Source organism: Pseudomonas sp. T8 (genome assembly GCF_024610635.1).
GTDB classification, from domain to species: Bacteria; Pseudomonadota; Gammaproteobacteria; order Pseudomonadales; family Pseudomonadaceae; genus Aquipseudomonas; species Aquipseudomonas chlororaphis_I.
Genome location: NZ_CP102374.1, coordinates 5,684,064 through 5,740,790 on the forward strand (window position 1 = coordinate 5,684,064; position 56,727 = coordinate 5,740,790).

Genomic DNA, 56,727 nt, shown 5'->3' on the forward strand with positions numbered 1-56,727 from the left:
AGGAGGAGGGCGAGGCGCTGTTCTCCAAACCCGTGACGCTGCCTAATCCCAATGGCCTGCATGCGCGCCCGGCGGCGGTGTTCGCCCAGACGGCCAAGGGCTTCAAGGCGAGCATCTGCCTGCACAAGCAGCAGGCCAGCGCCAACGCCAAGTCCCTGGTGGCGATCATGGCGTTGCAGACCGCGCAGGGCGATGCCTTGCAAGTCAGCGCGGCGGGCGCGGATGCCGAGGCGGCGATCAAGGCCCTGGCCGAGTTGCTGGCGAGTGGTTGTGGCGAGGCGGTGAGCGCGGTGATCGCCGCCAAACCTGTGGCGCCGGTTGCCGCGCCATCGGGCAAGTTGCTGCGGGGCGTCTGCGCCTCGACGGGGTCGGCCTTCGGGCAGGTGGTGCAGGTGGCCGAGCAGAAGCTCGAGATTATCGAACTCGCCGCCAATCAGGCGGCGCAACGCGAGCTGCTGGAGCGGGCGCTGGCGCAGGCCACCGAGGCCTTGCAAGTCCTGCGGGACAAGGCCGCCAGCACCGCCCAGGGCGAGATCTTCAAGGCTCACCAGGAACTGCTGGAAGACCCGAGCCTGCTGGAGCAGGCCCATGCCCTGATCGCCGATGGCAAAAGCGCGGCATTCGCCTGGAACAGCGCCACCGAGGCCACCGCCGAGCTGTTCAAGGGCCTGGGCAATCCGTTGCTGGCCGAGCGCGCCCTGGACCTGATGGATGTCGGGCAGCGGGTGCTCAAGTTACTGCTGGGCGTGCAGGACAGCGCCTGGGTCCTGCCGGAGCAGGCGATCCTGATTGCCGAGCAGCTCACCCCGTCCCAGACCGCCGGCCTCGATACCCGCAAGGTGCTGGGGTTTGCCACGGTCGGCGGTGGCGCCACCAGCCATGTGGCGATTCTGGCCCGGGCCCTGGGCTTGCCGGCGGTCTGCGGCCTGCCGGTACAGGTACTGGCGTTGGCCAGCGGCACGCCGGTGCTGCTGGATGCCGACCAGGGTGAATTGCACCTGGACCCGCAGCTGGCGGTGATCGAGCAGTTGCAGGCCCGGCGTCAGCAGCAACAGCAGCGCCAGCGCCAGGAGCTGGAACAGGCCGCCGAGGCCGCGGTGACCCGCGACGGCCATCATGTCGAGGTGACGGCCAACGTCGCTTCGCTGGCCGAGGCCGAGCAAGCCATGGACCTGGGCGGGGAGGGCGTCGGCCTGCTGCGCTCGGAGTTTCTTTACCAGGACCGCAGCGTCGCCCCGAGCCATGAAGAACAGGCCGCGACCTACAGCGCCATCGCCCGGGCCCTGGGGCCAGAGCGCAACCTGGTGGTACGGACCCTGGATGTCGGTGGCGACAAACCGCTGGCCTATGTGCCGATGGAGCCTGAAGCCAACCCCTTCCTCGGCATGCGCGGGATCCGCCTGTGCCTGGAGCGCCCGCAGCTGTTGCGCGAACAGTTCCGGGCGATTCTCGCCAGCGCCGGCCTGGCCCGCCTGCACATCATGCTGCCGATGGTCACCCAGCTGGCGGAATTGCGGCAGGCGCGGCAGATGCTGGAGGACGAAGCCCTGGCCCTGGGGCTCAAGGAGTTGCCGAAGCTGGGGATCATGATCGAAGTGCCGTCGGCGGCGCTGCTGGCCGACCTGTTCGCGCCGGAGGTGGATTTCTTCTCCATCGGCACCAACGACCTGACCCAGTACACCCTGGCCATGGACCGCGATCATCCGCGCCTGGCCAGCCAGGCCGACAGTTTCCACCCGGCGGTGCTGCGCCTGATCGCCTCCACGGTCAAGGCCGCCCATGCCCACGGCAAGTGGGTCGGCGTCTGCGGGGCGCTGGCTTCGGAAACCCTGGCGGTGCCGCTGCTGCTGGGGCTGGGCGTGGACGAACTGTCGGTCAGCGTGCCGTTGATTCCGGCGATCAAGGCCCGCGTGCGCGAGGTCGAGCTGAGCCAGTGCCAGGCCCTTGCCGGACGCATTCTCGGCCTGGAAAGCGCCGAACAGGTACGCGACGCCTTGCACCAGCATCAACAGTCGACGCTGGCCCCTTCACTGGTTCTGGAGAACTGAACATGTTCGAGAAATTGCAGCGGGCGTTCTGGAAGGCCCTGACCCCGGACCTGGTGCCTGACCAGCCGAAAACCACAACCCAGGCCAAGGATGACGCCGCCCTGGGCGAGGCCGTTATTGCGGCGCTGGGCGGTGCGAACAACCTCAAGACCCGGCAGCGCGTGGCCCTGACCCGGGTGCGGGTGGAATTGCATGATCCGACCTTGCTCGATGTTGTGGCCTTACGCAGCGCTGGCGTGCTCGGGACGATGGCGCTGGCGGGAGGCGTGGTGCATCTGCTTGTCGGGTTATCTGCGTAGCCGCTGTCGAGCCTGGGTTTATGCGAGTGCTGCGCACTCGATCGCGAGCAAGCTCGCTCCTACAGGACTGCATATTCCCCTGTAGGAGCGAGCTTGCTCGCGATAGCGTCCGAATGATCAGCGCCTTTTTTTCTTCACATGTCATGGCCCCACCCACCTGCGGCCGCTTGCCGCGCCGCCCTTACTGTTTCTCAACTGCGGGTGTATCGTATTCGCCTTTTGCGGGTCCTGGCCCGCCGCGGATACGTGAGGTAGTTGAGTCCATGTCCTTTACCCGTCGACAGATACTCGGTGGTCTGGCCGGTCTTGCAGTGGTTGGCGTGGGCGCCGGTGGCGCGTCGCGTTACTGGCTGGGCAAGATGGCCGACGCCGAGGCAGGCCACGATTATCAACTGATCGCCGCGCCGCTGGACGTCGAGCTGGTGCCGGGCCACAAGACCGAAGCCTGGGCCTTCGGCCCTTCCGCGCCGGGCACCGAGCTGCGGGTGCGCCAGGGCGAGTGGCTGCGGGTGCGCTTCATCAACCACCTGCCGGTGGCCACCACCATCCACTGGCACGGCATCCGCCTGCCGCTGGAAATGGACGGCGTACCTTACGTCTCGCAATTGCCGGTCATGCCGGGCGAGTACTTCGACTACAAGTTCCGCGTGCCGGATGCCGGCAGCTACTGGTACCACCCCCACGTCAACAGCAGCGAAGAACTGGGCCGCGGCCTGGTCGGCCCGCTGATCATCGAAGAGCGCGAGCCCACCGGCTTCAAGTACGAACGCACCCTGAGCCTGAAAAGCTGGCATGTGGATGAAGCCGGCGCCTTCGTGCCGTTCAGCATCCCCCGCGAGGCGGCGCGTGGTGGCACGGCGGGGCGCCTGTCGACCATCAACGGCGTGTCCCAGGGGGTGGTGGAGATCCCGGCCGGGCAGATCACCCGCGTGCGCCTGCTCAACCTCGACAACACCCTGACCTACCGCATCAACATCCCCGGTGTCGAAGCGCAGATCTATGCCCTGGACGGCAACCCCATCGAGCCGAGGCCGCTGGGCAAGGAATACTGGCTGGGGCCGGGCATGCGCATCTGCCTGGCGATCAAGGCGCCGCCGGCCGGCGAAGAGCTGTCGCTGCGCAACGGCCCGGTGCGCCTGGGCACCTTGCGTTCGGTGGCCAACAGCGACGCGCCGACCGAGTGGCCGCCGGCGTTGCCAGCCAACCCGATCGCCGAGCCGGACCTGGATAACGCCGAGAAGCTCAACTTCAACTTCGAGTGGGTTGGCTCGGTCTCGGTGAACGTGGACAATGGCAGGCCACCGAGCCTCTGGCAGATCAACGGCAAGGCCTGGGACATCACCGACAAGACCTGCGCCGACCGCCCGATCGCCACGCTCAAGAAGGGCCAGAGCTACATTTTCGAATTGAAGAACATGACTCAGTACCAGCACCCGATCCACTTGCACGGCATGAGCTTCAAGGTCATCGCCTCGAACCGCAAGAAGATCACCCCGTACTTCACCGACACCTACCTGCTGGGTAAGAACGAGCGTGCCCGGGTGGCGCTGGTGGCGGATAACCCGGGGGTGTGGATGTTCCATTGCCATGTGATCGACCACATGGAAACCGGCCTGATGGCCGCCATCGAGGTGGCCTGATGCGGCAGATTCGCCCCGCCCGGATCATCGATCGCAGCCGCGACCAGGAGTTCATGCGTGAAGCCCTGGCCCTGGCCGCCCAGGGCGCGGCCCTGGGCGAGGTGCCGGTGGGCGCGGTGCTGGTGCAGGACGGGGAAATCATCGGTCGCGGCTACAACTGCCCGATCAGCGGCAGCGACCCCAGCGCCCACGCGGAAATGGTCGCGATCCGCGCCGCGGCCCAGGCGGTCGACAACTATCGCCTGCCCGGCAGCACCCTCTACGTGACCCTGGAACCGTGCAGCATGTGCGCCGGGCTGATCGTGCATTCGCGTATCGCCCGGGTGGTGTACGGCGCGCTGGAGCCCAAGGCGGGCATCGTGCAGAGCCAGGGGCAGTTCTTCAGCCAGGGGTTTCTCAACCATCGGGTGCTGGTCGAGGGCGGGGTGCTGGCCGAAGAGTGCGGCGCGGTGTTGAGCGAGTTCTTCAAGGCACGCCGCGCCAGCCGCAACTGAGCACCTTCCTCTTCTGTAGGAGCGAAGCTTGCTCGCGATGACGCCAGCCCGGGCCATGCATACCTCGAACCTGGCGTGACGCTTGAAATCGCTATCGCGGGCAAGCCTCGCTCCTACACGGTGTGGGGCATTTATTTCCTGGCGACGATAACGGCGCGCATCGGCGCCGGCAGGCCTTCGATGGTCTTGCTGTGGTCGTTCGGGTCGAGGAAGTCGCTCAGCGACTGGTACTTCATCCACTCGGTGCCGCGCTGTTCCTCGACACTGGTTACGCTCACATCCACGCAACGCACATCGCTGAAGCCGGCGCGGCGCAGCCACAGTTCCAGGGCCGGCACCGACGGCAGGAACCACACGTTACGCATCTGCGCGTAGCGGTCTTCCGGCACCAGCACCTGATGCTGGTCGCCTTCCACCACCAGGGTTTCCAGCACCAGTTCGCCGCCCTTGACCAGGCAGTCCTTGAGCGCCAGCAAATGCTCGATCGGCGAGCGGCGGTGGTAGAACACGCCCATGGAAAACACCGTGTCGAAGCCTTCCAGGTTGGGCGGTAGGTCCTCGAACGGGAACGGCAGGTGCCACACCGCGGGCTCCGACAGGTAACGCTGCACCGCCTGGAACTGGCAGAAGAACAGCCAGTTCGGGTCGACGCCGATCACGCTGTGGGCGCCGGCGCCGAGCATGCGCCACATGTAGTAGCCGTTGCCGCAGCCGACATCGAGGATGCGTTTGCCTTGCAGGTTCAGGTGCGGAGCGACCCGCGACCACTTCCAGTCCGAGCGCCATTCGGTGTCCACGTGCACGCCGAACAGGTCGAACGGGCCTTTGCGCCAGGGCGACAGGCCCATCAGCGCGCTGCGCATCTGGGCGCGGGTGGCGTCGTCGCAGTCGGTGTCGAGGGTCAGGCCATTGAGCAGGTCGATGGTGCTCGGCTGGATCTTCGGCAGCGCGTCCAGCGCGCTCTGCCAGCGCTCCAGGTCGCCGTGGCCCTTTTCCATCTTGGTGTCGAGTTGCGCTTGCAGGGTGTTGGCCCAGTCGGCCAGCGGCGTACCGGCCAGGCGGCGGGCGAGGGGGGACAGATCGATCATGGCAAGGCAATCAACGAGGCAAAGTTAAGACACTGGAACCACGGCACGACTTTCGAGAACCCGGCGGCCAGCAGGCGTTCGCGGTGTTCTTCGAGGCTGTCGGGCTTCATGACGTTTTCGATGGCGCTGCGTTTCTGGGCGATTTCCAGTTCGCTGTAGCCGTTGGCGCGCTTGAAGGCGATGTGCAGGTCGGTGAGCAGCGCATGCTCCTCGGGGTCATTGAAGCGCAGCTTCTCCGAGAGGATCAGCGCGCCACCGGGCAGCAGCGCCTGGCGAATACGCCCGAGCAGGGCCAGGCGCTGTTCGGGGGCGATGAACTGCAGGGTGAAGTTCAGCGCCACCACCGAGGCCGGCTGGAACTCCAGGGCGAGGATGTCGCCTTCGATCACTTCGACCGGCAGCAGCTCCTGGAACATCGAGTCCTGGCCGTTGAGGTACTCGCGGCAGCGCTCGACCATGGCCGCCGAGTTATCCACCGCGATCACCCGGCAGCCGTCGGTGCGCACATGGCGGCGCAGGGCCTGGGTCACGGCGCCGAGGGACGAGCCCAGGTCGTAGAGCACGCTGTTGGGTTGGGCGAACTGGGCGGCGAGCACGCCGAGGTTCTCGACAATGGTCGGGTAACCCGGCACCGAGCGCTTGATCATGTCCGGGAACACCCGCACCACGTCTTCGTTGAAGGCGAAGTCGGGCACCTGGGCCAGGGGCTGGGCGAAAAGGCGGTCGGGTTCTTTGCTCACGGCGGTTCCAGCGGTGGAGATAGAAAGAGGGCCGGCATTGTAGCCGCTGCCGCAGGCTGCGATAAGGCCCGAAGGGCCTTTGGGGCCGTAAGGGCGACACAAGGTGGATGCCCCACCTGTGACCCTGTAGCCGCTGCCGAGCCCGCGAGGCTGCGCATGAGGACGCAGTCCTCGCAAGGCCTGCGCATGGAGTTTATCTGAAGGACCGCGGCGGCCGGTTTTACGGCCGCTTCGTCGGAATGCCGCCCAGACCGATCGCAGCCTCGCAAGCTCGGCAGCGGCTACAGGGCTACAGGGCTATAGGCTCAGCGGGGCTTCTGGCTGAAGGCCGAGGCCGCGATCCCCCATTGCCCCAGCCAGTAACTGAGGATGATCAGGTAGGGCGCGGCATCGAAGGCCACCACAAAACGGCTGATGCCGATCACGCTGTCGGAGAACACGAAGGCCACGGCGCCGGCGGCGGCCAGTTGCGCCGAGCGCTTGGGCACGTCGCTGCCCAGGCGGGCCAGGGCGCGCCAGAGCATGGCACTGATGACCAGGCCGTAGACGATCACCGGCACCAGCAACGGGCCCAGGCCATGGCTGATCAGAAGGCCCAGCAACGCCGCGCCGGCGACCAGGGCCAGCAGCAGGGGGACGGGCGCCAGGCGCCGGCAATCGCTGGTATAGGCCTTGAGATAGGCCAGGTGCGCGACCAGGAAGGCGCCGAGGCCGAACACGAACAGGTCGGCGGGCCAGGCCAGCAGCACGTCGCCGAGCAGGGAGAACAACAGGCCGAGGCTGATCCAGCGGCGATAGTCGCCGGGAGGTGCATCGTGCAGCCAGCCGAGCAGGGCCAGCACCGGCAGCGGCTTGACCAGCAGGCACAGCAGGGTGGCGTGGATGCTCAGGCCGTAGAGGAAGGTCGCCGCGCCCATCAGCGCCAGGATCAGCCAGCCCATGTCACTTGACCGAAATGGCGCAGTCGAAGGCTTTCACCGGTGCGACTTCCGGGGCCCAGGGTTGCTGATAGGTCAGCAACAGGCGCCCGGTGCCGGCGGCGAAGGCCTGGAAGCGCCAGGTGGACTGGCCGGCGCTGCCCACCAGGCCGCTGTCTTCGGGATTGCTGTAGACCTCGGGGCTGACTTTGCGCAGCACGCCGCCGGCCGAGTCCTGGATCGCCCAGCGATAACCCGTGGTCGGGTTGCTCGGCAGGGTCAGGATCAGGTTTTGCCCGTTGCTCAGTTGCACTGGGCATTCGCTCTGGTTCTCGACCGTGACGTTTTGCTTGGGTTGGCTGGCGCAGGCGGCGAGCAGGGCAAGGCTGAGGGGTAGCAACAGACGAATCGGTGACATGGGTCAGAAAGCTCCGGTCATGACAAAGGGCGAGCATAACCGAAGATGGGGGAATCTGTGGTGGGGTAGCGATTCTGTAGGAGCGAGGCTTGCCCGCGATAAACGATGACGCGGTGCATCAGGCACAACGCGTTGTCCTCATCGCGGGCAAGCCTCGCTCCTACAGAACAGCGTTTAGAACAGCACTTTCGCCACATCGGCGAAACGCTTGGCGAAGTGCACGGTGATGCCTTCCTTGAGGTAGTCCGGCAGCTCTTCGAAGTGGCCGCGGTTGGCTTCCGGCAGGATCAGCTCGTAGAGCTTCTGCCGGCGCGCCGCGATGACTTTCTCGCGCACCCCGCCGATGGGCAGGACATGCCCGGTCAGGGTCAGCTCGCCGGTCATGGCCACGCCCTTTTTCGGCGGCTGGTTACGCGCCAGGGACAGCAGGGCGCTGGCCATGGTCACCCCGGCGCTCGGGCCATCCTTCGGCGTGGCGCCTTCCGGCACGTGCAGGTGGACGAACGCCTCGTCGAAGAACTTCGCATCGCCACCGAACTGCTTGAGGTGCGAGGTGACGTAGCTGTAGGCGATTTCCGCCGACTCCTTCATCACATCCCCCAGTTGCCCGGTGAGCTTGAAACCACGGTTGAGGGTATGAATCCGCGTGGCTTCGATCGGCAGCGTGGCGCCGCCCAGGCTGGTCCAGGCCAGGCCGGTGATCACCCCGGTGCCGCTGAGCACCTGCTCGTTGCGGAACACCGGCATGCCCAGGGAGGCTTCCAGGTCCTTGGTGCCGAGCTTGATCACCGCATCCGGATCTTCCAGCAGCCGCACCACGGCCTTGCGCACCAGTTTGCCCAGCTGTTTTTCCAGCTGGCGCACCCCGGCCTCGCGGGCGTAACCATCGATCACCGCGCGCAGGGCGGCGTCGCTGATACTCAGGTGGGCCTTGGACACACCGGCCTTTTCCAGCTGCTTGGGCCACAGGTGGCGCTTGGCGATGGCCAGTTTTTCCTCGGTGATGTAGCCCGACAGGCGAATCACTTCCATCCGGTCCAGCAACGGGCCGGGAATCGAATCCAGGGTGTTGGCGGTGCACACGAACAGCACTTTCGACAGGTCCAGGCGCAGGTCCAGGTAGTGGTCGAGAAATTCCACGTTCTGTTCCGGGTCGAGGGTTTCCAGCAGCGCCGAGGCCGGGTCGCCCTGGTAGCTCTGGCCCATCTTGTCGATCTCGTCGAGCATGATCACCGGGTTCATCACTTCGACGTCTTTCAACGCCTGCACCAGCTTGCCCGGCAGGGCGCCGATGTAGGTGCGACGGTGGCCCTTGATCTCGGCCTCGTCACGCATGCCGCCGACGCTGAAGCGGTAGAACGGCCGGCCCAGGGACTCGGCGATGGACTTGCCGACGCTGGTCTTGCCCACGCCGGGCGGGCCCACCAGCAGTACGATGGAACCGCTGATCTCGCCCTTGTAGGCGCCGACCGCGAGGAATTCGAGGATCCGGCTCTTGATGTCGTCGAGCCCGGCGTGATGCTGGTCCAGCACCTTGCGCGCATGCTTGAGGTCGAGCTTGTCCTCGCCGTACACGCCCCAGGGCACCGCGGTGGCCCATTCCAGGTAGTTGCGGGTGACCGCGTACTCCGGCGAGCCGGTCTCGAGGATCGACAGTTTGTTCATCTCTTCCACGATGCGCTTCTGGGCCTGGGGCGGCAGGACCTTGCCTGCCAGGCGCTGCTCGAACTGCTCGATGTCGGCGCTGCGATCGTCCTTGGTCAGACCCAGCTCCTGCTGGATGACCTTGAGCTGTTCCTTGAGGAAGAACTCGCGCTGATGCTCGCCGATCTTGCGATTGACCTCGGCGGAAATCTCTTTCTGCAGGCGCGCGACCTCGACTTCCTTGCGCAGCATCGGCAGGACTTTTTCCATGCGCTTGAGCATCGGTACGCAGTCCAGCACTTCCTGCAGTTCGTTGCCGGTGGCCGAGGTCAGCGCGGCGGCGAAGTCGGTCAGCGGCGACGGGTCGTTGGGGCTGAAGCGGTTGAGGTAGTTCTTCAGCTCTTCGCTGTACAGCGGGTTGAGCGGCAGCAGTTCCTTGATCGCATTGATCAGCGCCATGCCGTAGGCCTTGACCTCGTCGGTCGGCTCGCTCGGCTGATGCGGGTACTCGACCTCCACCAGGTACGGCGGGCGATGGTGCTTGAGCCAGGTGCGGATGCGCACGCGGGTCAGGCCCTGGGCCACGAACTGCAACTTGCCGTTTTCGCGGCTGGCGTGGTGCACCTTGACCAGGGTGCCGTACAGCGGCAGGGCCGAGGTGTCGAAATGCCGTGGGTCTTCCGGTGGGGTGTCCATGAAGAACAGCGCCAGCGAATGGTGTTCGGACTTGCTCACCAATTCCAGGGTTTCGGCCCAGGGTTCTTCGTTGACGATCACCGGCAAGACTTGCGCGGGGAAGAACGGCCGATTGTGGATCGGGATGATGTAGACCTTGTCCGGCAGATTCTGCCCGGGCAGGGCCAGACCCTTGCCGGAGGATGTATGGAGTTCGGCGTTTTCCGGGTCGGCGTATTCACTCATGGTTTCAGGAAGTTCTTGCTGGTCGCTCATGGGGCACCTGCGCAATGGGGTATGCCAGGTTAGATGGGGCAGGTGACGAGCGGTTTCAATGGCGGGCGGGCCGGATCAATTATTTCAGTCCTTGTCGCCGCGACGCGGTGCATCCTCCAAAACGGCGAGGGCGAGGCTGTCATTTCTGCGCAGGAACGCTGGTAAATTGGCGGCGACAGAAAAATGACATTGTAAACCCCCTGATTTTATTGCGTGATCTTCTTGTCTTGGCGGTCTAATCTGGACCGATTAAATGCTGTCAGGGAAATGGCATTTATTTGACGCATCTTTAGCTGCCCAGAGGGACGCGTAATGATCAAGGGACTTTTCAGCGGGGAGCGGCGGGTGTCGCCGTGGGTGTGCAGAGTCGACAACAGTGAGGTCGCGGCGACGAGAGCCGGCTCATGAAGTGGCGCCATACGTTCCAGGTAAGGATCACTGGGGTATTGGCGTTGTTGCTGTTGATCGTGATCGGGGTGGTGTACTTCGCCGTCAAGGCCGCGACCAACCATGCAGTGGAAAACCAGGCGCAAGTGCAGCTGCAAACCGGCACCCGGGTCTTCGAACGCCTGCTCGAACTGCGCGGCCGGCGCTTGCGTTATGGCGTGGACTGGCTGGTGGTGGATGCGCAGTTTCGCCAGGCGGTGATCAGCGGCGACTCGCAGCAGATTCTCGAGGCGCTGCGCCAGCATGGCACTGGCACCCGTGGCAGCGAGCTGTTCGTGCTCGGCGCCGAAGGCACGGTGATCGCCAGCACCCTGGGGGCGATCGCCGAGCACGAGCATTTCCCTTACGACCGCGCGCTGCGCATGGCCCTGCGGCAGAACAAAAGCATGTTGATCGTCGCGCTCAAGGGCCAGCCTTATCTGCTGGTCCAGGGGCAGGTGCTGACGCCGATGCACATGAACCGGGTGGTCATGGCGTTTCGCATGGACGACCTGTTCGCCAGCGAGCTGCGCTCCATGAGCAACCTGGAAGTGTCTTTCCTCACCCTGCAGGACGGACGCGCCGGGGAGCTGTTCAGCACTCAGCCGGATATTTTCTGGGCCACCATCATCACCACCCTGCGCAACTTGTCCTGGCGCGCGCTACCGCAGTTGAGCGATGCCCACGGCAAGCGCTTCCTCAATCAGGCCTTGCAACTGGCCAACACCGACGATCCCGACGACCCCCAGGTTCTGGCGTTGCTGCAAAGCCCGCTGGATCACGCCTTGCAGGCTTTCGCGCCGCTGGACCGGGAATTCCTGGCGATCGCCCTGGCAGCACTGGTGGTGTCGCTGGCCGGCGCCCTGTTCATGGCGCGGCGGGTGTCGCGGCCGCTGAATGTGCTGGCCGAGGCTGCCCAACGCATCGGCACCGGCAACTACCAGGTGCCGGTGGTGCTCAAGCGCACCGACGAGTTCGGTTTGCTGGCCGAGGCGATCAACGCCATGCAGAGCGGGATTGCCAGCCGCGAGCTGCAACTGGCCCACAACGCCCTGCACGATCCCTTGACCGGCCTGCCCAACCGGGCGCTGGCCATGGAGCGCCTGAGCAATGCCATCAGCGCCGGGCGCAAGGTGGTGCTGCTGTACCTGGGTATCGAGGACTATCGGGCGATCAACGAAGGCCTGGGCCCGGAAGGGGTGGAGCAGATGATGCGCGAAGTCAGCCGGCGGCTGTCGGAGACGGTGTCCACCGGGGACACCGCGGCACGGATCACCGCCAATGAGTTCCTGTTGCTGCTGGAAAACACCGAGATCGATGGCGCGGTGGCCATGGCCGATCGGCTCCACGCGCTATTGAGCCGGCCGCAGACCATCCATGGCGATGAAGTGCAGCGCCAGGTGTGCATCGGCGTGGCGGTCTATCCCACCGACGGGCAGTCGGCGGAAGAACTGATCAGCCGCGCCGCCATCGCCCGCCACGACGCGGCCGCCCAGCCCGGTTACCTGCAGATCTACCAGCAGGATCGCGACCTGGCCCATCAGCGCCAGATCGGGCTGATCCGCGACCTGCGCCGGGCCGCGGCGGAAGGCGAGCTGTTCTTGCTGTACCAGCCCAAGCTCGACCTGCGCCATGGCCATGTGCACCAGGCCGAAGCCTTGCTGCGCTGGCAGCACCCGGAGTTCGGCATGGTCTCGCCGGCGGAGTTCATCCCCCTGGCCGAGCGCACCGGCAGCATGAACAGCCTGACCCTGTGGGTGATCGAGGAAGGCATGCGGCAACTGGCCGAATGGAACATGCGTGGGCTGCATTTGCAGTTGTCGCTGAACATCTCGGCGGACGATCTGCATGGCCACGACCTGGCGGCGCGGGTGAGCGTGTTGCTGCAACGTTATCGACTGTCCGCCGAGCAGCTGATTTTCGAGATCACCGAGAGCGCCATCATGCGCCACCCGGAGCAGGCGCTGGAGGTGTTGCAGAGCCTGCGCGACTGCGGCATCAGCCTGTCGGTGGACGACTTCGGCACCGGCTATTCGTCGCTGGCGCAATTGCAGCGGCTGCCGGTGCAGGAGCTGAAGATCGACCAGTCGTTTATCCGCAACCTCGACGAAACCAGCGGCGACGCGGTGATCGTGCGCTCCACCATCGAGATGAGCCACAACCTGGGGCTCAAGGTGGTGGCCGAAGGGGTGGAGCAGGAACGCAGCCTGCGCCTGCTGGAGCGCTGGCACTGCGACACGGCCCAGGGCTACCTGATCAGCCGGCCGCTCAGCGCCGCAGCCTTCGAGGCCTGGCTGTTGAAGTCGCGGATTTCCAGCTGAGCAGCGCCGCGTGGCCGCTCCGGGTGCTGTGGCCGGACATCCGCAGGCCCTGTTTCACAGTGTGAAGTGGTCGCCATGAACCATCGACGATGGGCCGCGGCTTACTGCTTGGTGCACTCGGCGGGGAGCGCTACGACGCCGCCCATGGAGGCGAAGGCGACCATGCCGCCACTGGGCAATACGCAATTGTATTCGCCGTTGCTGGTGCTGGCGGTGAAGTAGGTCTGGGACGCGTCGCTACGCACATTGGAGACCGTGGTCACGGGTTTGCCGAGGGTGGTCTGGGCGCGGTTCTTGAGGTCGTCGTTGCTGGGTTTGGCAATGGCGCAACCGCCCAGGGCGAGTGCCAGGAGGCTGAGCAGGGCGAGGGGGCGAGCAGTGGGGTGGAGGTTCATGGTGATTCTTCCTTGGCGTTGTTGTGTTTTCTACGGCGCAGCCGACCCCGACACCGCGCAGCGGCGGTGTTGAGAAGAGCGAGTGAGTGGTTGGCACTATATCGCCGGGGTAGGGGAGGGTCGATTAGCACAGATGGGCTAATGTCCCTTTGCAATGGCCGGGTTGAGGATAGCGTCGGCGCAGGGCCGGCTGGCGGCCGCCGGCCCCGGATCGAGGTTCAGCTCAGCAGTTGTTCCTGCAGGCGCCGGCCGAGTACGTCCAGCAGGTCGCAGCCATCGCGCAGGGGGATGACGCAGAGCTGGGCGAAATCCTGGAGCAGTGCCGGGTTGCTGTGCAGGTTGGCGTCGCTGGCGATGTTTTCCAGCAGCTGGATCGCCGCACGGATGCGGTGGGCGGCGGCTTCGTGCAACACATCCAGCGGCGCCTCGGTGTCGATCAGCAAGGCGGGGATGGTGCAGTCGTTGCTGGTCAGGGCCATGTAGCGGCGGGGTTTGGTGGGCAGTGTAGGCGGATCGGGAACGACTTTTTTCATTGAACTGGCTCCGGGTAGGGATCTGAGCCGCCAACAGCCTTCCTACGGGCTTGGGTGGCAGCCGTGCGCGGGGTAGGAACCGAATACCCAGGGACTCGGCCACGTCGAAACGTGCCCGCGCACAGCCGCCGCGGCTGATCTTACGGACACCTTAAAAGGGCCGCAATCAGTCGGGACGCGTACGCGCCGAGGGTCATCAAAAGGGTTCCTACGCCCTGTCACTGAATTGGCAGTGACAGGCCAAACCATAGAGTCCGGGGCCCGGTGGGACAAGGTGATGGGAGTCGACGCGTGTTGTAGGAATTTTCGCTGTAGCCGCTGCCCCACCGATCTCGGATCGACACTGGCCCTGTAGCCGCTGCCGAGCCCGCGAGGCTGCGATAAGGCCCGCAGGGACTTGGTTCCCGATCTCCCGCCGAACCTTCAGCGGTCCTCAGAACGCCGCGACCGTGCCGGTCGATCGCAGCCTGCGGCAGCGGCTACACGAATCGTTATCGTCCGGGGGCCTTGTGGTGATTAGGGGGGCCTATCGCGGGCAAGCCTCGCTCCTACGGAAGGAGATTGCTGCCCGGGGCAATACCGATCTCGGATCAACATTGGCCTGTAGCCGCTGCCGAGCCCGCGAGGCTGCGATAAGGCCCGCAGGGCCTTGGTTCCCGATCTCCCGCCGAACCTTCAGCAGTCTTCAGAACGCCGCGACCGTGCCGGTCGATCGCAGCCTGCGGCAGCGGCTACACGAATCGTTATCGTCCGGGGGCCTTGTGGTGATTAGGGGGGGCTATCGCGGGCAAGCCTCGCTCCTACGGAAGGAGATTGCTGCCCGGGGCAATACCGATCTCGGATCAACATTGGCCTGTAGCCGCTGCCGAGCCCGCGAGGCTGCGATAAGGCCCGCAGGGCCTTGGTTCCCGATCTTCCGCCGAACTTCCAGAGGCCTCCAGAACGCCGCGACCGTGCCGGTCGATCGCAGCCTGCGGCAGCGGCTACATGAATCGTTATCGTCCGGGAGTCTTGTGGTGTGGTTGGGCGGGCCTTATCGCGGGCAAGCCTCGCTCCTACGGAAGCGTAAAGCGGAATGCGGCGATCCTGCTTCTGTAGGAGCGAAGCTTGCTCGCGATGACGTCAGGCCAGGCAACACAAAAATGAAAGGCTGAAGAAACTCCCCGCAAACGCCATCCACAAAAAAAGGCGGCTACCCGCAGGTAGCCGCCTTTTCATTCACCGCCGGTAACGCTTATTCCGACAGTTTGTAGGCGATGATGTAGTCGCCCATCTTGGTGCCCAGCGAGCCGTGGCCACCCACGACCACCAGCACGTACTGCTTGCCATCCTTGCCGGTGTAGCTCATCGGCGTGGCCTGGCCGCCCGCTGGCAGGCGGGATTTCCACAGTTCCTTGCCGTTGTTCACGTCATAACCGCGGATGTACTGGTCCAGGGTGCCGCTGAGGAAGCCCACGCCACCGGCGGTGACCATCGAGCCGCCCATGCTCGGCACGCCGATGGGCAGGCCGATCGGTACTGGCGAGCTGTCGCGGCTGGTGCCGTTCTTGTGCTTCCACACCACTTTGTTGGTGGTCAGGTCGATACCGGCCACGTAGCCCCAGGCCGGAGCCTGGCAAGGTACGCCGAACGGCGACATGAACGGATGCATGATCACCGCGTACGGCGCGCCGGTGTTGGGTTGCACACCGGAGGTTTCGCTTTCGCGCTTGCTGCCGGCGGCGACTTCGGCGCGCGGCACCAGCTTGGAAACGAAGGCCATGTAGTTCGGGCTGGTGAACAGCAGGTGACGGACCGGGTCGATCGATACGCTGCCCCAGTTGAACACACCGACGTTACCCGGGTAGATCAGGCTGCCCTGGATCGATGGCGGGGTGTACTGGCCTTCGTAGCGCAGTTCCTTGAACTGGATGCGGCACAGCATCTGGTCGAACGGCGTGGCGCCCCACATGCCTTTTTCTTCCAGCGGCGGTGGCAGCAGGTTCAGGTCCGAACGGGCCTGGGTCGGCGCGGTGTGGTCGCCTTCGACCGCACCGGCCGGAGCCGGTACTTCCTGGATCGGCACGATCGGGGTGCCGTCGCGACGGTCCAGCACGTACAGGCTGCCTTGCTTGGTCGGCTGGATCAGCGCCGGCTTGATGCCGTCCGCGGTCTTCATGTCCACCAGGGTCGGCTGGCTGCCCACATCCATGTCCCACAGGTCATGGTGGGTGAACTGGTAGTTCCAGCGCAGCTTGCCGGTGTCGATGTCCAGGGCCACAGTACCGGCGCTGAATTTCTCGGCGCCCGCGGTGCGGTTGCCGCCCCACTGGTCAGGCATCTGGTTGCCCAGCGGCAGGTAGACCAGGCCCAGCTTCTCGTCGACGCTGGCCAGGGACCACATGTTCGGCGAGTTGCGGGTGTAGGTCTGGCCTTCAGGCAGCGGAGTGGTTACGTCGGGGTTGCCGGCGTCCCAGTTCCACACCAGGTGACCGTCGTGCACGTCGAAGGCGCGGATCACGCCGGACGGTTCGTTGGTCGACTCGTTGTCGGTCACGTGGCCGCCGATGATCACCAGGTTACGGGTGATGGCGGCCGGCGATGTCGAGTAGTAGCCGCCCGGGGTGAACGGGCCGATACCGGCCTTGAGGTCCACCGCGCCTTTGTTGCCGAAGTCTTCGCAGACCTTGCCGGTGTCGGCGTTGATTGCGATCAGGCGTGCGTCGGCGGTCGGCAGGAACAGGCGACGCGGGCAGCTGGCGGCGATGGCCTGGCCGGCGGCCGAGAGGCTGGCCGGGGTGCTGATGGCATCGGACTTGTTGAAGTTGGCTTCGTCGTAGTACGACACACCGCGGCAGGTCATGTGCGCCCAGCCACGGAAGTCGTCGCCGTTCGGGCCCTGGATTTTCGGGTCGAAACGCCAGATCTCCTTGCCGGTGTCCGGGTCCAGCGCCAGCACCTGGCTGTGGGCGGTGCAGGCATAGAGCATGCCGTTGACCTTCAGCGGGGTGTTCTGGTTGGTGATTTCCACCGGGTCCTTGGCGGTCGGCATGTCGCCGGTGCGGATGCGCCAGGCTTCCTGCAGCTTGCCGATGTTGGCCGGCGTGATCTGGGTCAGCGGCGAGTAGCGGTCGCCGAACTCGGTGCGGCCATACGCCTGCCAGTCGCCTTCGGGCATGGTCGGCGCGGCGCTGGTGGTGTCGGCGCTTTCACGGCCCAGTTCGCCCGAGATCTCGCCCGGGTTGGTGAACTGGCTGTTGATCGCGGCACCGCCGGCCAGGACCACGGCCACGCCCAGTACCGCGGTACCCAGCGGCGCCGGACCGTTGCGCAGCAGCGGACGACGGAACCATGGCAGCAGCAGAACCACACCCAGGGCAAAGAACAGCGACAGGCGTGGCACCAGTTGCCACCAGTCCAGGCCGACTTCCCACAGTGCCCAGACGGAGCTTAAGAACAGCACCACCCCGTAGACGAGCAGCGCGGAACTACGCCCCGCCAGCAGCAGCACGCCGCTGACGATCAGGCCGATACCGGCCAACAGGTAGTACAGCGAGCCGCCGAGCATGCTCAGCTTGATCCCCCCGGCCAGCATGGCCAGGCCCATTAGCAGCAGCAAGATACCGAGCAGGCTCGGCAGCAGGCGGCTCGGACTTGAAGCACCATCAGTGCTCATAGTGTGGTTCTCCGTGACGTTTAAGGTAGTCCCGCGCTTGTTCACTGTAGATGACGATCAGGCGCGGGCATGGTTCAGCAATGTTTGGGAAAAACAGTTTTATTCAGATTGGGCGAGCCCCAGGGCTTATCAGAACGAGCTCTGGATCTTGATCCCGCCGATCAGTGCGTCGTCGACCTTGTCCACGCCACCCGGGTGGCGGATGTATTGCAGGTTCGGGCGCACGGTCAGCCAGTTGGTGACGTGCACGCCGTAGTACAGCTCGGCGCTGTATTCGGTGTCCTGGGGCGGCAGGTAGGCCGGGTTGTCGTAGTCCTGGATGAGGTTGGCCTGGTTGGTCGCTTCGGCGTTCTTGCGGTAGGCCGGGTTGACGTGGACCCGGGCCATGGCGAAGCCGATGTCGTCCTTGGCGCGTGCATCGAACAGACCCTTGTAGACCAGGCCGGCCTGGACATAGTTGTCGATGGCGTTGGTCTTCTTGTCGTGCATCGTCGCATTGGCGAACAGGCTCAAGCCGCGCGAGTGGTCGCTGGCCAGGCTGGTGATCTGCTGTTGCGCGCCCAGCCACAGGCCGTGCTTGCTCGAACTGCTGCGATAGGCCTCGCCGCTCAAGGCCGCCGGCTGGCCGTTGCTGTCCTTGTACACGTCAGTGGCCTTGGCGCTGCTGTAGTAGTAACCGGCGCGGTATTCACCCGGCAGCCCGTTGAGCTTCGGCGTCCACACCAGCTCCACCGGCAGCAGGGTGCCCTGGGTGCCGCTGCCGCTGAGCTTGAAGCCGTTGCCGCGTTCGAGGTTGGACGGGTTCTGCTCATAGGCGCCGATCTGCGCGTAGAGCTCAGGGGTCAGGTGATATTTGACCCGCAGCGCCCATTGGCTGACCGGCCAGTTGTACCAGACGCTGCCGGCCCAGTTGCCGACCTGGGAGCCGCAGAACGCCAGGTTCTGGAAGTCGCAGGGGAAGCTGTTGAAGTCTTCGCCCTGGCCGAACCGGCCGACCTTGATATCGAGTTTCTGGTCGAGGAATTTCTGCTGGTACCACATCTGCGTCAGGCGCCAGGTCTGGCCGCGGCCCCAGACTTCCTGGGCCGAGGTGAAGCCACCGACCCGCGGGTCGTTGATGCGGTCGTTGCTGATGTTGTCGCCGTCACGCTTGGTGATGGTCAGTTGGAATTCGGCATCGTTCCAGCCGAGGATCTTGCCCAGGTCCAGGTGGCTGCCGAAGGCGAACTGGTCGCTGAAGCGCGCGGTGCGGTCATGGTCGTAACCGCCATGCAGGTTGGCGCCCATTTCGCCGACGAAGTCGATCTTGAAGTCGTAGCCTTTTTTTGCCAGCTCGGTGCGGTTGCCGTTCCAGTCGCCGAGCATCCAGGGGGACTCGCTGTCGAAGGCCGGCGCAGCCTGGGCGCAAGTGGCCAGTCCGAAGGCGCTGAGCAGGGTCATGGCTTTCTGGCTGGCAGTAGGGTGCAAGACAGCGCTGTCTTTGAGAGGCTTGAAATTAGGCATAAGTTGTCAGGTAAGGGCTTTTTATAAGAGGTCAGAAAAACAGGGGGTATCGCGCGTTGCGAACCTCAGGGGTCGCAAGCGGTAGCCACTGTTTTAAGGAAAAAAAACGATTCAGCGTTGGGGGCGTAAGGATAAAGCGCCTCCTCTTGGAGAGAAAGCGCTTTTAGTGACATGAATCATTTCGAATTTGGTAACAGTGTGCTTTTTCCAGCCGTTGGTATTAGGCATGGAACTACTGTCAATCTTCTTTCGGTCAAACAGGGGGCACGTCGTTCTACTTTGAATAACTCGCCCCTGTTGTTGTGCGGGTTCAACTAAGGACTTTCAGACTTCTTTTCTCCAGCCGGAGAACGTGATGGATGTTCCTTCTTCCTCTTCATCCTTGATCTCGATCTTGTAAGTACCGCCGCCAATGACACCGTCAATCAGGGCTTTTTCATCGTTTGCGCGTAACTCGGCGCCTTTTGCCTGTTCCTGGTAGAACTTCACGACCTCGGGGAACGGCGCGTAGGTTTTCAATAGCACCTCGAAATCATGCCGGGGCCTGCCCGCTATCTCGTCGTAGTCGCCGTAAATCGGCGCGCCTTTCAGGCCCGGGGTGGTGAAAAAACCATCGACGCCCGCGCCCACCAAGTGGGAGTTTTTAGGTAGCAACCCGAGCATCGCCTTCGGGAAGTCGGCAGGCAGTTGTGAGGCGTTCCAGGAGTCTTTTTCCGGTGCAGTGGTGATGTATTCAACGGTGGCGATCTTTTGCGCCCGGGCACGGGTTTCGGGATCTTCACTTTCGGCCCAAGACGCGACCATTGGCGGCAACTCTTTGCTCCAGGCAATGATCGGCTCGGCGTCACTCTTCTTGGCGTCTTTGGCCTGGAAGATGGTCAGCACGGTTTCCGGTGCCGGATTGCAGGACAAGGTTTCGTCCCTGGATTTGACGGTGCAGTGCCCATTCACCAGCCCAACGGTGAGCAACTGCCCCTTGTCGTCCAACAGCAGCGCGGCGCGTTCAAAGCCGTGACCATGATCCATGGCCGTGAGCATTTTGCGTCCGGCAGGTACACCTTTCTCGAACGTCGAGAACTCTGAGTCGAGGGAATCCAGTACTTGCGTCACGATCATGGAGCCGTCGCTGGTGAAGCTGCCGGTGGCGTAGCCGATGAAGTCGATCAGGGCCGCGCGCACCGCCGGGTCTTCATTGAGTTGCGGTGGTCGTGCCGGCGCGGGGGCATTGGTGAGCTGCAGCACGGTTGTGCCATCTGCGCGTTTTTCCGAATGAAGGGACAGTGCGACAGCATCAAGCGAGAGGGTGAGTGCCAAAAGCACGGCGAACGGGCGTGTGAGGTTGAACAAGGGGTCAGTCCTTTGTTGGGTGGAAATCCGGTTTCTGCGGGAGGTCACGGGTTGATGGCACTGCTTCAGGCCGTCATGACAGGTACGCAACCTTGGAAAGATAAAGCGGCGCATTTTGCCCGGTCACGGCCTGGCGGTACAGGCTGGGGATTGCGCAATGCCGTGGGAGTCAGGTTCTGAGGGGGAGGGGGCGGAGAGGAAAATCGCAGCCCGAAGGCTGCGATTGTGGGGGGACTCAGAAGGTGGTGCGCAAACCGACCTCGATGCTGCGCCCCTGGGCCGGGGCGATGTCGCGCAGGATCGAGCTGGCGTAACGCACGGTCTGGTTGGTCAGGTTCTCGCCCTTGACGAAGGCCAGCCACTGGCTGCTGCCGATATCGAAGTGGTAGCCGGCGCTGGCGCCCAGGGTGGTGTAGCCGTCGGTGCCGCTTTCGTTGTCCGGCACGCGACGCTGGCTGGCGGCGTGTTCGACATCGATGCGCGCCTGCCAGCGATCCAGTTCCCACAGCAGGCCGCTGTTCAGGCGTAGCGGGGCGATGCGCGGCAGGGCTTCGCCGTTGTCCAGGTTCTTGGCGCGGGTGTAGTCGCCGGACAGTTCCAGGGCGAACTTGCCGTAGGCGCTTTCGCCGAGCTTCCAGTGATCCTGCGCTTCGATACCGGTAAACCGCGCGCGGACCCCGGAGTAGGTGTATTCCGGCATGCCGCCGGCGTCTTCCTCGCCTTCATCGTTGAGGGTGCGGCCGCTGCCGAGCAGCCCGATGTAGTTGGAGAAGTGGCTGTAGAACACCCCGACGCTGCCTTTGTGGGTGCCGTTGTCGAAACGCAGGGCCAGGTCGCTGGACACGGCTTTTTCCTTCGACAGGTTGGCGTCGCCGACTTCATAGGTGCCGGTGGCCACGTGGGCGCCGTTGGCATACAGCTCGTAGAAGGTCGGGGCGCGTTCGGTGTAGCCCAGGGTGGCGGCCACGGACCAGATCGGCGTCAGGGTATAGACCGCGCCGGACGACAGGCTACCGGCGGTGAAGCTGTTGGAGCTGTCGGCCTGGCTGAAGCGTTCGTTGCCTTTGCTGTCCGGGTCGACGCGGGTGTGTTCCAGGCGTCCGCCGAGGCTGAGTTTCAGGCGTTCGGTGGCCTGCAGCTCTTCGAGGATGAACAGCGCGGCGCTGTCGGTGTCGGTCTGGGGCACGAAGGCCTCTTCGCCGAGCGCGGAAAACTCGCTGCGGCTGACCTGGGTGCCGATCACCCCATTGAGCGGGCCGAGGGGCTGGTGGCGGGCTTCGACACGGGCTTCGTAACCCTTGTTCTTGAAGATGGTGCCGGTCTCGCCGCCTTCGATTTCGCGGTGCTCGTAATCGGTGTAGCCGGCATCGAATTTCAGCGAGCTGAAAGGGCCGTCGAGGTTGCGCAGTTCCGAGGCGAAGGCGTAGTGATCCTGCTTCATGCGGATGCGCACGTCCTCTTCGGCGGGCGAGCCGTAGTTGGAGTCGTAGTTGCTGTAGGACAGCCCGGCGTAACCGTCGTCCCAGGTGTAGGAACCGCCGATGGCGCCGCCGTCCTGACGGCCGTCGCTGTTGCCCAGGCGACCTTTCTTGCCGTCGCCGTCTTCACTCGGCGGGGCATGGCGGCTGCGGGCGTAGCCGGGGATTTTCAGGTCGTTGAACTGCCGCGAGTTGGCGTCCAGGTGCAGGGCGAAGGTGCCGTTGCCGGCTTCCAGTTTGCCCGCGCTGCTGCGGGTGGTGTCGGCACCGCCGTAGCGCAATTCACCGGCACCGTGGATGCCTTCGATGGCTTCGGTGGGGATGCGGTTGTCGAAGGTGTTGACCACGCCGCCGATGGCGCTGCCGCCATACAGCAGGGCAGCCGGGCCACGGACGATCTCGATACGGTCGACGTTGACCGGGTCCAGCGGCACCGCGTGGTCGTAGGACAGCGACGACGCATCCAGGGCGCCGACGCCGTTGCGCAACAGGCGAATGCGATCGCCATCCAGGCCGCGAATGATCGGCCGGCTGGCGCCCGGGCCGAAGTAGGACGAGGACACGCCCGGCTGTTTATTCAGGGTTTCGCCGAGGCTGCCTTGCTGTTGCAGGGTCAGGTCGTCGCCTTCCAGCACCGTGCTCGGCGCCGCCGTTTGCTGGCTACCCAGCGGGTTGGCGGTGATGACCTGCGGTTGCAGCTCCAGGGCGTGGGCCTGGGAAGCGAGCAGCAAGGCGGCGGACAGCGGCGTCAGGCGCCAGAGTAGAGAGCGAGAAGGGCGGTGGGCAGAGAGGGACATCGGTCATTCCTTGGCAAGCGCGGGGCTGTGCGCTTTGAGTCAAAAGAGAACAGGCGTGACACGGCGAGGTGTCTGGATCAGGGGTTTGTTTTGTATTGATACAATATAACATCTCTCTTGGCGCGAAAAGGAAGGAACTTTTCCAGGAGAGGGGGCATTCGTTCCGATGTAGCCGCTGCCGCAGGCTGCGATCGAGCGGAGCGCTCGCGGCGATCTCAGGTGCATGAGCGCCTTCGGCGCTATCGCAGCCTGCGGCAGCGACTACAGTTGATGAGTGTTCGCCCTTCCACCGGATCGAACCCTCGGCTAAGGTGCGCGACTTCCTTTTTTCTCTTGCTCAAAGGCCCGGCATGACTGCAACGAACAACGACCCGCTGCACGGCGTCACCCTGGAACAGATCCTCAAGGCGCTGGTGGAACATTACGAATGGCAGGGGTTGGCCGAGCGCATCGATATCCGCTGCTTCAAGAGCGACCCGAGCATCAAGTCGAGCCTGACCTTCTTGCGCAAGACGCCCTGGGCGCGGGAGAAAGTCGAGCAGCTGTACGTGAAATTGCAGCGCACCAAACGCCCGCTCTAAGGACCTTCGATGGCTGTCGAGCCGGTTTTTCCTTCAGGCGGCAAACGGCTGTTCACTGCGCTGGCCGCGTTGCTCGGCTGGGCGGGGCTGACGATCCAGCTGTACCTGATTCTTCATCTGCGCTGGACGGTGGACGCCAGCCTACTGGGCGGGCTGATCAACTTTTTCAGTTTCTTCACCGTGCTCACCAACACCCTGGTGGCGGTGGTGCTGACCTGTGCCCTGAACCTGCGTAGCTCACGGGGGCAGCGGTTTTTCCTGCAACCCTGGGTCAGCAGCGGTATCGCGGTCAGCATTCTGCTGGTGGGGCTGGCGTACAGCCTGTTGCTGCGTCATCTGTGGCATCCCCAGGGTTGGCAGTTGGTGGCGGACGAGTTGCTGCACGACGTGATGCCGCTGTTGTTTCTCGTCTACTGGTGGTGCTGCGTACCCAAGGGCCGCCTGGGGTTGCGGCATGTCGCCGGGTGGATGCTCTACCCGCTGCTGTATTTCGCTTATGTCCTGCTGCGCGGGCATGTGCTGGGGCTGTATCCCTATCCTTTTGTCGACGTGGACAAGCTGGGCTATGCACAGGCGTTCGTGAATGCGTTGGGGATTCTGGCGGGGTTTGTGCTGGTGGCGCTGGGGATTGTCGGGCTGGATCGTTGGTTGGGGCGTCGCTGGGTTTGAGTGTGCGGTGACTGGAAGGGGGTCATCGCGGGCAAGCCTCGCTCCTACAGAGGCAGGTCTGTAGGAACGAGGCTTGGCAGTCCGTCACTCTTCTTCGCTACTGTCCAGGCGCCAGTAACCGGCGGCCTTCACGAACGCGTCGTCGAGTCGGTGCTCGTCCAGCAGCACCCGGCGAATCTGCCGCGAGACTTTGCTTTCCGTGGCGACCCAGGCGTACAGCTTGCCGCTCGGCATCTGTAGCCCGCGCACGGTGCTGAGCAGGTCCTGCTGGCCGCCGTCGCGCTCGACCCAGATCACCTCGACCTGCGCTGCGCTCTGCAGCACCTGCCGCTCGGCGGCGTCCTGGACCTCGATCACCGCCAGTACCCGGCGCCCGGCCGGCAGTTCTTCCAGGCGCCGGGCAATGGCCGGCAACGCGGTTTCATCGCCGATCAGCAGGTAGCTGTCGAAGATGTCCGGCACGATCATCGAGCCGCGGGGCCCGCCGATATGCAGGAACTGGCCGGGCTTGGCCTGTTCGGCCCAGGTCGAGGCGGGGCCGTCGCCGTGCAGGACAAAATCGATATCCAGCTCGCCGATATCCAGGTCGTAGCGCCGTGGCGTGTAGTCGCGCATGGCCGGCATCACGCCGTTGTCCTTGCCCGGGCCCAGTACCAGGGTTTCCAGGGCGGCCTGCTGTTCGGCGTTCTGCGGGAACAGCAGCTTCACATGATCGTCGCTGCCCAGGCTGATGAAGCCCGCGAGTTCCGGCCCGCCCAGGGTGATGCGGCGCATGCGCGGGGTCAGGTCGACCACCCGCAGCACTTCCAGGCGGCGGCGTTTGATCTCGTGGCTGACCCGATGAATCGTTGGCGAATTGTCTGCGCTCATTCAGCTGACTCCTGGGTAGAAGGGGTGGCCGGGCCGTCGACGATGGCGCGGGCGGTGTTGTTCAGCAGGTCGCGGACCCGCACGATTTCTTGCGGGTTCCAGCGGCCGTGGTGCATCTGCAGGGCGTGGCGCAGGTTATGCACCGCCTCGTGGATTTCCGCCGGGCGATCATGGCCGCGCAGCGAGCGTTTGCTGACGTCGATGCGCATGCGCACGCCGTCCAGGGCAATCGCCTGGTCCTGTAATGACAGACGACCGGCCTCGGTCACGCTGTAGCGTTTTTTCCCGCCTTCGGCGTCGCCGCTGATCAATTCGCTCTCTTCGAGGAAGGTCAGGGTCGGGTAGATCACGCCCGGGCTGGGGCTGTAGGCGCCATCGAACATGCCCTCGATCTGGCGGATCAGGTCATAGCCGTGGCACGGCTGTTCGGCGATCAGCGCCAGCAACAGCAGCTTCAGGTCGCCGGGGGCGAAGACCCGCGGGCCGCGGCCGCCGCGTTCGCGCCCGGGGCGTTTCTCGAAACCGTCGTGGCCGTCGCCGTACTCGCGGTGGGGATGATGGTGTTCTCTCATTTTCTCTTTCTCCTGTTTGGTTAAGACATAACTTAAGATATATCTTAAATGCCGCGCAAGTACTTCCGTGACAGCCAGACCTGCCGTTTGTCGGAGAATGGAGTTGAGAAGCATTCTTGTAGCCGCTGCCGAAGGCTGCGATAAGGTCCGGAGGACCTTTTGAGGGCCTCAAGAGCACGCCTCCTGCGGAGAGCGGCTACAGGCAGCGGTTATTGGACGGCGGGAGGATTCAGCGTTGCGCCAGGCTGCCCAGGCATTGGGTGTTGCTGCCCGGTTGCAGGTACGGCGTGAGGATCGGCGCCATGCCCTTGAGCACCTGGACCGGCAAGGCCGAGGTGAATTTGAAGCCTTGGGCCGAGGCGCCCGGTACATAGGCGGTCAGGGTGCCGAAGTGGTGTTCGCCGATATAGAACACGAAGGTGGCGGTGCGGTTGATGGATTTCGAACTGAGAATCCGTCCGCCGGAACCGACGGCCTCGATGCGGTTGTCGCCGGTGCCGGTCTTGCCGCCCATGGCCAGCGGGGTGCCGTCGGCCAGCTTGAAGCTGCCGGAGAGGCGCTTGGCGGTACCGGCATCCACCACTTGCGACAAGGCGCCGCGCAGCGCGGTGGCCACTTGCGAAGGCATCACCCGCTTGCCCTCGGCCGGGTCGTTGACCAGCTTGGTTTCATAAGGCGTATCGGCGGCGAAATGCAGGCTGTCGATGCGCAGGGTCGGCATGCGCACGCCGTCGTTGAGGATGGTGCCGACCAGTTCGGCCAGCGCCGCGGGGCGGTCGCCGGAGCTGCCGATGGCGGTCGCCAGCGAGGGCACCAGATGGTCGAAGGGATAGCCGACTTTCTGCCAGCGCTGGTGAATGTCGAGGAACGCCTCGATCTCCAGCATGGTGCGGATGCGGCTGTCGCGCGCGCTCTTGTGCCGGCTCTTGAACAGCCAGCTGTAGACCTCCTGGCGCTCGAATTCGCTGGCTTTGACGATCTCGCTGAACTTGGCGTCGGGGTTGTTCAGCAGGTAGCCGAGCAGCCACAGGTCCAGCGGGTGCACCTTGGCGATATAGCCCTGGTCGGGCAGGTCGTAGGAGCCGGGGCCGTAGCTGTAATAGAGCTTGTCCAGGCGTTCGTCGGTGAGTTTTTCCGTGAGCTTGGCGCCCTTGAGGTGCGAGCGAATGAAACTGTTGAAACTCTCCTGGCTGGCCTCCGGCAGCAGGTAGCGGTGCACGGCGGCCAGGCGGATCGGCGTCGGGTGCATGCTGTCGAGGAAGGTGTCCAGCCGCGCCTGGGTGTCCTTGTTGCGGTACTTCTTCCAGAACCGCAGGAGGAAGGAAGTGCCCTCGCGGTCGGCGAACTTGGCCAGGTATTCCTGGCGCCGCGGGTCGCCGTCATCCTTGAGCAGGTTGGCGCTGTTGCTCGGGCCGGCGTAGGTGCTGTAGCGCACCAGGTCGCGCATCAGGCGGATGAAGGGCAGGTTGATGGACTCGCGCAGGGCGTCGCGCAGGGTCGGCATGCGGCCGTTGTCTTCCTTGCGGAAGTTATGAAAGGTGTGCAGCCCGCCGCCGGTGAAAAAGCTCTCGCCGGGGCTGGCCGAATATTTGCGGTCCAGGGCCGCCTCGAGCATTTTCGGCAGGCTGCGATCGTTGTTCTGGATCAGGTAGTCCACGGCCCAGCGGCTCAGGCGATCCTGTTCGGCGATCTCGACTTTCTTCAGCACCGCCGGGGTTTCGGCGCCGTACTGCTCGTACAGTTCGGCAATGATCTGCAGGTAGGTGGTCAGGACCCGCAGCTTGGCCGTGGAGCCCAGCTCCAGCTTGCTGCCTTCGTTGATGTCGAAGGGCTGGTCGGTGCTATCGGTCTGGACCCGCACCCGCGAACCGTCCGGCGTCAGTTCGAGCAGGGTGAAGCTGTAGCGCACCTGGGTGGTGCTGGTCGGCGTCAGCAGGCGTTCGCCGAGCAGGCCGATCTCGCCGGCGAACACCGGGTCGGCCAGGTGCTTGAGGTACTCGGTGGCCTGGCGTTGCAGGTCGCTTTGCAGGGTACTGGTGGCCGACAGATCGAGGCGGTCGAGGTCGTACAGCGGCCGGTTGAGCAGGCCGGCCAGGCGGCTGCGGGCGACGCTGATGCCCTTGTTGGTCTCGATCGGCTGGATCGTCGGTTCCTGCACCCAGTCGCGGAAGGTGGCCTTGCTGGCCAGGGCGGCGGCCGACAGCGGCGTATCGATCACACCGTTCTGGGTCAGCAGGCGGATATGGCTGTCGGTGAGTTCGGCCAGTTCCCGGCGGCCCTTGGACAGGTAATGCGAAGGCCGGCGCTGGGCGATCATCAACGACAGCACCTGGCGCAGGGCCAGGCCACGTTGCGCCAGGCTCTGCGGATCGCTGGCGGTGCTCGCCAACTGCTCGTTGACCTGGGCGAAGTCGGCGCCATACCAAACCCGCAGCCCTTCGGCCATGCCGTGCACTTCACCGTGGCCGGGCACCGCCGACAGCGGCACGCTGTTGAGGTAGTCGCGGATGATGCGTCGCCGCGCCTCGAGGGTCTGCTGGCCGCCCTGGTAGGCGCGCACGCTGGCGGAAATCATCTGCCGGATCTTTTCCGCGCCGGACACGGTCAAGCCGTCTGGCGAGTGCCGGTACTTTTCCAGTTGGGTCGCCAGGGTGCTGCCGCCCGCCGTCTGCCCGGGCAGGTGCAGGAGCTTGGCCACCTGTGACCAGGCAGCCTTGCCGAAGCGCGGCCAGTCCACCGCCGGGTTGGCCAGGGGCTGGTCGGGGTCGAGCAATTCGCGGTTCTCGATGAACAACAGGCTGCGCACCATCACCGGCGGGATGGCGGCAAAGTTCGAGTAGAGCTGTTGCGGGTACTTGAATTGATAGAGCGGCGCGGCGCGGCAATCGGTGATCGACAGCCCGGCCTGAATCTTCTCGGTATAGGGTACGAAGAAGCCGTTTTCGCTGTAGTTCATCAAGGCGGGGGAGAAGCGGGTCTGGGCCTCCACCACGTAACCGCGCTTGAGCAGGCGCGCGAGGAAATCATCCAGGGCGCTGTAGCCCAGGCGTTTGTCGAAGGGGCCGGCGCCGGGGTAGACGATGGCATCGCTGGGCCCGGGCGCCATGGCGTAGTTCAGGTCCGCGGCGAACTTGCTGAGTTCGCGCGCCTGCAGTTTCGAGGTGCGCATTTCCTTGGACGCGGCAAAGCCGAGGGCGACCAGCGCCATCAGCAGCAATAGCCAGAACAGCCGCCACCAAAGCCGGCTGGAATGGGACTTTTCAGGGATAGGCGCTTCTTCCACGCGATCAGTTGGCACTACATTTTTACTCGAATCGGTCTGTCGCAAAGCACCCATAGTCGACTGATCCATTCACGCAAATTGATCGGACTTGTCTGAAGCTTAGACGGTGGTGGGCAATGGTGAAAAATTTGTGATCGACCTGAAAGCATTCACCTCCCCCTGTAGGAGCGAGCTTGCTCGCGATAAACCCGAGGGCGCCGCGATGCTTCGGATACACCGCGTCATCGTTGACGACCATCGCGAGCAAGCTTGCTCCTACAGGGGGGGGTGAGGCGAAAGAAGCCTGAGATAGAGCCATCACGACCGGTAAATAGGTCCTAGGTAGGGGCATGACGCTGCACCATGGCTGTGCAATACTCGGCGCCGTTCAAAAATGACAAACGGCAAAAAATCCAGGTAATGCCACTCCGCAAAACCCGAAGATACCGAGATTTCTCTCTGAATTTAGCTGTTTATAGAGTGAAAAAGCCTGCCGTCAGCTTTTTATACTGCACGCCCCACTGATCTTGCAGGATTTGTCCTACAAGACGTGTCGGCCCACAAGGTCGATCCGATCTGGCGGGTACGGGTTATCCGTCCGCTCCTTACAGACTCGGTGGCTCACATCCAATAACAAGATGAGGTTGTACCCTATGCCAGTTGGCAACCACCTGCCCCAAGGCGAGACCGCTCAAGGCGGCCCGCTGAAACGCGAACTCGGCGAACGGCATATTCGCTTGATGGCGCTCGGCGCCTGTATCGGTGTCGGCCTGTTCCTCGGTTCGGCCAAGGCCATTGAAATGGCCGGTCCGGCCATCATGCTGTCCTACATCCTCGGCGGCCTGGCGATTCTGGTGATCATGCGCGCCCTCGGCGAGATGGCCGTGCATAACCCGGTCGCGGGTTCCTTCAGCCGTTACGCGCAAGACTACCTGGGCCCGCTGGCGGGCTTCCTCACCGGCTGGAACTACTGGTTCCTGTGGCTGGTGACCTGCGTCGCGGAAATCACCGCGGTGGCGGTGTACATGGGCATCTGGTTCCCCGATGTGCCGCGCTGGATCTGGGCCCTGGCGGCCCTGGTGAGCATGGGTTCGATCAACCTGATCGCGGTCAAGGCCTTCGGTGAGTTCGAGTTCTGGTTCGCCCTGATCAAGATCGTCACCATCATCGCCATGGTCATCGGTGGCGTCGGCATCATCGCCTTCGGTTTCGGCAATGACGGCGTGGCGCTGGGCATTTCCAACCTGTGGACCCATGGCGGTTTCATGCCCAACGGCATGACCGGCGTGCTGATGTCGCTGCAGATGGTGATGTTCGCCTACCTGGGCGTGGAAATGATCGGCCTCACCGCCGGTGAAGCGAAAAACCCGCAGAAGACCATTCCCAACGCCATCGGCTCGGTGTTCTGGCGCATCCTGCTGTTCTATGTGGGCGCGCTGTTCGTGATCCTGTCGATCTACCCCTGGAACGAAATCGGCACCCAGGGCAGCCCGTTCGTGATGACCTTCGAGCGCCTGGGCATCAAGACCGCCGCCGGTATCATCAACTTCGTGGTGATCACCGCCGCGCTGTCGTCCTGCAACGGCGGCATCTTCAGCACCGGGCGCATGCTCTACAGCCTGGCGCAGAATGGCCAGGCCCCGGCCGGTTTCGCCAAGACCTCGAACAACGGCGTACCGCGTCGCGCGTTGCTGCTGTCGATCTTCGCCTTGCTGCTGGGTGTGCTGCTCAACTACCTGGTGCCGGAGAAGGTGTTCGTCTGGGTGACCTCCATCGCCACCTTCGGCGCGATCTGGACCTGGGTGATGATCCTCCTGGCCCAGCTCAAGTTCCGCAAAGGCCTGAGCGCCTCGGAACGTGCTGGCCTGAAATACCGCATGTGGCTGTACCCGATCAGTTCCTACCTGGCCCTGGCGTTCCTGGTACTGGTGGTGGGGCTGATGGCCTACTTCCCGGACACCCGCGTGGCGCTGTATGTGGGCCCGGCGTTCCTGGTGCTGCTGACGGTGCTGTTCTACCTGTTCAAGCTGCAACCGAACAATGCCCAGCAGGGTGCGGTGCGTTCGGCGTCGTAACCCCATCAGGCGATAACACAAAAAGCCCCGGTCAGTGACCGGGGCTTTTTTATGCGGGCGATATTGCTGCGGTTCCAGGTTTTAGTGTTGTGACCCTCCGTTCACCGCAGCCCGATCGCCGGTGCGCGGTCAGCTCCCCAACAGCCCGGTGGTGTCCGCATCGAACGCCGCTTTCGCTCGCTGGGCGGCGGGCGCCAGCAAGGCCAGCAGCGCGGCCTCGCTGTACAGCTTGGTGCTCGCCAGGTGCTTGGGCGTCGGCTCGATCGGGATCAGCACGTCTTCGTCGCTGGCGTGCAGCCAGATCGCCACCACCTGCAGCGCCGAGACAAACAACACCCGCAGCTCGAAGGTCCGGCCTTTGAGGTGCGGCGCCTGTTCCGCCAGGTTCAGCGCGTTGACCGTGGCCGACGCCAGGGCGCCGTGGTTCAGGGACGAGAACTCGACCTGGCCAGCGATCTCGGCCAGTTGGGCGTCGGCAATCGACACCCCGTCGCTGAACACCAGGTAATGCCAGTCCCCCAGCGTCGCCTGTTGCAGGCCTTTGCCTTGGGCCAGGTCTTCCAGGCTCAGCGAGTAGCCGCGGTAGGGCTCGGACAGGCTCACTTTACTGGCCGTGGCCTGGGCGAACTGGCGGTTGACGCCGAAACCTTTGCTCTGCAGGGCGGCCTGGAGAGCCGGGCGCAGTACCTGAGCGCCGTTGGCAGGTGCCTTGGGATAAGTCAGTTGCATGCTGCCCTCCTTAGTTTTTCCGAGTGAAGTAGGTGGTGGTCCAGTTGCCGCCGCCGTTGTACGAACGGGGGAAGGTGTTCAGGGCGCGGGTCGAATAACCGTAGATGGAGTCCGCAATCAGCAGGTAGCTGCCGTTGGTGCCATAGATCGCCAGGAAGTGCGCGCCGCCGCCAAACCAGGCACAGCGCAGGCCAACGGGGCGACCCATGTTGATCTGGTTGTCGATGGCCGACAGTTGGATCGAGCCCTGGCTCATGCCACCAAAGCTGCGGGTGGTTTGCAGGGCCGAGTCCAGGTAGCCGTACACGTTGCACGGCCCCGGCTGGTTGCAGCAGGTATTGCGCCCCAGTTGTGCGTTGGCGACCCCGCATTGGGTCCAGGAACCGGTGCGGTAATAGTTGCCGACCGAGGCCGACAGCGCGGCCCAGCACCAGTTGGTCTGGGTTTGCTGCTGAATGCTGAAGTTGAGGCTGGCGGCCAGGGCGGCGTGTTCCGCGCTGTCGTCGACTTCGCTCAGTCCGGCATCGAGCAGGGTGCCGACCAGGCACTGTGGCAGTGCTTGCGCAGGACCTGTGCGGGTAAAGGGTGTGTCTTCAAGGGTTAACATTTTCATCCTCCATGAGTGAAAACAAGCGTCCAGCTTGTGTCGTTGTTGCGTATTGCGATGAAGCGGTTTTCTGAGGCCCGTGACCGGCCTGCGGGGTTCGCCATCCTCGATGGCCTGCTCCGGTCGGGCTCAGGGGTAACCTTAGCCGTAATATGCATTTGTGCAAATTAAATTATGCATTTATGCAATTTGTTGCGGGCAAGCAGCCAGGCGAGGAGAGGCCAGGGAGGCGGCTTGCACGACAACGGCCCATGCGGGCCAGCTTGGATGCCGCACGTCTGAAAGAGCGCTGGATCAGCGATTTCGCCAATCGATGGGCAGAAAAACCTGCCATACAAGTTGAGCGATATTCAACGCGGGAGAGTCACCCATGAGACTCTTATGGAAGGGAATCTCCAGATACACGGTGATCGGCATCGCCAACACCTTTATCCACTGGCTGGTGTTCTTCTTGCTGAGCCTGGTGGCGGGCCTCAGCCAGGCGCTCAGCAACCTGGCGGCCTTTTGCGTCGCGGCGTCGTTTTCTTTCTATATGAATGCGCGTTTCACCTTCGCCGCCAGGAGGTCGATCGGCGGCTATCTGCTGTTCCTGGGCGGCATGGGCGCGCTGAGCCTGGGTGTCGGGCATGCCGGGGATGTGTGGCGGCTGCCCGGCTTGCTGACGGTGCTGGTGTTTTCCGCCCTGAGCCTGGTGGCGGGGTTTCTGTTCGCCAAGTACCTGGTGTTCCGCGAGTGTGAGCCATGAAGATCTCGCTGATCGTTCCGGTCTTCAATGAAGAGCAGGCCATCGGCCTGTTTTACCAGGCGGTGCGTCGCGAGTTGCGCTTCGAGCAGGGCGAAGTCGAGATCGTGTTTATCAACGACGGTAGTTCCGACCGCACAGCCGAGGAGGTCAAGGCCCTGGCGCAGGTGGACGAGCAGGTGCTGCTGATCAACTTCTCGCGCAATTTCGGCAAGGAGCCGGCGTTGTTCGCCGGGCTGGAACACGCCACTGGCGATGCAGTGATTCCCATGGACGTCGACCTGCAGGACCCGATCAGCGTTATCCCGCGGCTGATCGAGGAGTGGCAGAAGGGCGCCGATGTGGTGCTCGCCAAACGCCGCGGGCGCGCCGCCGACAGTTACCTGAGGCGCTGCAGCGCGGCGCTGTTCTACCACCTGCTGAACCGGATCGCCTACACCCGGATCGAGGAAAACGTCGGCGACTTCCGGCTGATGGATCGCAAGGTGGTCGATGTGATCCGCACCCTGCCCGAGCACCAGCTGTTCATGAAGGGCGTGCTGTCGTGGGCCGGCTTCACCACGGTGGTGGTGGAGTACGAGCGCGCCGGGCGGGTGGCGGGCAACAGCAAGTTCAATGGCTGGAAGCTGTGGAACCTGGCGCTGGAAGGCATCACCTCGTTCAGCACCGTGCCGTTGCGATTGTGGACCTACGTCGGTGGCGGCATCTCGATTTTCGCCGTGCTCTACGCGGTGTACATGGTCCTGGACAAGATCTTCTTCGGCAACAGCGTGCCCGGCTACCCTTCGTTGATGACCGCCATTCTGTTTCTCGGCGGCGTGCAGTTGATCGGCATCGGCATTCTCGGCGAGTACGTCGGGCGTATCTATATCGAGGCCAAGCATCGGCCGCGCTACGTGATCAAGGACGTCATCGGCGGCAAAGACCGCCTGGGGCTCTAGCATGGACAGAATGGGCAGCTTGCTCAGCGGGGAACTCGGACGCCGCCAGGTCTGGCTGTTTTTTCTGTTCGCCACCATGTTGTATGTGCTGCCGCTGATCCTCGCCGACTTTCCCTATATCGATGACAACTGGCGTTCGCTGTCGGCCGGCACCGCCTGGACGGAGCAGGGGCGGCTGTTTACCGAACTGTTCTACAACGCCCTGACCTTCAGCGGCGCTGCGCCGAACATCTTTCCCTTGCCGCTGCTGATCGCCACGCTCGCCATGGCCTCGGCACTGACCCGCCTGACTTTCCATTACTACCCGCAACCGACGGCGGCCTGCTGCATGGTGCTGTTGCCGCTCTGGTACAACCCGTTCTTTCTGCAGAACCTGTCGTATCAGTACGACGGCCCGGCCATGGCCTTGAGCCTGGTGGCGGTGATCTTCGCCATCACCTATCGCAACCCGTACCGGGTGCTGCAATGGCTGGTGCCGGCCTTGCTGGTCGCGCTGGCCATCGGGCTGTATCAGATCAGCATCAACGTGTTCCTGGGCCTGTGCTGCCTGGAGGTGATCCGCGGCGCCAATGACAAGACTGCCTGGCCGCGCTGGTGGGAAATGATCGGCTGGAAGATCGCCCAGGCGGCCCTGGGCTGGATGATCTATTGCGTCACCGCCTACCCCTTCATGGATCAGACCCGCACCTTGCTGTTGAACTGGTCGTCGCAGCCCCTGCTGCAACTGCAGGTCAACATCGGCCGGGTGCTGGAAAAAGTCGTGCTGCTGTTTCACGGCGGGTTCGCCTGGGTGTTCGCCGCGCTGGCGCTGTGCGCCCTTGCCGGTTGCGTGCGGCTGGGGATGAACCTGTTCAAGCGGCCGGACAGCGGCCTGAAAAAGGTCGTGATGGCGCTGGTCTGCCTGCTGGCATTACTGCTGGTGATCTTGCTGGTGTCGGGGACCGCGCTGTTTTTCCGCGACTTCAATGAAGGCGCCCGGACCTTGATGGGCTTTGCGTCGCTGCTGGTGTTGCTGTTCTATCTGGGCCACCTGGCGTTGGCGAAGCTTCATGAGCGCTTGCCGCTGCTGCTGATGGTGCCGCTGTTGGCGATGCTGTCGCTGTCGTTCGCCTATGGCCGGGTGCTGACGGTGCAGAAAACCCTGGTGGCCAGCGCGCTGTCGAGCCTTGAACGCGACATCACCAGCCACCCACCGTTGCGCGAGGCCAAGCGCATCTATATGTCGGTGACCTATTCCGATCACTGGCTGCTGGCGGCCGCGGGCTCGTTCAAGCAGATGCCGGTGCTGCACTACCTGCTGAACATCGACTTCTTCATGCTGGCCGAGAACCTGCCCAAGGTGGGCATTACCAACGTGGTTGCGGAAAGGGAACGGCGCAATGCGACCCTGGTCGGTTACCAGGGCTATCCACCGCTGGTGGACAGCCGCTACTACCGGATCTACCTGCTGGGGGACTACGGTTTTATCGTCATGAAAGAGCCGGCGCCGATCAAGAGGTTGCACTGGTGAGGGCCGGCGGTCCGGCTAGACATCGATGATCACCAGGGTGCCGTGGCTGCCGGGCAGCACTGCATGAGGCAGGCCGGCTTCGACCAGGTACATCTGGCCCGCGCTGACTGTCACCTCACGGCCAGCAATACCCAGGCGCAGGCAGCCATGGGTCACCAGCAGGGCTTCGTTGTAGTCGTGGCTTTCTTCGGCGTGGGCCTGTTCGTCCATGCGCAGCACCTTGATGCGTGCCGGCCCGACCTGGCCCACCACGGAGGACTTCCAGCTGGTGGGCAACTGGCTGGACAACGATTCGAATGACAACAGCGGCATATGGATCTCCCAAAAGTCAGGGGTGTTGCGCCGTGCTTTCGGTGGTCCGGTCAGCATCGCAGGGGGTGTTTTTTCAGAATTCGTCCATCAGCAGCACACGACATTCCCTGGCCTGGAAGGCGTTGATCTGCGGCACCAGGCGGGTGAAGTGCTCGGTCTGGCAATGGGCCTTGAGCGCCGCGCGGTCTGGCCATTGCTCGATAAAGATGAAGTGCCCCGGGTCTTGCTGGTCGACGAACAGGTCGTAGGCGATGCAGTCCGGTTCCTGGCGGGTTTTCTCCACCAGTTCGGCGTACCAGGGGCGCACGGTGTCGAGGTGTTCGGCTTTGATGAAGTCTTCGGCGATGACTTTGAGCACTGGGTTGCGTCCGTTGCAGATCGATAAATAACGCCCCGCCGCAACGGCGGGGCGTCGAGGGTGGCCAGTCAGGCCGCGGCTTCGCTGTTGGGCTCGAAGCTGTCGGCGCGCGCCAGCTGCCACATGCGCGAATAGAACTCGCCGGTGACCGCGCCGGTGAGCAGTTCGCCGGGCTTGAGGAACACATGCAACTGCGAGAACAGCTTGATCTCGGTGGCCGACATGCGTCGCACCAGGTGCTTGGCTTCCAGTTGCGATGGGTGATTCAAACCCGCGGCGGCAAGCATTTCGGCCAGGGCCTTGAGGGTGTTGCGGTGGAAACTGAACACCCGTTGCGCCTTGTCCGGCACCACCAGCGCGCGCTGGCGCAGGTTGTCCTGGGTGGCGACGCCGGTCGGGCATTTGTTGGTGTGGCAGCTTTGCGACTGGATGCAGCCGATGGCGAACATGAAGCCGCGCGCCGAGTTGGCCCAGTCGGCGCCGATGGCCAGCACGCTGGCGATGTCGAAGGCGCTGACGATCTTGCCGCTGGCGCCGAGCTTGATCTTGTCGCGCAGGTTCAGGCCCACCAGGGTGTTGTGCACGAACAGCAGGCCTTCGCGCATCGGCGCGCCGATGTGGTCGGTGAACTCCACCGGTGCCGCGCCGGTGCCGCCTTCCTTGCCGTCGACCACGATGAAGTCGGGGAGGATGCCGGTTTCCAGCATGGCCTTGGCGATGCCCATGAACTCCCACGGGTGGCCGAGGCAGAACTTGAAGCCAACGGGTTTGCCGCCGGACAGCTCACGCAGCTGCTGGATGAAATGCATCATTTCGATCGGCGTGGAAAAGGCGCTGTGGCTCGATGGCGAGATGCAGTCCTCGCCCATGCGGATGCCGCGGGTGTCGGCGATTTCCTGGGTCACCTTGTGCTTGGGCAGGATGCCGCCGTGGCCGGGCTTGGCGCCCTGGCTCATCTTGATTTCGATCATCCGCACCTGCGGGTTCTGCGCCTGCTGGGCAAAACGCTCCGGGTCGAAACGGCCATCGCTGGTGCGGCAACCGAAATAGCCGCTGCCCAGTTCCCAGGTCAGGTCGCCACCGTTTTCCCGGTGATAGGGGCTGATGCTGCCTTCGCCGGTGTCATGGGCGAAGTTGCCGAGCTTGGCGCCCTGGTTGAGGGCGCGAATGGCGTTGGCGCTGAGGGAGCCGAAGCTCATGGCCGAGATGTTGAACACCGAGGCCGAGTAGGGCTGCTTGCACTGCGGGCCACCGACCGTGACGCGGAAGGTGCTCGGGTCGCTCAGGGGCGCGGGGCGCATGGAGTGGCCGATGAATTCGAAACCCGACTGGTAGACGTCGATCAGGGTGCCGAACGGCTTGTCGGCGCTTTCGTTCTTGGCCCGCGAATAGACCAGCGAGCGCTGGGCCCGGGAGAAGGGCAGTGCGTCGCTGTCGGACTCCAGCAGGTACTGGCGGATTTCCGGGCGGATGCCTTCCACCAGATAGCGGATATTGCCCAGGATCGGGTAGTTGCGGCGCACCGCGTGGGGGCTTTGCAGCAGGTCGAAAATGCCCAGCAGGCTGAGCAGGAAGGTGACCAGGGTGAATGGCCAGAGCCAGTCATGTTCGAGAAAGGGCAAGCTGGCGAGGGTGAAAATCACGCAGGCAGCAAAGAAGGCGTAGCGGCTCAGGAGGGACAGGCTCATACGGTTTCCTTGGTTCGGACTCTATAGATTTCGTTTTTGGGTACTCATTCTTCTTGTGTGGCCAACGATCTTGTTGTTGTAGAGAACGGCCGTGGCGCGGCAGCTGTGCGCACATGGCAGCTTCAGGCGTCAGGCATTCTGCGCCTGGAGAAAAATCAAAAACAGCTCGGACTGGGACTTGATGCCCAGCTTGGCGTAGATGTGTTTCTTATGGACTTTCACGGTTTCGGCAGAGATTTGCAGCTTACGAGCGATCTCCTTGCTGGAGCAACCGCTGAGCACCAGGTGCGCGACTCCAGTTTACGGGCAGTCAATTGCGTGCCCCTTGAGCCGTAGCAGCGAATCTTCCAGGCGATTGCGCCAGTTAATACCCACAGTGGCTGTTCGTTGAGCGCTTTGGGCAAGCGTGAACGCCTGGAGCCAGGCGTTGCCGAGGTCGATAGACGATTGACAGCTTTCCTTATTGCAACTGGTTCTCGTTTCTATGGCTGAATAATGTTACTGTATAACGCAGTTCAGCCTTAGCTATCCCTGGAGAATCCCATGAAAGCCAATATCCATCCCGCCTACCGCACCGTGCTGTTCCATGACACCGCCGCCGATGTGTACTTCCTGATCGGTTCCACCGTGGACACCGACCGCACCCAGCGCCACAGCGATGGCAACACTTATCCCTATGTCACCCTCGACGTCTCCAGCGCCTCGCACCCGGTCTACACCGGCCAGCAGCGCAAGACCCAGTCCGAAGGGCGGATCGCCGGCTTCAACAAGCGTTTCGCGTCGTTCGGTTCGTCCGGCAAGACCGGCAACGCTTGATGGCCCAGGCCCTTGCCGCGTACCCGCTCGTTCCTGCATCGCTGCAGGAGCGGGCGGCATTCTCTTTTCTATTCCCCTCTCTATTCCGGCCCGTCCATGGAAGGCCTGGGTGGCCAGCGCTTCGTCCCGCCACCCGAGGCGCCGGGTGTATGGAAAAAACAGCGGCCGACTGTGTCGTGACGACGACTCGCCAGTCATGGGATCCTTGCCGCCTCGCGTAACCGATCCAGGTTTTTCATGACTCTTTCAAGCACCACACCCCCCCTTATCCGTATCGCCGCGGCCCTGCTGATCGGCCCCGACGGCCGTACCCTGCTGGTGCGCAAGCGCGGCACCCAGGCTTTCATGCAGCCGGGCGGCAAGATCGAGCCGAGCGAGTTGCCGGCCCAGGCCCTGGCCCGTGAACTGGAGGAGGAACTCGGGCTGCGTATCGACCCGGCCGACGCCCGTTACCTGGGACGCTTTTGCGCACCGGCGGCCAACGAGCCGGGTTTTGTGGTCGAGGCCGAATTGTTTCGCCTCGATCTGGACACCGATGAGGTCCGCCCCGCGGCGGAAATCGAGGAGGTCTGCTGGATCGATCCGGAGGCTGGCGACGAGCTCACCCTGGCCCCATTGACACGCGACCTGATCTTGCCGTTTTATCGCGCCTCGCAACTGGCCTCGGCCTGATTTTTCAAGGACAAAGGATTGCCCATCATGATTCCCCTTCACGACATGTTGATCTTCATCGCCGCAGCCTTGCTGATGGTGCTGACCCCCGGCCCCAACATGATCTACCTGATCTCCCGTTCGATCTGCCAGGGCCGCCGGGCAGGCGTGACCTCGCTGGTCGGCGTGGTGGCCGGTTTCTTCGTCCACCTGTTCGCCGCGGCGATCGGCCTGACCGCGGTCTTCATGGCGGTGCCGGTGGCCTATGAAGTGCTCAAGTGGGTTGGCGCCCTGTACCTGATGTGGCTGGCCTGGCAGGCCCTGAAGCCGGGCGCGCGTTCGCCGTTCGAGGCGCAGCAGCTGCCGCCGGACTCGTCGCGCAAGCTGATCCTGATGGGCTTTCTCACCAGCGCCCTGAACCCGAAGATTGCGGTGTTCTACCTCTCGGTCTTTCCCCAGTTCATCAGCCCTGAACACGGTTCGGTGTTCACCCAGAGCATCATCCTCGGCCTGACCCAGATCAGCGTGAGCTTCAGCGTCAACCTGCTGATCGCGCTGTTCGCTTCGGGAATCGCCGCCTGGTTCGTGCACAACCCGCTGTGGCTGGCGACCCAGCGTTATTTCATGGGCTTCGTGCTGGCCGGGCTGGCGGTGCGTCTGCTGCTGGAACAACGCCAGACGGCCTGATCCTTTCATTCACCCGCGAGCCCGGGGCCTCGACCAACCATGTCCATCCAGCACCTCGATGCCAGTCACGCCGCGGCCTACCGCGCGCTGATGCTCGAAGCCTATGAGCGTCATCCGCAGGCTTTTACTTCCAGCGTCGCCGAACGCGCGGCGATGCCCCTGAGTTGGTGGGCGTCGCGGCTGAGCAACCCGCTGGACCTGCTGCTGGGGGCCTTCGAGGGGGGCGAGCTGGTGGGCATTGTCGGGCTGGCATTCGAGGTCCGGGAAAAAGCCCGGCACAAGGCCACACTGTTCGGCCTGTATGTGGCGCAGCCTTATCGCCACGGCGGCCTGGGCTACCAACTGGTCCAGGCGCTGCTGCAGGAGGCGCGCAAACGCCCCGGGGTGCGGCTGGTGCAACTGACCGTCACTGCTGGCAATGACGCAGCCCTGGCGCTGTACCAGCGTTGCGGTTTCGTCCAGTTCGGCCTGGAGCCGCTGGCGGTGCGGGTGGGCGTCGAGTACTTCGACAAGCTTCACCTGTGGCGTGAAGTCGTCTCCCCTCTCTGAATTTCCCCCGCTCCTCCAGGCCGACGCGGCTTTTCAACGTACCGCGCTGACCCCGTCCAGGGTCGAGAACGAGGTGTCCTTGGCGGTCAGCAGGAAGTCGCGCATATAGGGCGCGTCCAGCATGTCGGCGCGGATCGCCGCGTACAGCGTGGCGAACAGGCCCTTTTCCCCCAGGCGCTTGGCCTTCACATAACCCCGTGAGCTGTATTCATGCAGCGCCCAGTGGGGCATACCGCACACACCACGGCCGCTGGCCACCAGCTGCATCATCATCACCGTCAGTTCCGAGGTACGGACCTGGGCCGGCTCGATGTCGGCCGGTTCCAGGAAGCGGGTGAAGATATCCAGGCGGTCGCGCTCCACCGGGTAGGTGATCAGGGTTTCGCTGAGCAGGTCTTCCGGAACGATGTAGGGCTTGCTGGCCAGGCGGTGCTGGTTGGCCACCGCCAGCATGGCCTCGTAGGTGAACAGCGGCACGTAGGTGATGCCCGCCAGTTCCACCGGGTCGGAGGTCACCACCAGGTCCAGGTCGCCGCGGGCCAGGGCCGGCAGCGGGGCGAAGGAGAAACCCGAGGCCAGATCCAGCTCGACTTCCGGCCAGGCGTCGCGGAACTGGTCGATGGTTGGCATCAGCCACTGGAAGCAGCTGTGGCATTCGATAGCCATGTGCAGGCGCCCGGCGGTGCCGCCGGCCAGGCGGGAGATGTCCCGTTCGGCGGCGCGCAGCAACGGCAGGGTGGCGTCCGCCAGTTGCAGCAGGCGCAGGCCGGCGCTGGTGAAGCGCACCGGCTTGGTCTTGCGCACGAACAGCGGCATGCCCATGCGCTCTTCCAGTTCCTTGAACTGGTGGGACAGGGCGGACTGGGTCAGGTGCAGGCGTTCGGCGGCTTCGACCAGGCTGTCGGCTTCGCGCAGGGCGTGCAGGGTCTTCAGGTGACGGATTTCGAGCACCAGGGTCTCCATGAGTAAATTTTGTGATCAACACGAAAAGGTTGAGTTTGTCTCATGTTGGCTTGGCTGTCGACAATAGCGCCATCTTTTACCGGGAGGAACCCACCCATGGCCTTGGCCCACACCCTTGGTTTTCCGCGCATCGGCGCCGACCGTGAACTGAAAAAAGCCCTCGAAGCCTACTGGAAGGGCGACCTCGACCGGCAGGCGCTGCAAGACGTCGGACGCCAGCTGCGGGCCAGGCACTGGCAGCTGCAAAAGGACGCCGGCATCGACCTGCTGCCGGTGGGCGACTTCGCCTGGTACGACCAGGTGCTGACTCACTCGCTGGCCTTCGGCGTGGTTCCCGAGCGCTTCGACAGCAGCAAGGACGCCCAGGGCCGGCCAACCCTCGAGACCCTGTTCGCCATGGCCCGCGGTGCCTCGGCTGGCTGCTGTGGCGGCGATCAGGCCAAGACCCAGTACGCCCAGGAACTGACCAAGTGGTTCGACACCAACTATCACTACCTGGTCCCTGAATTCACTGCCGACCAGTCGTTCAAGCTGAGCTGGGAGCAACTGTTCGACGAGGTCGACGAAGCCCACGCCCTGGGCCACCGGGTCAAGCCGGTGATCATCGGTCCGCTGACCTACCTGTGGCTGGGCAAGGCCAAGGGCAACGACTTCGACAAGCTCGAGCTGCTGGAGCGCCTGCTGCCGGTCTACGGTGAAATCCTCAACCGCCTCAAGGCCCAGGGCGTGGAGTGGGTGCAGATCGACGAACCGATCCTGACCCTCGACCTGCCGCAGGAATGGAAGAGCGCCTTCGAGCGGGCCTACCACATCCTCCAGTACTCGCCGCTGAAAAAGCTGGTGGCCACTTACTTCAGCGGCCTGCAGGACAACCTCGGGCTGGCCGTCGGCCTGCCGGTGGACGGCCTGCACATCGACGCCGTGCGGGCGCCGGAGCAACTGACCCAGGTGCTCGATCGCCTGCCGACCTACAAGATTCTGTCTGTAGGCCTGGTCAACGGCCGCAACGTCTGGCGTTGCGAGCTGGAGCAGGCGCTGCAGCAGCTGCAAGCGGCGCAGGAGCGTTTTGGCGACAACCTGTGGGTCAGCAGTTCCTGCTCGCTGCTGCACAGCCCGGTGGACCTGTCCCGGGAAGACCAGCTGGATGCCGAGCTGAAAAGCTGGCTGGCCTTCGCCGTGCAGAAATGCGGCGAGATTTCGGTGCTGCGTGACGCCCTGAACGATCCCCAGGCTCCGGCGGTGCAAGCGGCCCTGGCCGCAAGCCGCCAGGTGCAGGCCAGCCGCGCGCAGTCGCCGCGGATCCACAAGGCCGAGGTCCAGGCGCGGCTCAAGGCGGTCAGCGCCGCCGACAGCCAGCGTCACTCGCCCTTTGCCCAACGCATTGCCCAGCAGCACGCCCGTTTGAAGCTGCCGGTGTTCCCGACCACCACCATCGGTTCGTTCCCGCAGACCGCGTCGATCCGCCTGGCGCGCCAGGCATTCAAGCAGGGCAAGCTGTCGAACAACGACTACACCGACGCCATGCGCTGCGAAATCCGTCACGCGGTGCAGGTCCAGGAGCGCCTGGGGCTGGACGTGCTGGTCCATGGCGAAGCCGAGCGCAACGACATGGTCGAGTACTTCGCCGAGCAACTGGACGGTTACCTGTTCACCCGTTTCGGCTGGGTCCAGAGCTACGGTTCGCGCTGCGTGAAACCGGCGGTGATCTACGGCGACCTGAGCCGCCCGCAGGCCATGACCGTGGACTGGATCAGCTACGCCCAGAGCCTGACCGACAAGGTGATGAAGGGCATGCTCACCGGGCCCGTGACCATGCTGATGTGGTCCTTCCCCCGCGAGGACGTGTCCCGCGAGGTGCAGGCCCGGCAACTGGCGCTGGCCCTGCGCGATGAGGTGGTGGACCTGGAGAAGGCCGGGATCAAGATCGTGCAGATCGACGAAGCGGCATTCCGCGAGGGCCTGCCGCTGCGCCTGGCGGACTGGCAGCCGTACCTGGACTGGGCGGTGGAAGCCTTCCGCCTGACCGCCTCTGGGGTGCGCGACGACACCCAGATCCACACCCACATGTGCTACAGCGAGTTCAACGACGTGATCCAGGCCATCGCGGCGATGGATGCCGACGTGATCACCATCGAGACGTCGCGTTCGGACATGGAGCTGCTGGAGGCGTTCGAGGCCTTCGACTACCCGAACGACATCGGCCCGGGGGTGTATGACATCCACTCGCCGCGGGTGCCGGACACCGCCGAGATGGTCAAGCTGATGAGCAAGGCGGCCCGGCGCATCCCCGCCGAACGTTTGTGGGTCAATCCGGACTGCGGCCTGAAGACCCGCGCCTGGCCGGAAACCGAAGCCGCCCTGGTCAACATGGTCGCCGCCGCCCGTCAGTTGCGTAACCAACAGGCCTGATCCCTCGCAACACCTGCCCCCTGTAGGAGCGAGCTTGCTCGCGATGAGCCCACAGGCGCCGCGCTGCGTCAGGAACACCGCATCATCGTTCACCACCATCGCGAGCCAGCTTCGCTCCTACAGTGGGCCGGGGCACGATGCTGCGGGCTTTTGTAGCCGCTGCCGCGGGCTGCTGATAAGGCCGAAGGCCTTCAGCGGGTTCAAGATCGCTGCGTCCCTTCGGGCCGATCGCAGCCTTCGGCAGCGGCTACAGGGTTTTATGACCACTCGGCAATCTTCATCAAACTGTCACGTAACTGTGGCAGCGCGCTCGATCAAAGTTCATCAGACTCGCGCTCTACTGGGCTTCTGCGTTTCGGTGTTTCTTCATGTGGGCAAGATTGTTTTCAACGACTGTTTTCCTGGCCGCGCTGCTGCTCGGCCTGCCGTCTCAGGCGGCGTCTCGCTGTGATGTCAACGTACCGACCCAAAGGGTCGAACTGGAGCAGGTGAGCCTGGCCTACCAGAGCATCGGCCGTGCCTCCGATCCGGCGCTGCTGCTGGTGATGGGCCTGGGCGGGCAGTTGATCCACTGGCCGGACGAAGTGGTCGTTGCCCTGTGCCAGCAGGGGTTCCGGGTGATCCGTTACGACAACCGCGACGTCGGCCTGTCCACCTGGCGCCAGGCACCGGCCAACGCCAACCTGACGTTCGAGGTGCTGCGCTACAAGCTCGGCCTGCCGGTGGCCGCGCCCTACAGCCTGACCGACATGGCCGACGACGCCCTGGGCCTGATGAATGCCCTGCAGGTCGAGCAGTTCCATGTCCTGGGTGCGAGCATGGGCGGGATGATCGCCCAGCACCTGGCGGCCATGGCGCCGCAACGGGTCGAGAGCCTGACCCTGATCATGACCAGCTCCGGCGCCGAAGGCCTGCCGGCGCCCAACGCGGCGCTGGTGCAGCTGTTGTCGCGGCGCGGCGCGCCGAACCGTGAGGTGGCGCTGGAGCAGCAGGCCGACCTGCTGGCCGCCCTTGGCAGCCCGCAGGTCACCGACGATCGGCAAGCGCTGCTGCACCAGGCGGCGGAAGCCTATGACCGTGCCTTCAACCCGGAAGGGGTGAAGCGCCAGATCATGGCGATCCTCGCCGAACCGAGCCGGGTGGCCCTGCTCAACCAGCTGCGCGTGCCGACCCTGGTGGTGCATGGCACCGCCGATCCGCTGCTGCCGGTGATGCACGGCGTACACCTGGCCGCGCATATCCAGGGCAGCCAATTGAAGCTGATCCCGGGCCTGGCCCATCGCTTCCAGGAAGCCTTCAAGGCGCCGTTGCTGGCGGCGGTGCTGCCCTACCTGCAAAGCCATCGCGAAGACACCTCGCACTGGGCGCAGATCGATCCGCTGCCCGCGCCGAACCTGCTCTGACCTAGGCTTGCGTAGGAGCCAGGCTTGCCGGCGATTGGGGCAATGTGGTGTGTCTGAGGTACCGCTTTCGCGGGCAAGCCTCGCTCCTACAGATCCGTGGTGGCCTTGGCTCTAGGGGATGGGCGTGTATCAGCGGACGATCTTGTCGACCTGGATCCCGAGTTTTTTCAGGCGGTACCAGAAGCTGCGTTCGGAAATGCCGATCAACTGCGCGGCGGCGGCCTGCACGCCGTTGCTCTGTTGCAGGGCGGCGAGGATGTAGGCCTTCTCCACTTCGGCCAGGGCCGCGTCCAGGTCGCTGGGCACGCTGAGGCTGTCGCCGGGCAGGGCGCTGGCTCCGGCGTTCAGCGGCGGTGAGCTGAACAGATAACCCGGCAGGTCGCTTTCCTCGATCACCGCGCCCGCGGCGACGATGGTCGCGCGTTCGACGCAGTTCTGCAGTTCGCGAATATTGCCCGGCCAGGCGTAGTTGGCCATGGCCTGCAAGGCCTGCGGGCTGAAACCGGTGATGCGTTTGCCGGCGGTGGCGCCCAGGGTGTGGGCGAAGTGCCGGGCCAGGGGTGCGATGTCCTCGACCCGCTCGCGCAGGGCGGGCAGCGGGATCGGGAAGACATTGAGGCGGTAATACAGGTCTTCGCGAAACTCCTTGTTGGCCACCGCCTCCAGCAGGTTCTTGTTGGTGGCGGCAATCACCCGCACATCGACCTTGCGCTCGCGCGGGTCGCCCACCGGTTCGATCACCCGTTCCTGCAAGGCGCGCAGGATCTTCGCCTGCAGGGCCAGCGGCATGTCGCCGACCTCATCGAGAAACAGCGTGCCCTTGTCCGCCTGCTGAAAGCGCCCGATCCGGTCCGCCACGGCGCCGGTGAAGGCGCCCTTGCGATGGCCGAACATTTCGCTTTCCAGCAGGCCTTCGGGGATCGCCGCGCAGTTGACCGCGACAAAGGGTTTGTTGGCTCGGTTGCCGTGCTGGTGGATGGCCCGGGCGACCATCTCCTTGCCGGTGCCGCTTTCGCCGGTCAGCAGGATGGTGGCGTTGCTTTCGCGCACCGAGTCCACCGCTTGCAGGACCCGGCGGAAGGTCGGGCTGTCGCCCACCAGGCTGTCGATCTGCCGGTGCTCGTCGAGCTCGGCGCGCATGCGCTGGTTGTCCTTGAGGATGTCGCGAAACTGCAGGGCCTTGCTGACGGTGATGTCCAGCTCGTCGATGTCGAAGGGCTTGGCGATGTAGTCGTAGGCGCCGTTGCGCATCGACTGCACGGCGTTTTTCACCGTGCTGTAGGCGGTCATGACGATCACCGGGATCTGCGGGTAGCGCTGCTTGACCTCGGCCAGCAGCTGCGGGCCGTCCATGCCGGGCATGCGCCAGTCGCTGATCACCAGGTCGATCTCTTCCTGTTCCAGCACCTTGAGCGCATGCAGGCCATTGCCGGCGGTGAACACCTGGATGCCGTCCTGGCTCAGCGCCGAGGACAGCAGGTCGCAGAGTTTGGGCTCGTCGTCGACCACCAGCAGGTTATGCGTCATGGCTGGGCCTTTTGCTCATTTTCATCATCCTCTTCGTCATCCTCACCCTTGGCCGGAATGTACAGGCTGAAGGTGGCGCCGGCATCTATTTCGCTGCTGCATTCGATGTGCCCGTCATGGTTTTCCATGATCGAGAACACCTTGGCCAGGCCCAGCCCGGTGCCCGAGGCCTTGGTGGTGACGAAGGGGGTGAAGATGCGTTCGAGCATGTCCGGCTCGATGCCCTGGCCGGTGTCGGTGACCCGCAGGATGGTGTGCTCGGCGTCCTGGGCGATGCCCAGGGTCAGGCGCCCGCCCGCGGGCATGGCGTCGATGGCGTTGAGGATCAGGTTCAGGCAGGCCTGCTTGAGCTGGCGCGCGTCGGCGTAGAGGGTCGCGCCCGGCGCCTGGTCGTCGATCTGCGCGTCGATCTTGTGGCTGGCCAGTTCCGGCTCGCAGAAGCCGATCAGCTCCTCCACCAGCGGCCGCGCCAGCAGGGTCGAGCGGATCGGCGCGCTGGGCTTGGCGAAGTCGAGGAAGTCGGTGATCAGGTCGTTGATCCGGCTGACTTCGCTGATCACGTATTCCAGGTGACGCTTGTCGCCTTCGGGCAGATCCGCACGGCGGTGCAGCAGTTGGGTGGCGGTCTTGATGATGCCCAGGGGGTTGCGGATCTCGTGGGCCAGGCCCATGGCCACTTCGCCCAGGGCGTGCAGGCGGTCGCGACGGCGCAACTGGGCTTCCAGATGCTGCAGTTCGCCCAGGCGTTCGCTCATGTGGTTGAAGGTGCTGCTCAGCTCTGCCAGTTCGTCGCCGCCAATCACCGGCACCCGTTGCCGGTAGTCACCGGCGATCACCGCCTGGACCCCCTTGGACAAGCCGCGCAGGGGCATGGTCAGGCGTTTCGACACCAGCCAGCCGACGGCCAGCGACGCCGCCGAGCTGAGCAGGAAGATCAGGATGAACAGGTTGCTCTGGTTGACCAGCCCCACCAGGCTGCTGTGGCGCAGCAGGCCGCTGAAAATCACCCCCACCAGTTCGCCGCTGTCGTTGAAGATCGGCCGGTACAGCCCGCTGTAGCGGCTGGTGAACTGCTCCGTGGGCTGGCGGGTGTCGCGCAGGATGTTCTCGATCTTTTCCGGCACCTGGGTCGGGTGGTCCTCGAAACGCTGGGTGGCGAAGATCTCGGCGAAGTCGTTGGCCTTGGCCAGGTACAGGCGCAGGTCGAGGGAGTGCACGTCGGCCACGCTGGTGAGGAAGCTGGCGTCCAGGTAGGTGGCGATCAGCAGCTGGTAGTCGATGCCGTCGAGGGTGGTCTGGAAGGTCGAGACCACCGCGCCGGTGGCCACGCCGCCGACCTGCAGGGTCTGTAGCACGGCGTTATGGGCCAGGCTGATCTGTCCGACGATATCGTCGGCGGCGGTGCTGAACACCACCTGGTGGTCGCGCTTGCGGATCAATGCCACTACATCAATGCCCATGGAGTCGGCGATGTCGGCGGTGAGCTTGTCGTGCTTGGCTGCGTTGCGGTCGGTGGGCGGCCTGGCATAACGCAGGAACAGCTGGGCGATGCGCGCGTTGTCGCGCAGGGTCTCGGTGATTTCGTCCTCGACGATCTTGGTCGATTCCTGCAGCCAGATGCGCACGTTGCTGTCGAAGATCTGCGACAGGGTGGTGGCCGCCAGCTCGGCGGCGATCATCGTGGGGATCACGCTGACCATCCAGAACGCCAGCACCAGCTTGCGCTGCAGGCTCCAGCGGGAGATGGCGAAAGGGCGAGGGGTGCGGCGGTCTTTTCTGGTCATGAACTTTCGCTTAGTGCAGCGGCCATGGCGGGGTCGGTGCGATCCGGCCGGAGAACATATTTCAGCCCTTTGAGCAGGGTGTCGAGCAGCGGGTTGCGATGCTGGAAGAACAGGCTGTTGCCGGTGAAGCTACAACCCAGGCGCAGCTTGCTGGCATAACCGGCCTGGCCGCATTCGTAGAGCGCGATCCGGTGCTGGATACAGTAGTCGACATTGGCCATCCAACTGCGCAAATACAGGTTGTGCTCACGGCTGATCTCCAGGTCGTGGGCGAAGAATTTGTCGATCAGCCGGTGCTCGTCCAGCAGCACCAGGTTGAAGGCCACCAGTTGTTGGTCGACCCAGTACAGCACGCAGGCGGCACGCTCTCCCAAGTGCTGGAGGATACCGGTGAAGTAGGGCGCGGGTAAGCGTTCGAATTGCAGGTCGCTGCGCCGCAGGGTGGCTTCATACAGGCGCATGACCTGGGGCAGGACGTCGTCGATGTTGCGTCGCCATTCGATCCGCGGCCCGGGCGCACGCAACTTGCGGCGCAGGTCCTTGCGCGTGGATTTGCCCAGGGTGCCGAGGTAGGCATCCTGCGAGCCGAAGGGCACCGGCAGCAGGGCGCTGGGCAGGCTGGGCATGGCTTGCAGGCCGAATGCCTGGCAGCTGGCGGCCCATTGCCGGTCCTGGCTGGCGGCATCTTTGACCGCCAGCAGGCCGATGCCCTGGGCGTCGGCGTCGCGCCGGGCCAGGTGCAGCAGTTGCCCGAGCAGGGCCTGGCGGCGCACCGCGGGGATATGGCTGGCGGTGCCGGCGTGGCACTGTTCGGCCACCGGCGAACCGATGGCGTACAGCGGCAGTTGCAGCAGCCCCGGCCACCAGCGTTGCAGGCGTTCGCTCAGGCGCTTGGCCGGGCCCGAGACGGTGGTGTCCAGGCGATAACGGGTGATGAAGGCCGGGGCGGCGGCCACCAGCTTCTCGTCTTCGAACACCGCCAGGTAGCGCCAGGTGAAGTCCTCGATGCCGGCGTCCTGTACTGCCAGGTAATAGTCCCAATTCTCCAGGGCACCGGGAAAACAGTCGTTCCAGGCGCTGCGGTCGATGGCCTGGATGCTCGAAAAGACTTGGCTGGTGATCACGTGCGGTCCTTGAATCAGGCGAACTGGCGCTGGTCGTCATACACCGCGGGCCGCGGGCCCGCCTGGCGTTCGATGAAGTCCGCGCTCAACTCCACCACCCGGCGGTACTGCAGGTCGACGGTGATCATGTGGTAGCAGTTGTCGAGCAGCACCTTGACCACCGGGCCGCCGAGCTTGCGCTCGACATAGTCGGCGTTCCAGCGGCTGGTGATGTCGTCCTCGATGGAGTGCAGCACCAGCGCCGGGGTGGTGATCGACGGCATGCGTTTTTTCACCACCGCGTTCATCCGGTGCAGCTCGCGCACAGTCACCCCTTCCATGGTCAGCAGGCCGGCGCTGCTGCTTTCGCCGGCCTTCATCTGCCGCTCGACCACCGCCCGCAGGCGCTTGTTCTTGATGCCGTACGGCGGCTTCTCCTCGAAGCTGCAGATGTGCACGCCGAACGGAATCTTCATCAGCAGCGGGGTGAGGAACGCCAGCTTGTTGATACTCCAGCCGTCGTACTTGAGGGTGGTCGAATACATCAGCAGGCCGCTGACCTGCCCCGGGTGTTCCGAGGCCAGGTACATGGACATGACGGCGCCCATCGACAGGCCGCCGACGAACACCTGCCGGTGACGCTGACGGATGCCGACGAAGGTCCGGCGCACGCCCTCGTACCAGTCCTGCCAGCCGGTGGCCTGCAGGTCGGCGTTGTTGCCGCAATGCCCGGCCAGGGTCGGCACGTACACCGTGCACCCGGCCTGGGCCAGGCCGACGGCCACCCGACGCAGTTCCGTCGGGGTGCCGGTGAGGCCGTGGATCAACAACACCGCGACCTCGCCATTGCCGAGGATGAAGCCGGCGTCGCCCTGGCCCAGGTCGATGCCGGCGCCCGGATCGATCTGTGCTGTCATCGTTTCATGGCCCGGTCCAGCAGACGGTCGAGCAGGGCGATGCCGAGGTCGATCTCCGCGTAGCTGATTTCCAGCGAGGGGGCCAGGGTGATGACGTTCTTGTAGTAGCCGCCGACATCGAGAATCAGCCCCAGGCGCTGGCCATTGATCTCGATGTCGCCCTTCATGCCTTCCTCGACCATGTAGTCCAGGGTCGCCTTGTCCGGGGTGAAGCCGTCGCTGGTGCAGATCTCGCAGCGCAGCGCCAGGCCCAGGCCGTCGACGTCGCCGATGATCGGGTAGCGCTTTTGCAGGTCCTGCAGGCCGGCCAGGAAGTACTTGCCCTTCTCCATGACCATCGCGCCGTAGTCGATCTCGCTGGTCATCTTGAACATTTCCAGGCCTACCGCGGTGCCCAGCGGGTTGGAGGCGAAGGTGGAGTGGGTCGAACCCGGCGGGAACACCTTGGGGTTGATCAGCTCTTCGCGGGCCCAGATGCCGCCCAGGGGGTTGAGGCCGTTGGTCAGGGCCTTGCCGAAGACGATCACGTCCGGCTTGACGTCGAAGTGCTCGATCGACCACAGCTTGCCGGTGCGGTAGAAGCCCATCTGGATCTCGTCGACCACCATCAGGATGCCGTGCTGGTCGAGCACGTGCTTGAGCTCGCTGTAGAAGTTCATCGGCGGGATCACGTAGCCGCCGGTGCCCTGGATCGGCTCGACGTAGAAGGCGGCGTATTCGCTCTGGCCGACTTTCGGGTCCCACACGCCGTTGTATTCAGTCTCGAACAGCCGGGCGAACTGCTGCACGCAGTGGCTGCCGTACTCTTCCTTGGTCATGCCCTTGGGGCCGCGGAAGTGGTAGGGGAAGGGAATGAAGTTGGCGCGCTCGCCGAAGTGGCCGTAGCGGCGACGGTAGCGGTAGCTGGAGGTGATCGACGAAGCGCCGAGGGTACGACCGTGGTAGCCGCCCTCGAAAGCAAACATCAGGCTCTTGCCATGGGTGGCGTTGCGCACGACTTTCAGCGAGTCCTCGATGGACTGCGAGCCGCCGACGTTGAAGTGCACGCGGCCGTCGAGGCCGAATTTCTTCTTGGCGTCCACCGCGATCATTTCCGAGAGCTCGATCTTGCCCTTGTGCAGGTACTGGCTGGCGATCTGCGGCAGGGTGTCGATCTGTTGCTTGAGGGCATTGTTCAGGCGCGGGTTGGCATAACCGAAGTTCACCGCCGAGTACCACATCTGCAGGTCGAGGTAGGCCTGGTCGCTGGTGTCCCAGACGTAGGAGCCTTCGCAGCGGCTGAAAATCCGTGGCGGCTCGATGTAGTGGACGGTGTCGCCGTAGGAGCAGTACTTGGCTTCTTTTTCCAGAAGCACCTGGTCTTCTGCGGTTGCGATACGAATGTCAGACATGATGGAAGAGTTCCTGAGTGGGGACGCAATGTTCGGTGGTGTTGTCGAGGGCGAAGGCGCCGGCATTGGCCGCTTCGTTGGGCAGCAGGGCCAGCAGTGCCGGCAGTTCGGCGAAGGAATCGAAGGTCGCGTGGGGGATGGCGTTGCGTTGGCAGTACTCGGCCAGGCGGCCCTTGGCGAACACGAAGTCGGCGCTGGCGGCCACGCACATGTCGGACTGGCCGTCGCCGATCACCAGCACCCGCTTGCCCTTGGGCGTGGATTTGCATTTGCAGTTGCCGGATGCGGCGCGGCAGGCGTCGCTGGCGTGCGGGAAGTCGATGCGCCAGCTGTTCTGGTCGACCTGGCGCAGGCGGTTGGCGAGGATCGGCAGCAGGCTCACGTAGTGGCGCGCGAGGATCCGCGCGATGCCTTGCTCGATGCCGTCGCTGACCACTTCCAGGGAAGCGCCCAGGCCGATCACGTGATCGACGAAGTCGGGGAAATCTGGATCGATCTCGACGCTGTCGAAACAGGCGAGCAGTTCGGCGGGCGAGGCCTTGACCAGCGCCAGTTGGCGGCTGAGGCATTCCCGGGAGCCGATATGGCCGTCCAGCCATTGTTGCTCGATGTCTTCCCAGCTCGGGTCGGCGAAGCGTTGGAGGACGTTGTCGATCACGTCGGTGCGGGTGATGGTCCCGTCGAAGTCACACACGATATGCCAGTGCATCATCTGCAGTTACCTGTTGGAGAGGAGCGCACTTTGCGCATGCCAGGCACTGGAGCAGGGACTGTGCCAACTGCCTTCGGCCCAGGCGGGCCGGGCTCTGCACGGGGAAAAGGCGTTTGGTGGGGTGGCTGGAGCTACAAATTTTGTAGCTCGCTACAAACAACATCAGTGCTTGCAGGGAGGGGGCGGGGTGGTGATTGATGCGCGCATCTTCACTCCAGGAAACCCGCGCCATGTTCAGCTTCACACGCTCCGCCCTGCTTGCCGTCCTGCTGTCGCTAGGGGCTGCCTGCGGGGCTTTCGCCGAGGAGGGGGGCCAGGATGGATTGGGCGGTTCGCTGGGCCTGGGCATCGGCTACCAACCCCATGACCCCAGCGGCAGCCGGCATGACACCGTGCCCTTGCCCTATGTCGATCTGGAGTGGGGCGATGTCAGCCTCGACACCGACGACGGCCTGACCTGGGATGCCTTCAAGGGCAATGGTTTCAGCGCCGGGCCCTATATCAACTATTTGCCGGGACGTAACGCCAACGGCTCGCTGCGCGGCCTGCGGGACGTGCCGAACATGGCCGATGTCGGCGGCTACATCCAGTACGCGCCGGACGACTTCTGGCGCCTGTTCGCCTCCCTTGGCAGCGCGGTGGCTGCGGGCGAGGGCCAGGGTGGCCTGCTGGGCAAGGTCGGCGGTGAAATCGGTTATCCCCTGGGCTTGGGGATCATTGGCAGCAACAACCTCACCGCGCATTTCGCCGATGCCCGGCAGACCCAGACCTTCTTTGGCATCAGCGACGCCGAGGCCCAGGCCACGGGCATCGGCCGCTACAGCGCCGGCGGCGGTTTGCAGAACCTGACCCTGACCCAGAACCTGCAGGTGCCCCTGGGCGGCAACTGGTCGTGGATGACCAGCGCCAGCTGGATTCACCTGACGGGTTCGGCGGCCGACAGCACCCTGGTGCGCGAGCGCGGCGAAGTGAATCAGGGCCAGGTCCAGACCGCCCTCAGCTACCAGTTCTGAGGCCCGCCAAGGCCTTATCGCCGGGCTTGCGGGGCGTGCTCCAGGTCGTCATCGCGGGCAAGCCTCGCTCCTACAAAAACGGGGCGGAATACCTCTGCCGGCATGCGCTGTTTCTGTAGGAGCGAGGCTTGCCCGCGATCCAGGCGCCGCGGGGTGTCTGAAATACCGCGTCAGCATTCATCGCGAGCAAGCTTCGCTCCTACAAAAGCGCGGCGGAATACCTCTGCCGGCATGCGCTGTTTCTGTAGGAGCGAGGCTTGCCCGCGATCCAGGCGCCGCGGGGTGTCTGAAATACCGCGTCAGCATTCATCGCGAGCAAGCTTCGCTCCTACAAAAACGGGGCGGAATACCTCTGCCGGCATGCGCTGTTTCTGTAGGAGCGAGGCTTGCCCGCGATCCAGGCGCTGCGCAGTGCCTGAAGCACCGCGTCAGCATTCATCGCGAGCAAGCTTCGCTCCTACATCGGAGGAATTGGTCCACCCTTTGCACTGGCAGCCATGAACCCACTTTTCAGGAAGTTCTTCATGGCTCGTCCCGCTTATCGCCTGCTCGCCCATTCGCTGTGGGACATCGTCCCGATCCTGATGGCCCTGGCGCATTTTTCCTTCGTGCTCTGGCTGGTGCTGGCCTTTCACAGTCTGTCCTGGTGGGTGATCCTGCCGGCGGCGCTGCTGTATGCGGTCAGCCTGTCGTGGAGCATCAACAGCATCTCCCACAACCAGATCCACAACGCCTATTTCAGCCTGCCCTGGCTGAACCGCGCCTTCGACCTGCTGCTGTCGGTGACCATCGGTTTTTCCCAGACCCTGTACCGCGATATCCATAACCGCCATCACCGTGGCAACTCGGATCGGCCCGGGGCGGACGGCACCACGGTCGACCCGCTGTCGATCTACCTGCATGGCCGCAATGGCCAGCCAGACAATGTCTGGGCTTACACCTTCCTGAGTTTTTTCCGCGACGACCCCAAGGCCATCTACCAGGAAATGCAGCGCAAGCGCCCGGCGGACGCGCGTTGGGTCAAGGTGGAAATCGGCGTGACAGTGCTGGCCTATGTGGCGCTGGCGCTATACGACTGGCATGTGCTGCTGGTGCTGCTGCCGTTCTGGTACCTGGGACAGTCGCTGTCTTCGCTCAATGGCTACTACGAGCACCTGGGCGGCAACCCGGACCTGCCGATCGCCTGGGGCGTGAGTTCCTACAGCCGGCTCTACAACCTGATCTGGATGAACAACGGCTACCACGCCGAACACCACTACCGGCCGAAGATGCACTGGACCCGGGTCAAGGCCTTCCACCGCGAGATCCGCGAACAGCAGCGGGCGGCGGGGGTGAAGGCAATTCCCGTGGCCCATGGCCTGGGTTTCTTGCTGAAACACCCGAAGCCCTGACACCCGCGCACCTGTAGCCGCTGCCGAGCCTGCGAGGCTGCGATCGACAGCGAAGCGGGCGCAGGATCTTGAGATCGCTGAAGGCCTTCGGCCTTATCGCAGCCTGCGGCAGCGGCTACATAAAGCCCTTCAGGCTTCCTCGCCCTCGGCCAGCAGGGCGATCCCGCCGATGATCACCAGCACGCCGACCCAGTGCAGCAGGCTGATCTGCTCGCCCAGGCCCAGCCAGGAGCCGAGCAACACCACCACGAACACCAGCGAACTCAGGGGGAAGGCCAGGGACAGGCTGCTGCGCCGCAGGATCAGCATCCACACGAAGAACGCGCCGATGTAGCAGGCGATCGCCAGCAGCACTCCCGGGTTGACCGCCACCGCGGCCAGCCATTGCAGGTTGAAATCCATCTGGCCCAGCTGATCGCCACCGACCTTGGTGGCGATCTGGCCGGCGCTTTCGAAGCCGATCAGCAGGGCCCAGAGCACCAGGGTGCCGAGGCGCCCGTGGAGCCAGCCGTGAGTCTGTGCAGTCATACCGTCTTTCCTTGTGAAGCGTTGAAGGGGGCTCAGGTGCTGGCGACGCACACCAGCATCACGCCGAGGGTGATGACCAGGGTGCCCAGCCAGCGCCGGCGGCTGACGTTCTCGCCGAGGATCAGCTTGCCGGCCAGGACCACGCCGCAATAGGCCAGGGCCGCGGCCGGGAACAGCAGGCTCAGCGGCGCCCGGGACAAGGCTTCGAGCCAGACGAAAAACTCGATTACATAGGCGCCGATGCCGCACCACAACAGTGGTGCGTTGAACACCTGGCCCCAGAAGGCGTTCAGGCGAAAACCGCCTTCCAGTTCCGGCAGGCGGTCCAGACCGAGCTTGAAACAGAGCTGGCCGATCACGTCGAGGACGATGGAAAAAGCCACCAGCAAGATAACGGTCAGGGTCACGGGAACAGCTCCTCGAACAGCGCCATCAGTGCTTCGTTGGTGGTCGCATTGCGCAGCAGGTCGGCCTCGCTCCAGCGTTCGGCCGGCGGCTGGTCGGAGCGCGCTTCCCAGCGCTTGAAGGCGTTGCTGAAGGCCGGCGCGGCGAACTCGCCACAGACGTCGATACCGAGGATGCGCTTGCGCGCCGCCAGGCTGCGCAGGGCTTGCAGCAGGTGGCTCAGGCGCATGCCGCCCTGGTCCCAGTTGGTCGCGGCGTCGGCGCTGGCCAGTACGTCCTTGTCGATGGTGATCCAGATCGCCTGGGTCGGCAGGCTATCGATCATCTGCTCGAGGAAGGCAGGCCAGTCGAGCCCGGCCAGGTTGCGCCAGTGCAGGTGGTTTTCCTGCTGCTGGTGCCCGGCGCCGTCGCCGACCCGGCCCCATACCTTGGAGGGCGCGTGCTGCCAGGGAAACAGCTGCAACTTGCCGCGTCGCAGCGCCTTGAGGTTGCCGCCGCGCAGCTGCGGGTTGTGCAGGTCGTCGCTGCACGGCCCGAGGGTGACGATGCGCTGGATATGCGGCAGCTGCAGGGCCCGGTTGACCCAGGAACCGCAGTGCCGACGCGGCGCGAAGCGCACCCAGTCGGGGTGGTTGTCGAAGTGGATCAGGCTGACCGGCTGTTGCAGGTCGGCCAGGAAGGCCGGGGTCAGGTGGTGGTAGTCACCGGAGCCGACAAAGAAGATTTCCGGCTGCGGCCCACTGTGCGCGGGCCTTTGCCGCAGGCGCTCGGTGAAGTGGCGGTAGGTGCGTTCGGTGGACCAGAGCCGCAGTTTCGGGCCCAGGTCCAGCAGGTCCAGGCGTCGCGCCTGGCCGCTGCGCAGCCGGCG

General features: G+C 64.2%; 48 protein-coding genes and 1 pseudogene (2 of these 49 running past the window's edge). 19 read left to right on the forward strand and 30 right to left on the reverse strand.

All coding sequences use genetic code 11. The annotated features are described in order from the left end of the window. The 4 genes from ptsP to tadA form a co-directional block, all read left to right on the forward strand. On the forward strand, positions 1-2,048 hold the 3' portion of the coding sequence (gene ptsP, locus NRG23_RS25845) for a phosphoenolpyruvate--protein phosphotransferase (protein WP_257372785.1). It extends 490 nt beyond the left edge of the window; the window shows 2,048 of its 2,538 coding nt (coding positions 491-2,538); the start codon falls outside the window, past its left edge; its stop codon occupies positions 2,046-2,048. 2 nt (positions 2,049-2,050) lie between these two features. Then, entirely contained in the window at positions 2,051-2,347 is a 297-nt protein-coding gene (locus NRG23_RS25850; protein WP_028683309.1) for a PTS transporter subunit EIIB, read from the forward strand. Positions 2,348-2,610: 263 nt separating this feature from the next. Next, positions 2,611-3,987, forward strand: coding sequence for a multicopper oxidase family protein (locus tag NRG23_RS25855; RefSeq protein WP_257372789.1), 1,377 nt, complete (start codon positions 2,611-2,613; stop codon positions 3,985-3,987). After that, complete coding sequence (tadA, locus tag NRG23_RS25860; RefSeq protein WP_009050615.1) at positions 3,987-4,481, forward strand: tRNA adenosine(34) deaminase TadA; 495 nt, start codon at positions 3,987-3,989, stop codon at positions 4,479-4,481. Before NRG23_RS25855 ends, tadA begins: the two co-directional genes overlap by 1 nt. A 131-nt stretch (positions 4,482-4,612) precedes the next feature. Here the strand turns inward: tadA and cmoB are convergent, their stop codons facing one another. The 5 genes from cmoB to lon form a co-directional block, all read right to left on the reverse strand. After that, positions 4,613-5,569 carry a tRNA 5-methoxyuridine(34)/uridine 5-oxyacetic acid(34) synthase CmoB gene (gene cmoB, locus NRG23_RS25865; protein ID WP_257372791.1) on the reverse strand — a complete coding sequence of 319 codons (957 nt, stop codon included), beginning with the start codon at positions 5,567-5,569 and terminating at the stop codon, positions 4,613-4,615. Next, the gene (gene cmoA, locus NRG23_RS25870; protein ID WP_009050613.1) at positions 5,566-6,309 is read right to left on the reverse strand and encodes a carboxy-S-adenosyl-L-methionine synthase CmoA; all 744 of its coding nucleotides are present in this window, start codon (positions 6,307-6,309) and stop codon (positions 5,566-5,568) included. Before cmoA ends, cmoB begins: the two co-directional genes overlap by 4 nt. 305 nt (positions 6,310-6,614) lie before the next feature. Further along, positions 6,615-7,250 (reverse strand): lysoplasmalogenase, encoded by a 636-nt coding sequence (locus NRG23_RS25875; protein ID WP_016703470.1) that lies wholly within the window; start codon positions 7,248-7,250, stop codon positions 6,615-6,617. Between the two features lies 1 nt (position 7,251). Beyond that, positions 7,252-7,644, reverse strand: coding sequence for a protease inhibitor I42 family protein (locus NRG23_RS25880; protein WP_009050611.1), 393 nt, complete (start codon positions 7,642-7,644; stop codon positions 7,252-7,254). 174 nt (positions 7,645-7,818) lie between these two features. Continuing rightward, positions 7,819-10,239, reverse strand: a complete 2,421-nt coding sequence (gene lon / locus NRG23_RS25885) for an endopeptidase La (RefSeq protein WP_009050610.1) — start codon at positions 10,237-10,239, stop codon at positions 7,819-7,821. Between the two features lie 404 nt (positions 10,240-10,643). Between lon and NRG23_RS25890 the strand changes: the two genes are divergently transcribed. Continuing rightward, on the forward strand, positions 10,644-12,986 hold the full coding sequence (locus NRG23_RS25890; protein WP_257372793.1) for a bifunctional diguanylate cyclase/phosphodiesterase: 2,343 nt from the start codon (positions 10,644-10,646) through the stop codon (positions 12,984-12,986). A 101-nt stretch (positions 12,987-13,087) separates the two neighbouring features. Here the strand turns inward: NRG23_RS25890 and NRG23_RS25895 are convergent, their stop codons facing one another. The 6 genes from NRG23_RS25895 to NRG23_RS25920 form a co-directional block, all read right to left on the reverse strand. Next, positions 13,088-13,381 carry a hypothetical protein gene (locus NRG23_RS25895; RefSeq protein WP_009050608.1) on the reverse strand — a complete coding sequence of 98 codons (294 nt, stop codon included), beginning with the start codon at positions 13,379-13,381 and terminating at the stop codon, positions 13,088-13,090. 218 nt (positions 13,382-13,599) lie between these two features. Further along, entirely contained in the window at positions 13,600-13,914 is a 315-nt protein-coding gene (locus NRG23_RS25900; RefSeq protein WP_028683304.1) for a hypothetical protein, read from the reverse strand. A 1,234-nt stretch (positions 13,915-15,148) separates the two neighbouring features. Further along, positions 15,149-17,569: a glucose/quinate/shikimate family membrane-bound PQQ-dependent dehydrogenase gene (locus NRG23_RS25905; protein ID WP_016703467.1), complete on the reverse strand. Its 2,421-nt coding sequence runs from the start codon at positions 17,567-17,569 to the stop codon at positions 15,149-15,151. Between the two features lie 129 nt (positions 17,570-17,698). Then, a complete protein-coding gene (locus NRG23_RS25910) occupies positions 17,699-19,072 on the reverse strand; it encodes a carbohydrate porin (protein ID WP_081359929.1) in 1,374 nt (457 codons plus the stop codon). A 324-nt stretch (positions 19,073-19,396) separates the two neighbouring features. After that, positions 19,397-20,419 (reverse strand): hypothetical protein, encoded by a 1,023-nt coding sequence (locus tag NRG23_RS25915; protein WP_257372796.1) that lies wholly within the window; start codon positions 20,417-20,419, stop codon positions 19,397-19,399. A 235-nt stretch (positions 20,420-20,654) separates the two neighbouring features. After that, on the reverse strand, positions 20,655-22,694 hold the full coding sequence (locus NRG23_RS25920) for a TonB-dependent receptor (protein ID WP_016703464.1): 2,040 nt from the start codon (positions 22,692-22,694) through the stop codon (positions 20,655-20,657). A gap of 350 nt (positions 22,695-23,044) precedes the next feature. Between NRG23_RS25920 and NRG23_RS25925 the strand changes: the two genes are divergently transcribed. Together NRG23_RS25925 and NRG23_RS25930 are read left to right on the forward strand one after the other, a co-directional pair. Continuing rightward, positions 23,045-23,275, forward strand: a complete 231-nt coding sequence (locus NRG23_RS25925) for a VF530 family DNA-binding protein (protein WP_007923118.1) — start codon at positions 23,045-23,047, stop codon at positions 23,273-23,275. A 9-nt stretch (positions 23,276-23,284) separates the two neighbouring features. Continuing rightward, the gene (locus NRG23_RS25930) at positions 23,285-23,944 is read left to right on the forward strand and encodes a Pr6Pr family membrane protein (protein ID WP_257372799.1); all 660 of its coding nucleotides are present in this window, start codon (positions 23,285-23,287) and stop codon (positions 23,942-23,944) included. An 84-nt stretch (positions 23,945-24,028) separates the two neighbouring features. Here the strand turns inward: NRG23_RS25930 and NRG23_RS25935 are convergent, their stop codons facing one another. The 3 genes from NRG23_RS25935 to NRG23_RS25945 form a co-directional block, all read right to left on the reverse strand. Continuing rightward, complete coding sequence (locus tag NRG23_RS25935; RefSeq protein ID WP_038634838.1) at positions 24,029-24,814, reverse strand: siderophore-interacting protein; 786 nt, start codon at positions 24,812-24,814, stop codon at positions 24,029-24,031. Further along, on the reverse strand, positions 24,811-25,386 hold the full coding sequence (locus NRG23_RS25940) for a PadR family transcriptional regulator (protein ID WP_028683298.1): 576 nt from the start codon (positions 25,384-25,386) through the stop codon (positions 24,811-24,813). The genes NRG23_RS25935 and NRG23_RS25940 overlap by 4 nt, the downstream gene beginning before the upstream one ends. Positions 25,387-25,615: 229 nt before the next feature. After that, positions 25,616-28,723 carry a transglycosylase domain-containing protein gene (locus tag NRG23_RS25945; protein WP_009050599.1) on the reverse strand — a complete coding sequence of 1,036 codons (3,108 nt, stop codon included), beginning with the start codon at positions 28,721-28,723 and terminating at the stop codon, positions 25,616-25,618. Positions 28,724-29,301: 578 nt separating this feature from the next. Between NRG23_RS25945 and NRG23_RS25950 the strand changes: the two genes are divergently transcribed. Then, positions 29,302-30,723 (forward strand): amino acid permease, encoded by a 1,422-nt coding sequence (locus NRG23_RS25950; protein WP_028683296.1) that lies wholly within the window; start codon positions 29,302-29,304, stop codon positions 30,721-30,723. 129 nt (positions 30,724-30,852) lie between these two features. Here NRG23_RS25950 and NRG23_RS25955 read toward each other — a convergent pair whose 3' ends face one another. Beyond that, positions 30,853-31,452, reverse strand: a complete 600-nt coding sequence (locus NRG23_RS25955) for a hypothetical protein (RefSeq protein ID WP_009050597.1) — start codon at positions 31,450-31,452, stop codon at positions 30,853-30,855. Between the two features lie 10 nt (positions 31,453-31,462). Further along, complete coding sequence (locus NRG23_RS25960; protein WP_009050596.1) at positions 31,463-32,059, reverse strand: papain-like cysteine protease family protein; 597 nt, start codon at positions 32,057-32,059, stop codon at positions 31,463-31,465. Positions 32,060-32,429: 370 nt separating this feature from the next. Here NRG23_RS25960 and NRG23_RS25965 point away from each other — a divergent pair, with 370 nt between their 5' ends. From NRG23_RS25965 to NRG23_RS25975, 3 genes are read left to right on the forward strand one after another with little or no spacing between them, the layout of a single operon-like run. After that, positions 32,430-32,804, forward strand: a complete 375-nt coding sequence (locus NRG23_RS25965) for a GtrA family protein (protein WP_009050595.1) — start codon at positions 32,430-32,432, stop codon at positions 32,802-32,804. Continuing rightward, complete coding sequence (locus NRG23_RS25970; protein ID WP_009050594.1) at positions 32,801-33,742, forward strand: glycosyltransferase family 2 protein; 942 nt, start codon at positions 32,801-32,803, stop codon at positions 33,740-33,742. The genes NRG23_RS25965 and NRG23_RS25970 overlap by 4 nt, the downstream gene beginning before the upstream one ends. A gap of 1 nt (position 33,743) precedes the next feature. Further along, positions 33,744-35,252: a glucosyltransferase domain-containing protein gene (locus NRG23_RS25975; protein ID WP_257372803.1), complete on the forward strand. Its 1,509-nt coding sequence runs from the start codon at positions 33,744-33,746 to the stop codon at positions 35,250-35,252. 15 nt (positions 35,253-35,267) lie between these two features. Here the strand turns inward: NRG23_RS25975 and NRG23_RS25980 are convergent, their stop codons facing one another. The 4 genes and pseudogenes from NRG23_RS25980 to NRG23_RS32710 all read right to left on the reverse strand — a co-directional run. Then, positions 35,268-35,564 carry a cupin domain-containing protein gene (locus NRG23_RS25980; RefSeq protein ID WP_124300352.1) on the reverse strand — a complete coding sequence of 99 codons (297 nt, stop codon included), beginning with the start codon at positions 35,562-35,564 and terminating at the stop codon, positions 35,268-35,270. Positions 35,565-35,637: 73 nt separating this feature from the next. Next, a complete protein-coding gene (locus tag NRG23_RS25985; RefSeq protein ID WP_081359939.1) occupies positions 35,638-35,922 on the reverse strand; it encodes a putative quinol monooxygenase in 285 nt (94 codons plus the stop codon). A gap of 68 nt (positions 35,923-35,990) precedes the next feature. After that, the gene (locus NRG23_RS25990) at positions 35,991-37,610 is read right to left on the reverse strand and encodes an FMN-binding glutamate synthase family protein (protein ID WP_023967086.1); all 1,620 of its coding nucleotides are present in this window, start codon (positions 37,608-37,610) and stop codon (positions 35,991-35,993) included. Between the two features lie 129 nt (positions 37,611-37,739). Continuing rightward, positions 37,740-37,933, reverse strand: a pseudogene (locus NRG23_RS32710) (response regulator transcription factor); the annotation flags it as partial. Positions 37,934-38,153: 220 nt separating this feature from the next. On the opposite strand from NRG23_RS32710, the gene NRG23_RS26000 reads away from it, so the two are divergent. The 4 genes from NRG23_RS26000 (at position 38,154) to NRG23_RS26015 (ending at position 40,313) form a co-directional block, all read left to right on the forward strand. Continuing rightward, positions 38,154-38,426, forward strand: a complete 273-nt coding sequence (locus NRG23_RS26000; RefSeq protein ID WP_009045397.1) for a type B 50S ribosomal protein L31 — start codon at positions 38,154-38,156, stop codon at positions 38,424-38,426. A gap of 237 nt (positions 38,427-38,663) precedes the next feature. Further along, entirely contained in the window at positions 38,664-39,098 is a 435-nt protein-coding gene (locus NRG23_RS26005; RefSeq protein WP_038576204.1) for an NUDIX domain-containing protein, read from the forward strand. A gap of 27 nt (positions 39,099-39,125) precedes the next feature. After that, the gene (locus NRG23_RS26010) at positions 39,126-39,764 is read left to right on the forward strand and encodes a LysE family translocator (protein ID WP_009050586.1); all 639 of its coding nucleotides are present in this window, start codon (positions 39,126-39,128) and stop codon (positions 39,762-39,764) included. Between the two features lie 39 nt (positions 39,765-39,803). Further along, positions 39,804-40,313, forward strand: a complete 510-nt coding sequence (locus NRG23_RS26015) for a GNAT family N-acetyltransferase (protein WP_257372808.1) — start codon at positions 39,804-39,806, stop codon at positions 40,311-40,313. Positions 40,314-40,346: 33 nt separating this feature from the next. On the opposite strand, the gene metR is transcribed toward NRG23_RS26015, so the two are convergent. Beyond that, a complete protein-coding gene (metR, locus tag NRG23_RS26020; RefSeq protein ID WP_009050584.1) occupies positions 40,347-41,264 on the reverse strand; it encodes a transcriptional regulator MetR in 918 nt (305 codons plus the stop codon). Positions 41,265-41,372: 108 nt separating this feature from the next. Here metR and metE point away from each other — a divergent pair, with 108 nt between their 5' ends. Together metE and NRG23_RS26030 are read left to right on the forward strand one after the other, a co-directional pair. After that, on the forward strand, positions 41,373-43,685 hold the full coding sequence (gene metE / locus NRG23_RS26025) for a 5-methyltetrahydropteroyltriglutamate--homocysteine S-methyltransferase (RefSeq protein ID WP_257372811.1): 2,313 nt from the start codon (positions 41,373-41,375) through the stop codon (positions 43,683-43,685). Positions 43,686-44,053: 368 nt separating this feature from the next. After that, the gene (locus NRG23_RS26030; RefSeq protein WP_038576210.1) at positions 44,054-45,088 is read left to right on the forward strand and encodes an alpha/beta fold hydrolase; all 1,035 of its coding nucleotides are present in this window, start codon (positions 44,054-44,056) and stop codon (positions 45,086-45,088) included. A 129-nt stretch (positions 45,089-45,217) separates the two neighbouring features. Here NRG23_RS26030 and NRG23_RS26035 read toward each other — a convergent pair whose 3' ends face one another. Genes NRG23_RS26035 through NRG23_RS26060 form a run of 6 tightly spaced genes read right to left on the reverse strand, consistent with a single transcriptional unit; the run spans position 45,218 to position 52,522 of the window. After that, entirely contained in the window at positions 45,218-46,615 is a 1,398-nt protein-coding gene (locus NRG23_RS26035) for a sigma-54 dependent transcriptional regulator (RefSeq protein WP_257372815.1), read from the reverse strand. Next, positions 46,612-48,399, reverse strand: coding sequence for an ATP-binding protein (locus NRG23_RS26040; RefSeq protein WP_110175349.1), 1,788 nt, complete (start codon positions 48,397-48,399; stop codon positions 46,612-46,614). Before NRG23_RS26040 ends, NRG23_RS26035 begins: the two co-directional genes overlap by 4 nt. Continuing rightward, positions 48,396-49,523: a GNAT family N-acetyltransferase gene (locus NRG23_RS26045; protein ID WP_009050579.1), complete on the reverse strand. Its 1,128-nt coding sequence runs from the start codon at positions 49,521-49,523 to the stop codon at positions 48,396-48,398. Before NRG23_RS26045 ends, NRG23_RS26040 begins: the two co-directional genes overlap by 4 nt. Before the next feature lie 14 nt (positions 49,524-49,537). Then, positions 49,538-50,419: a carboxylesterase gene (locus NRG23_RS26050; protein WP_009050578.1), complete on the reverse strand. Its 882-nt coding sequence runs from the start codon at positions 50,417-50,419 to the stop codon at positions 49,538-49,540. After that, on the reverse strand, positions 50,416-51,810 hold the full coding sequence (locus tag NRG23_RS26055) for an aspartate aminotransferase family protein (RefSeq protein WP_038634819.1): 1,395 nt from the start codon (positions 51,808-51,810) through the stop codon (positions 50,416-50,418). Before NRG23_RS26055 ends, NRG23_RS26050 begins: the two co-directional genes overlap by 4 nt. Next, the gene (locus tag NRG23_RS26060; protein WP_009050576.1) at positions 51,803-52,522 is read right to left on the reverse strand and encodes an MtnX-like HAD-IB family phosphatase; all 720 of its coding nucleotides are present in this window, start codon (positions 52,520-52,522) and stop codon (positions 51,803-51,805) included. Before NRG23_RS26060 ends, NRG23_RS26055 begins: the two co-directional genes overlap by 8 nt. Before the next feature lie 230 nt (positions 52,523-52,752). On the opposite strand from NRG23_RS26060, the gene NRG23_RS26065 reads away from it, so the two are divergent. Together NRG23_RS26065 and NRG23_RS26070 are read left to right on the forward strand one after the other, a co-directional pair. After that, the gene (locus NRG23_RS26065) at positions 52,753-53,535 is read left to right on the forward strand and encodes a MipA/OmpV family protein (protein ID WP_038634816.1); all 783 of its coding nucleotides are present in this window, start codon (positions 52,753-52,755) and stop codon (positions 53,533-53,535) included. Positions 53,536-54,059: 524 nt separating this feature from the next. Beyond that, positions 54,060-54,926, forward strand: a complete 867-nt coding sequence (locus tag NRG23_RS26070) for a fatty acid desaturase (protein WP_257372821.1) — start codon at positions 54,060-54,062, stop codon at positions 54,924-54,926. A 129-nt stretch (positions 54,927-55,055) separates the two neighbouring features. Here NRG23_RS26070 and NRG23_RS26075 read toward each other — a convergent pair whose 3' ends face one another. The 3 genes in view from NRG23_RS26075 to NRG23_RS26085 are tightly spaced (at most 32 nt apart) and all read right to left on the reverse strand, a layout consistent with a single transcriptional unit that may run on beyond the window. Then, positions 55,056-55,454: an EamA family transporter gene (locus tag NRG23_RS26075; RefSeq protein WP_009050573.1), complete on the reverse strand. Its 399-nt coding sequence runs from the start codon at positions 55,452-55,454 to the stop codon at positions 55,056-55,058. A 32-nt stretch (positions 55,455-55,486) separates the two neighbouring features. Beyond that, positions 55,487-55,861 carry an EamA family transporter gene (locus NRG23_RS26080; RefSeq protein ID WP_009050572.1) on the reverse strand — a complete coding sequence of 125 codons (375 nt, stop codon included), beginning with the start codon at positions 55,859-55,861 and terminating at the stop codon, positions 55,487-55,489. Then, positions 55,858-56,727: the 3' portion of a hypothetical protein gene (locus NRG23_RS26085; RefSeq protein WP_009050571.1), read on the reverse strand. The gene runs 51 nt beyond the window's last position; the window shows 870 of its 921 coding nt (coding positions 52-921); its start codon lies off the right edge, out of view; its stop codon occupies positions 55,858-55,860. Before NRG23_RS26085 ends, NRG23_RS26080 begins: the two co-directional genes overlap by 4 nt.

Excerpts from the sequence above, each read along its gene's own strand:
- NRG23_RS26065 (WP_038634816.1), top strand. The coding sequence starts at position 52,753 with ATGTTCAGCTTCACACGCTCCGCCCTGCTTGCCGTCCTGCTGTCGCTA.
- NRG23_RS25940 (WP_028683298.1), bottom strand. The coding sequence starts at position 25,386 with ATGAGAGAACACCATCATCCCCACCGCGAGTACGGCGACGGCCACGAC.
- NRG23_RS25910 (WP_081359929.1), bottom strand. The coding sequence starts at position 19,072 with ATGCCTAATTTCAAGCCTCTCAAAGACAGCGCTGTCTTGCACCCTACT.
- NRG23_RS25955 (WP_009050597.1), bottom strand. The coding sequence starts at position 31,452 with ATGCAACTGACTTATCCCAAGGCACCTGCCAACGGCGCTCAGGTACTG.
- NRG23_RS25900 (WP_028683304.1), bottom strand. The coding sequence starts at position 13,914 with ATGAAAAAAGTCGTTCCCGATCCGCCTACACTGCCCACCAAACCCCGC.
- NRG23_RS25965 (WP_009050595.1), top strand. The coding sequence starts at position 32,430 with ATGAGACTCTTATGGAAGGGAATCTCCAGATACACGGTGATCGGCATC.
- NRG23_RS26040 (WP_110175349.1), bottom strand. The coding sequence starts at position 48,399 with ATGACCAGAAAAGACCGCCGCACCCCTCGCCCTTTCGCCATCTCCCGC.
- NRG23_RS26005 (WP_038576204.1), top strand. The coding sequence starts at position 38,664 with ATGACTCTTTCAAGCACCACACCCCCCCTTATCCGTATCGCCGCGGCC.
- NRG23_RS25980 (WP_124300352.1), bottom strand. The coding sequence starts at position 35,564 with ATGCCGCTGTTGTCATTCGAATCGTTGTCCAGCCAGTTGCCCACCAGC.
- tadA (WP_009050615.1), top strand. The coding sequence starts at position 3,987 with ATGCGGCAGATTCGCCCCGCCCGGATCATCGATCGCAGCCGCGACCAG.
- NRG23_RS26075 (WP_009050573.1), bottom strand. The coding sequence starts at position 55,454 with ATGACTGCACAGACTCACGGCTGGCTCCACGGGCGCCTCGGCACCCTG.
- NRG23_RS26030 (WP_038576210.1), top strand. The coding sequence starts at position 44,054 with ATGTGGGCAAGATTGTTTTCAACGACTGTTTTCCTGGCCGCGCTGCTG.
- NRG23_RS26010 (WP_009050586.1), top strand. The coding sequence starts at position 39,126 with ATGATTCCCCTTCACGACATGTTGATCTTCATCGCCGCAGCCTTGCTG.
- NRG23_RS25930 (WP_257372799.1), top strand. The coding sequence starts at position 23,285 with ATGGCTGTCGAGCCGGTTTTTCCTTCAGGCGGCAAACGGCTGTTCACT.
- NRG23_RS25855 (WP_257372789.1), top strand. The coding sequence starts at position 2,611 with ATGTCCTTTACCCGTCGACAGATACTCGGTGGTCTGGCCGGTCTTGCA.
- NRG23_RS25945 (WP_009050599.1), bottom strand. The coding sequence starts at position 28,723 with ATGGGTGCTTTGCGACAGACCGATTCGAGTAAAAATGTAGTGCCAACT.
- NRG23_RS25925 (WP_007923118.1), top strand. The coding sequence starts at position 23,045 with ATGACTGCAACGAACAACGACCCGCTGCACGGCGTCACCCTGGAACAG.
- NRG23_RS25960 (WP_009050596.1), bottom strand. The coding sequence starts at position 32,059 with ATGTTAACCCTTGAAGACACACCCTTTACCCGCACAGGTCCTGCGCAA.
- NRG23_RS25905 (WP_016703467.1), bottom strand. The coding sequence starts at position 17,569 with ATGAGCACTGATGGTGCTTCAAGTCCGAGCCGCCTGCTGCCGAGCCTG.
- cmoB (WP_257372791.1), bottom strand. The coding sequence starts at position 5,569 with ATGATCGATCTGTCCCCCCTCGCCCGCCGCCTGGCCGGTACGCCGCTG.
- metE (WP_257372811.1), top strand. The coding sequence starts at position 41,373 with ATGGCCTTGGCCCACACCCTTGGTTTTCCGCGCATCGGCGCCGACCGT.
- NRG23_RS26060 (WP_009050576.1), bottom strand. The coding sequence starts at position 52,522 with ATGATGCACTGGCATATCGTGTGTGACTTCGACGGGACCATCACCCGC.
- NRG23_RS26055 (WP_038634819.1), bottom strand. The coding sequence starts at position 51,810 with ATGTCTGACATTCGTATCGCAACCGCAGAAGACCAGGTGCTTCTGGAA.
- NRG23_RS25970 (WP_009050594.1), top strand. The coding sequence starts at position 32,801 with ATGAAGATCTCGCTGATCGTTCCGGTCTTCAATGAAGAGCAGGCCATC.
- NRG23_RS26050 (WP_009050578.1), bottom strand. The coding sequence starts at position 50,419 with ATGACAGCACAGATCGATCCGGGCGCCGGCATCGACCTGGGCCAGGGC.
- NRG23_RS25935 (WP_038634838.1), bottom strand. The coding sequence starts at position 24,814 with ATGAGCGCAGACAATTCGCCAACGATTCATCGGGTCAGCCACGAGATC.
- NRG23_RS25950 (WP_028683296.1), top strand. The coding sequence starts at position 29,302 with ATGCCAGTTGGCAACCACCTGCCCCAAGGCGAGACCGCTCAAGGCGGC.
- NRG23_RS26035 (WP_257372815.1), bottom strand. The coding sequence starts at position 46,615 with ATGACGCATAACCTGCTGGTGGTCGACGACGAGCCCAAACTCTGCGAC.
- NRG23_RS25895 (WP_009050608.1), bottom strand. The coding sequence starts at position 13,381 with ATGAACCTCCACCCCACTGCTCGCCCCCTCGCCCTGCTCAGCCTCCTG.
- NRG23_RS25920 (WP_016703464.1), bottom strand. The coding sequence starts at position 22,694 with ATGTCCCTCTCTGCCCACCGCCCTTCTCGCTCTCTACTCTGGCGCCTG.
- NRG23_RS26000 (WP_009045397.1), top strand. The coding sequence starts at position 38,154 with ATGAAAGCCAATATCCATCCCGCCTACCGCACCGTGCTGTTCCATGAC.
- NRG23_RS26015 (WP_257372808.1), top strand. The coding sequence starts at position 39,804 with ATGTCCATCCAGCACCTCGATGCCAGTCACGCCGCGGCCTACCGCGCG.
- NRG23_RS25880 (WP_009050611.1), bottom strand. The coding sequence starts at position 7,644 with ATGTCACCGATTCGTCTGTTGCTACCCCTCAGCCTTGCCCTGCTCGCC.
- NRG23_RS25990 (WP_023967086.1), bottom strand. The coding sequence starts at position 37,610 with ATGAGCCTGTCCCTCCTGAGCCGCTACGCCTTCTTTGCTGCCTGCGTG.
- lon (WP_009050610.1), bottom strand. The coding sequence starts at position 10,239 with ATGAGCGACCAGCAAGAACTTCCTGAAACCATGAGTGAATACGCCGAC.
- NRG23_RS26070 (WP_257372821.1), top strand. The coding sequence starts at position 54,060 with ATGGCTCGTCCCGCTTATCGCCTGCTCGCCCATTCGCTGTGGGACATC.
- NRG23_RS25975 (WP_257372803.1), top strand. The coding sequence starts at position 33,744 with ATGGACAGAATGGGCAGCTTGCTCAGCGGGGAACTCGGACGCCGCCAG.
- NRG23_RS25875 (WP_016703470.1), bottom strand. The coding sequence starts at position 7,250 with ATGGGCTGGCTGATCCTGGCGCTGATGGGCGCGGCGACCTTCCTCTAC.
- NRG23_RS25850 (WP_028683309.1), top strand. The coding sequence starts at position 2,051 with ATGTTCGAGAAATTGCAGCGGGCGTTCTGGAAGGCCCTGACCCCGGAC.
- NRG23_RS25890 (WP_257372793.1), top strand. The coding sequence starts at position 10,644 with ATGAAGTGGCGCCATACGTTCCAGGTAAGGATCACTGGGGTATTGGCG.